We start from the raw sequence: 57671 nt of genomic DNA, 5'->3' as shown, positions 1-57671 counted from the left end.
CTGCAATCAACTCAATACCGGGTGGGGGTTTTGGGAGGACAGCTGATTCCTGACGAGTTTTGATCAGGGCACGTAAAGGGTAAGCACTGGGATAAAACACCAACTCCGCTTCCAGACAGGTTCCTGGTAAAAGGCTTTGCTCAAACGGTTGATGACCGTGGGCAAAATCCAGCAAGAGGGCAAAGGTGTGAGTGGCAATGCCGTAGAGCCAGGTTCGCCGTACCCGCAACCGCTCTTCCTCCTGGGTGCGTTGCCCAATTACCAGCCACAGATCTGTATGAGCCTGCCCGGTCAAGACCTCCTCCTGATTCAGTGACCAGCCAATTTGAGTCCGCAGGTCAGCTTGTACAGCAGTTGGCAAGGTTTCAATCCGCTCAAAGCCTTCAATCAGCAGATATAGCCGCCCCAACCGCTCCAGCACGCGATCGCTCCAATCTGCACCCGTATGGATGATTCCAGCCAGCTCTCGTAACTGTCGTGCCAGACCGGGCGCCTGAGCATCAACCATTCGGGCAGCGATCGTATCCCACATTTGATAAGACTCCTGCGGCAACGTTGCCAACCCCTGCCGGACTCGATCGTCTAACCATAAGCGCAATTCTTGAATGCCTGCACTCACCTTACGCTGCCGTTCTGCTACCCGCTTGGCTTGTGCGATCGGATCGGCTGTCTGGTCCTGTCGTTTCGTCTGCTTCTCTGCTTGCTTCTCCGCCCGCTGCGACCTGCTGGCTAACCATTCTGCAACCCAAGCAGGGGGATCTGTCTCAACCATCTCCCCCGGTTGCTCTGCTAGCAACAAAAACAGTCCCAACCCATGTTTGCAGGGAAATTTGCGGCTAGGGCAGCTACAACGAAACGCCGGTTCGCTCAGATCAATCTGCGTCTGATAAGGATTCTTGCCACTTCCCTGACACTCACCCCAAATCACGGACTGTTGCTGACCCAGAGCAATCCACTTCTGACGGGTTGCCAACCCACGCCCATTTTTTGCAGAGGCTGCATCAGGTGCCAGCGCTAATACCTGATCTGCTGTCCATTGGGCAGGCATAGAAACTCCCCGTCAAACTCATGCAACGTCTCAACGCCTTCGTAACGTTTTCGGTTGAGGGGTGTCATCCGTATTCTTACGAAAGATTTAGTTCAAATGTACCATGATTGACTGTGAGAGCAAATTGAAGAAATCTTTGGAGCAAAGCGAACGTCATCAAAATTGAAGCAAAAGATGAAACAGGGTTGCTCAAGACACTACTGCGACGGGTAAAACACTAAAGGTAGTGACAAATTTGATACGACTAAAAAAAGGCCTTTTAACCGTGCAATACGACGAATTTTGGTCACTTTTGACCACATAGGCACAAACAATGGCTCTGGTTGGCCTTTGACGCTGAGACCCGATAATCTCACAGATTTCAGCGTCAAAGGCTGCTCTGCCTAGAGTGCGCCACGCCTCTAGGATTCCTTGCCCAATGTCTATCGACAGTATGCTGTCATCTACACCAACGCTTGGGAGACGTATCGGCAAGTGATGCCCAGAAAACGGCACCGGGTTGTCGGCAATCGGTGCAGGATGTGAGCTACCTGGCCAGAGTGAGCACCGCCATCATCTACAAACACTATGCCGCCCGCGCCAGGCGGCCCATAATCCCCGAGTTTTGATTAGGAGAAATTCCCCCAATTTCGGGCTTGGACTAAAAGCGGCCTAAATGGCACAACTGGCACAAGGGCAAAACCCGCATTCTCTCGTTAAACAGAGGGTGAGCGGAGGACACCATCCCAAAGACGGCAAAAGCTTCATCAGAGAAGGGGCTCAGACCACAGGCAGGGCCTTTGATTAGTTGCTTCACTCAGCAGCTAACCTCGCTGGACTATGAGATGGACAGCGGCGCAATTAAGGGTGTTCAGGCCCAGCAGGCGGCGTGACCTCGATGCCTAGCCGTGTTTTGACCGTGGTTGGGATATTTGTTGCCTTGGCCACTTCGGTTTTATCTGGCCAAATTGTTTTCTCGTCAAAACTGACGCCTTCGAGGTCGGCATTGCTGAGGTCAGCACCGCTGAGGTTAGCACCGCTGAGGTCGGCATTGCTAAGGTCGGCCTCGCTGAGGTCGACATCAGTGAGGTTAGCTCCTCTGACGTCGGCATCGATGAGGTTAGCTCTGCTGAGGTCAGCATCGCTGAAATTGGCACCGACGAGGTTGGCACCGTTGAGCTTGGCACCGCTGAGCTTGGCCTCGCTGAGATTGGCACCGCTGAGGCTGGCACCGTTGAGCTTGGTCCAGCTAAGGCTGGCACTGCTGAGATTGGCGAAGCTGAAATTGGCATTAATGAGATTGGCACCGACGAGGTTGGCACTGGTGAGATTGGTATTGAAGAGCTTGGCACCGCTGAGGTTGGCCCAGCTGAGATTGACCCAGCTGAGGAAAGCTCCGTTGAGATCGGCATAGCTGAGGAGAGCTCCTCTAAGGTCTATTGGCTGTTCGTTTTCTATAGGTGTACGCCGTCCAATGACGGTTAGAGTGCTTTGAATGTCCTGGGACAAGGTTAGTTCTTCTTCCCTAGGTGTACTTTTAGCCCTAACGAAAGCTGTTAGGACTTCCATCACCACAGCGTGATCTGCTTTAGAGTCTCTTGCGATTCGTTCAAGGGAGTAGATACCACCAAGCCTGACTTCTAGCTTGTCATCAGCCAGCATCTCAACAGCCTTGCTAAAACGGTCTGTGACGTTTTTATCCTCAGCAAGCTGTAAGTTTCTCCAAGCCAGATAGGCTGTGCCGATAAAGCCTAGCCCTCCTATGGTCTGAATGACTTTTAGGGCATTGTCTCGATTGGCATTTAGTAGTTCGGCTTTTACCTTCTCATCAGTAATAGATCGGGAAAGACCCCACTGAGGAACTCTCCAGATGAAACCCACCAGGAGCAAAAGAACTGCTGTTGAACCCAACCACCACAACCTTTTCCTGTCTGTCTGAGGCTTAAGCATGCTGGCTTGTGGCTAATGATATTGGCTAAGTGTACTGCCGCAGTTCAGCAGGGTGGCCAGACCCAACGGGCAGCGTAGCGGCTTTAGCTAAAGGCGTTAGCTCAGCCAGATCGCTGACTGCACTCAGCCTTGGCACTGCCCGCCTACCGACAAGGGCATCATAGGCGGGCAGCGAGTTCCTGAGAGCAAGTTCCCACCGTAGATGCCATCAATAGCCCCCCTTAGCCAACGCTGCGGATAAGAGGGGGCCTATTTTTTAAGGATCCATTGGGGGAAATTAACATTCCCTGCATGGGCCAACGGCTAGAATGTATGCCAGGAGGCGGGCTTGAACCGCCGACACGAGGATTTTCAGTCCTCTGCTCTACCAACTGAGCTATCCCGGCTAGGGGCGCAAATTTCAGCGCTCAATTAAGATAGCAAGCTGATGTCACCCCTGACAAGGCTATCGGGAAAAATTACTGCCCTTCTCTACTGAACCTCTCGCAGGCGGGCCACTTTGAGGTAAAAATTACCGGCACCTTGCCCGGCGTAGGCGCTTACTCGGACTGTGTAGGTGCCTGACTCGCCAATGCGGGCAAACAGTAGAGAATTAGTGGTACCGTCCGGGCCGTCATCGTTTTCGCCCACGGTGACGCCGTCTTTGTTCATCAAAATAACCAGGGTGTCAAACTCTTCAGAGGTGACATCGACCGCTACTTGGTCCCCCGCCTCCAGATTGACTGTATAGTCGCGGGCAAACCCACCGGTACCGGTCGGGATGTCGCTATTGCTCAGGGCATCGTTGACTTCTCGAGATGCCGGTAGCGAAATAGGAGAATAAACTGTCGTCTGCGCCTTGGCTGGCAGCGAAGTTAGCGCCAGGGTAGTTAATGCCAGAGGAAGCAGCAGGTTGCGCCGTAGCCGAAGGTGAAATTGCATAGATTGTGAAAGATTAATTGGAGACAAATTTGCCCAAGGGCACGAGATCGTGCCCATTATGGCCTAAATTTCTGGGTTGCTTCGAGAACTAAAAGAGTCTACATATAGTCGGCTCTAGGATTTGAAGTCGCTCCGCCGGCAAACACTCTATAGGCATTGCGGATTTAGGATTCGGCGGGCTGGGGTTTTGGTTGCGTCGTTTCTCAATTTCGTTGCTACACTCACAGACGACCAATGCCCTAGGTATGCCGCCCTTGTCCATGCTAGAGCGCCCTCGCCATCGTTCAGTGCTATCAAACTCTCATCCCAAGCGCAAGCGGCGGCGATCCCGCAGACCTCGGTTGATGATGATGGCCCTGATCAGCAGCACCCTGTTGCTGGTTGCTTTTCGTGGTGCCAGCGAATACTGGCGTCAGCCTCTCGAATTTAGCCAGCGTCCGGTAGGGCAGATTGTCAACCGGGCCGAGGTTGCCACTGGCATTCGCCAGATTCAAACTGCCAATGGCCGGCCGACTCTCAACCCTTTGCCTCTGGCCGAAGAGGTTTGGACCTGCGAAGTGGTGGTTATTGGCGGTACCCTGGGTGGGGTTGCCGCTGCCTCCCACGCGATGAAAACTGGCGTCACCACCTGCCTGATTGAGCTCACCCCGTGGCTAGGTGGGCAGATCAGTTCCCAAGGAGTCTCGGCGATCGACGAGTCGCGGGCAATGCGGTGGCGACGCAACTTTTCCCCTAGCTGGGAGGCATTTAAGAATCTGATTAAGCGCCAGCCTGTCTACCTCCCCGATTGGACGGGTATGCCCGCCCAGCTGCCGGTCGAGAGAACCAATAGCTGCTGGGTTGGTGAACTGTGCTTTACCCCCCGCGCCGGGGCCACAGCGGCAGAAATGTGGATGCGAGACGCCGCACAGCATGCCCCCGAGAGTCGCTGGGCCACCTCTACCGCCTTTAAAGGAGCTGCCTTTGATGCTTCTGGCCGATATGTGACAGCGGTATATGGGGTGCGGCGCGTTCCTCTCGATCCAAACTATGTGCCGACGGGGCGGCTCTCCCAGGAGCTAGAGCGGTGGTATGCCTGGTCAGATGATGAAGCCTACAACAAAATTCCCATTCGCTTACAGCCGCCGCCGAATCGCTCCATGATCGTGATCGATGCGACGGATACCGGCGAGCTGGTGGGCTGGGCCAACCTACCCCACCGCCTAGGCTCTGACGGCCAGGGGTTTACCGGCGAAGTCAACGCGCCGCCGCAGGATAATCCCGACTGTACCCAGGCTTACACCTATCCCTTTGTATTAGCTACCCTTGACGACAAAAATGAGAGCCTCAAGGAGCTGCAAAAGCTAGAGCCAGCTCTGTCAAAGGCCGAGCATCGCAAAGAGTTTAGTTTGGAAGGGTTTCCATTCTTCGACTTTGGCAGTGTGTTTAACTATCGCCGCATTGTCAGCCAGCGGGCAGGGGACTCAAACGTCAACCGCACCCAGCCCGGCGAAATTACCTTAATCAACTGGAACAAGGGCAACGACTGGCACTTTATGGACCCGCCTTTGGTGTTTACCGAAGAGGATATTCGCTTGTCAGGGCAGCGCCAAGATTGGCTCGGCGGGTTATCGACTGAATCACTTAACTATGGTGAAGTTCATGCGCTCCAGTTTGCTGAGTGGCTGCTGGAAAATGAGAGCACCAACAAGCTATCGCTGACGTTTCTGCGGGGGGAGGATTCACCCCTAGGTACTCAGTCCGGCCTCAGCATAGTGCCCTACATTCGCGAGGGTCGCCGCATTTTGGGCCGCCCTGCCTACGGTCAAGACAGCTTTATGGCGGTGGAGGCTGACCTGCGGGAAGACATGACCGGGGGGCGTGATTTTAGAGCCACTGCTGTGGCCCTGGCCCACTACGATATTGATATCCACGGCTGCCGCTACCGATCCTGGCGCCCCTCGTACGAGGCAGCAGGGGCCAGCATTAAAGAATTTGTGGTGCGGCCGTTGCAGGTTCCCCTAGAGGCGTTGGTACCCCAGGGAGTCGACAATGTGCTGATTGGCGGTAAGAGTGTGGCCGCCAGCCACATCGTCAACGGCGTGACGCGGGTGCACTACGGCGAATGGAGCATCGGCGGGGCGGCGGGAGCGACGGCGGGCTGGATGCTACGCTACGCCAAGCCCACTGATCTGACCCCGGCCCAGGTGGTAGTGACTGGGCAAATGCCTGCTCTACAACAGTTTTTGATCGAGCAGGGTCTGAAATTTACTTGGTAATTCAAATAGGTAGAGCGAAAGAACGAAAATAGAAGACCGAGAAGAAAACGCCCAATAAGCTCGAATATTAGCTTTCTGAGCTGTTCTGCGAAATGGGAACTTCTGTAGGGGCAACTACCGGCAACGCGATCGCTCGCTAGGGCTAAATTTTACCCGTAGCTCAGTAAACACAGCCTTGACCTATCCTAGAGGGTGCTGAGCGATGGGTGAGGGGGTATTGATGGCAGAGTGGATGAACCAGATGCTACGGCGAATTTGGCAGTGGCGATCGCTCGCCCTCCTCTTAGTGCTAGTGCTAACCAGTTGTGCCATACCCCAGATTAAGGCTGAAGACCGGCTGTTTTTGCCTCTCACCGTTGAACTGCTAGATGTATATACCCTGCCGCCCCAGGAGTTCGAAGGCACCACGGTGGGTGGGCTGTCGGCCCTAGCCTACGATCGCCCCCGCGATCGGCTCTATGTGCTCTCCGACGACCGTGGTCAGTCTGGCCCCGCCCGCTTTTATACCTTCGCCATTACCCTAAAGCGCAGCGGCCCGCCCAAGTTTGACACCGTCACCCTCGAAGCCTTTACCCCGCTGCTCAATGCCGAGGGCAACCCCTATCCCCAGGGCAGCCTTGACCCCGAGGGCATCGCTTTATCGCCCCGCGACACGTTGTTCATTGCCAGCGAGGGAGATGTTCAGCAGAATGTGCCGCCCTTTATCGGCGAGTTTGACCGCGAGACGGGCCAAGCGATCGCCACCCTACCGCTGCCTAAGCGATACCTGCCCGACGACCCCGATCGCCCCACCCAGGGGGTGCAAAACAACCTCAGCCTAGAGGCCCTCACCGTCACCGGGTCGCCCAGTGGAGCCGGCATGACTGAGCCCTTTCGCCTCTTTGCTGCCACTGAGTCAGCTCTGGTACAAGACTATAACGATGACCCCAGCCAGCCCCTCAACAGCCGCTTTTTGCACTACCTGATTGGCGACGACCAGAATACGCTGATTGCCGAGCACCGCTATCCCCTCGATTTAGAACCCTCTGGCGCGGTGGTGAATGGCCTCACCGACCTGCTGGCGATCGACCCAGCCGGGCACTTTCTGGCGATAGAGCGGGCCGCGGGCCTGCGCGGGTTGCAGGTGAAGCTCTATCAACTGGCCACCGGCGGTGCGACTGATACGTCGACAATTCCTAGCCTGAGCGGGGATGTGTCGGGCAGTTCACCTATTCGCAAGCAGCTAGTGCTCGATTTTGCTGAGACGCCCCTGGCGGTGGATAACCTGGAAGGTATGACCCTAGGCCCGCGCCTGCCCGACGGTAGCCAGAGCCTGCTGATGGTCAGCGACAACAACTTTGAGGGCGATCGCGCTACCCAGCTGATTCTGCTGCGTTTGCGGATGTAGTGTTTCTATCACACAAAAAAGGGGCCAATGAATTGAGCCCCCTGCCTAGAGAATATTGCGCTACCGATCCAGCGACGGCTATAGAGAAGCTGCTGTAGCCGCCGCTGGATTGAGCGATCGCATCTACTATTGCTACGTTTACATCGAAAGAAAATTAGCTAACAGCACTGCCGATCGCCCCTTTCAGAGCTGCAACACCCTGCTCGACACTGGCCCACAGGCCCATATCAGGCTCTTGACCCGCTATTTCACGAGTGCCAACAAAGTAAAGAACGCCCTTAAGAACTTCTTGGTGGGCCCGATTTTCAAAGTTAACCTTGTTGAGCGGCTCCATGGCATCTTGCAGCGAATCGCTCAGGGTTTGACCGACTTTGTGCAGCACCAAACCATTCATCGTCTGCTGGTGCTTCAGCAATTCAAGCTGAAAAAACTTGTCGTATAAAGATAGTTCTGAACTATCCGTCATCTTAGTGACGGCCTCAGCATGTTTTTGGGTGATGTCACGTGGCTCTGCTGTAGAACCTAGCTTAGTCACAGCCTCTTCGATATTGCTGAGGTTTGCGCGATCGCTCTTCAGCATTCCCTCAAGACGCTCGCGAATGGTGTGGTCATCGGTGGCCGTCATTAGCTTTTGCTCAATATCAATCAAGACATTTTGAAAAAGCTTCAGGTCGGCAAGCTTAGTTGCTAAGGTTGTTGTATCAGTCATTAGATGTATTTCCTAACTAGAAGTTTAATAAGTGTGTCATTGCTCACAATCTTTATAATTCCGCGAGAATTCAGAGGCACCCTCCCTCTTTAGAAGGGTTCAAGCTGAAAGCTATCTCTACCGTTTGTAGTGGCTGAGCAAAAACTATGCGCTAGGCCAACTCCCCTCGTTCCTGGGTTTGTCTGTCTTCCTGTAGTTGGCAAATAGTCAGCCCACAGTCCGCTGGAGCAAAAATAATGTCTCTAACTGCTTCGCGCTCAATGCTTTTCTAAGACTTTTGAACAGCGCAAGCTGTGCTCTCACAACAGAAACTGATCGATCTATTTAAAGGTTTTGTAGTGAGGGTGTAAGGGATCAGGTAGTTTTGCCCTATGCCCTAATAAACCCCACACCATCCACCTAATAGCAGACCAGGGCGACCCCACCCAGTTGTTACCATAGTGATAGCGTGCAAATAGGAAGACGGGGCAATGTGTGGACGGTTCAGTCTCAACAAAACCGGCGATGACCTAGCTGATGACTTTTTGCTGCGGTCCTCTCCCCCCGTCGTGCCGCGTTACAACGTTGCCCCTACTCAGCCCATCGCAACGGTGGTGGCTACCTCCGAAAATCCAAAGCCTCACTTCGACTTTTTGCTGTGGGGACTGGTGCCTAGTTGGGCCAAAGACCCTGCCATTGGCAGCCGAATGATCAACGCTCGCGCCGAAACCGTGGTCGAAAAGCCGTCCTTTCGTGCCGCCTTCAAGCGTCGGCGCTGCCTGATTTTGGCCGACGGATTTTATGAGTGGGAGACAATTTCTGGCCGCAAAACCAAGCAGCCTCACTACATCTTTTTAAAGGAGCACACGCCCTTTGCCTTTGCCGGGCTGTGGGAGCACTGGAGCGACCCAGCCAGCGGCGGCGAACTACAAACTTGCACCATTCTCACCACCACACCCAACGAGTTGATGGAGCCAATCCACAATCGCATGCCGGTGATTTTGGCCCCCGAAGACTACGCTGCCTGGCTCGACCCTGACTATTACCAGCCCCAAGCGCTCCAGGAGATGCTGCGCCCCTACGACGATGGAGCAATGGATCGCTACCCGGTTTCGACGGTGGTCAACAAGCCCCAAAATGATTCTCCAGACTGCATTGAGCCTCTCGATATTGCATCGGATGAACTCGTGAAGGCTTAGGATTGTCGGGGCTAGACCCTAAGGGCTATCGCACCAGGCGAGGATACAGACGACCGCAAAAGGCGATCAGCACCGCGGCCACACTCACCAAAATTGAGACGCTCAGCCCCAGGCTGTAGCTGCCCGCCGGTTCCACCAGCATCAGGTTGCGCAGGGCATCGACCATATAGGTCAAGGGGTTGAGTTGCGACACCACCTGTAGCCAGGCAGGCATAATCGAGATTGGATAGATCGCGTTGCTGGCAAAGAACAGCGGCATCATCATCAGTTGCCCCACGCCCATCACTCGCTCGTGGGTCTGCGCCCAGCAGGCCACGATTAGCGAGAAGGTTGAGAATAGCGCTGCGCCCAGCATCACCACCAGGGCCACACCCAGCATCGCCAGCGGGCTCCAGTTAATGGCCACGCCCATGAGAGCCGCCACAATATAGATGATCAGCAGCTGCGATAGGCACCGCACCCCCGCCCCGATCGCCTTACCCAGCACCAGGGCCGGCTTCGGCGCTGGGCTGACCATCAGCTTGTGCAAAATGCCGAGGTCTTTTTCCCAAATCACCAGCAGCCCGGTGAAGATTGACATAAATAGAACGCTCTGGGCCAAGATGCCCGGCGTCATAAAGTCGATGTAGCTGAGGTTGCCAGTGGGGATGCCCCGCACCTGGGTAAACACCTGGCCAAAAATGGTCAGCCACAGCACCGGCTGCACCGCTCGGGTAAACAGTTGAACGGGGTCATGGCGCAGCTTGCGCACTTCCAGCTCGGCAGCTACCAGAGCCTTGGCGATAAAATCTTCCACCGGGGCGGTCACTCGGCCTCGGTTAGCCCAGTCGTTGAGCGGTGCGTCGTGTAGTTGACGTGTCACGATAGCTTCCTTCGTTGTCAGTGGTTAGGAGATTGCGGGTGTAATGGATGAAGACATCATCCATGGTGGCTTCGGGGTGGGGCACGGTGGCTTTGAGCGCTGCTGGGGTGCCCATGGCCACCTGTTGGCCGTTGTAGAGCATGGCGATGCGATCGCACAGCACATCTGCCTCTTCCATAAAGTGGGTAGTGAGAAACACCGTAGTCTGGTAGTCGCGCCGCAGCTGCAAAATCAGGTCCCACATGGTTTTACGGGCCACTGGGTCAAGCCCCACCGTGGGCTCATCGAGGAATAAAACCGGCGGACGGTGCAGGGTGGCCTGGGCCATCTCCAGTCGCCGAATCATGCCGCCGGAGTAGGTATTGACCAGGCGATTCGCCACCGTATCAAGTCCTACATAGTTCAGAGCGGCATGGATGCGATCGAGCCGCTGCCGCCTGGGCACACCGTAGAGCTTGGCCAAAATCAGCAGGTTCTCGTAGCCGGTCAGGGTGCCATCTACCGACAGCGCCTGGGGCACATAGCCAATCCGTCGCTGCACCCCGGCAGACTGGCGACCAACCTCGCATCCGGCGATCGTGGCCCGTCCACTGCTAGCAGGCAGCAGGGTGGTGAGCATTTTAATCAGCGTGCTTTTGCCCGCCCCGTTTGGTCCTAGCAGGCCAAAGACTTCCCCCGGCTCAACGGTGAGGCTAAACCCATCGACGGCTGTTTTGGTGCCAAAGCGTTTGGTCAGTTCCTGAATTTCAATCATTGCCATAGGTCATTGAATGGGAGAGTTTTGAGTGCTTGGTTTTGAGTTTCGAGTTGAGGAGGTGGGCTTTGATTCAAAGCTCAACACTCAACACTTAAAATTTGTTCTCTTATTCCTGCCCTTTGGGTTCATCAAATAGGTCGCCCAAGATGGTCAGCCCCGCCTGTACCTGCTGAAGCTGGGCCACAGACAAACCCTCTAGACGACGGGCTACTGTCTGCAACGTTGCGTCGTAAACTCGCTCCATCTCCGCTGCGCCTGCGGCAGTCAGGGTGAGAATGATCCGCCGCCGCTCAACCGGATCGCTGATTCGGCTGACCAGCCCCCGCTGCACTAGGCGCTCCACCATGGCCGACATGGTAGGCCGGGTGACATCTAAATAGTCAGCCACCTCTGAGAGGGAAGCCTGCGATCGCCGCCGCAAAAAATACAGCACCCGTAGTTGTGACAGCGACAGTTGTGGTTTGCCGTGGCAACGAATGCCCGCCCGCAAAAACCGCGTTACCGCCGGTATTGTCGTCATCATGTCTGCCGCGCACTGGATTGAGGTAGGGGCTTGGGTAACCAAAAGCAAACAAGCTCTTTATCAGTAGTTAGGTTAGCTAATAGTTAGGTTAGCTTACTATCTCTCAACTGTGGGGCAGTTGTAGTCGAATCAAGCGCATCGATTAAAGCAGCCCCAAAACCTCAGACGAAAACCCTAGGAATGGCCTTAAGCTGACGCTGGACTTGGCTTCTGTAAAAAAATCTTTCCGGTTCCCCAATCTTTCGTTCGGTGGTTTACAGGTCCTCCAAACCTGGTAGATTGTCTTGGTATCGGCAAAGAGATTGAAGCATTGATATGAAAGTCCTTGTAATTGGCGGCGACGGCTATTGCGGGTGGGCAACGGCCCTATACCTCTCCAATCGTGGCTACGAAGTCGGGATTCTTGATAGCTTGGTGCGTCGCCACTGGGATGCTCAGCTTCAGATCGAGACGCTGACCCCCATTGCCCCCATCCAAAGCCGTCTACAGCGCTGGAAAGACCTCACCGGCAAGCACATCGACCTCTACGTCGGTGATATCAACGACTACTCCTTCCTAGAGGAGACGATGCTTGAGTTTGAGCCCGGCGCGGTGGTTCACTTCGGCGAACAGCGATCGGCTCCCTTCTCGATGATTGACCGGGAGCACGCGGTGCTAACCCAGGCCAACAACGTGCTGGGCAACCTCAACCTGCTCTACGTACTGCGCGACCATTTCCCTGAGTGCCACCTGGTCAAGCTAGGCACCATGGGCGAGTACGGCACCCCCAACATTGACATCGAAGAGGGTTACATCACCATTGAGCACAATGGTCGCAAAGATACCCTCCCCTACCCCAAACAGCCGGGTTCGTTCTACCACCTCAGCAAGGTGCACGACTCCCACAACATTCACTTCGCCTGTAAGGTGTGGGGCCTGCGCGCCACCGACCTCAACCAGGGCGTGGTATACGGCGTGCTCACCGAAGAGACCGGCATGGACGAGCTGCTGATCAACCGCCTCGACTACGACGGCATTTTTGGCACCGCCCTCAACCGCTTCTGTATTCAAGCCGCTGTGGGTCACCCCCTGACCGTCTACGGCAAGGGCGGCCAAACCCGCGCCTTCCTCGATATTCGCGATACCGTGCGGTGCGTTGAGATTGCGATCGCCAACCCCAGCGATCCCGGACTATTCCGTGTCTTCAACCAGTTCACCGAAATGTTTAGCGTCGGCGACCTGGCCATGATGGTGAAAAAAGCTGGCACCACCCTGGGTCTCGATGTCGATATTCAATATATGGACAACCCTCGGGTTGAGGCCGAAGACCATTACTTCAACGCTAAGAACACCAACCTGCTAGAGCTGGGCCTCCAGCCTCACCTGCTGTCTGACTCGCTGCTCGACAGCCTGCTCAACTTCGCTGTCAAGTACAAAGACCGCGTCGATAAGAACCAGATTTTGCCCAAGGTTCAGTGGCGGCGCGACTAATAAGTAAATAGGCCAAAATCACGCTGTGATTTTGGCCTATTTACAAATTTATTCTTCTATTTTCAATCATCTTCACTTAGCCCCCTCAATTGTTATGCGGATTGCTCTCTTCACCGAGACCTTTTTGCCGAAAGTAGACGGCATTGTGACCCGTCTTAAGCACACCGTTGATCACTTGCAGCGCCAGGGCAACCAGGTTTTAGTGTTCTCCCCAGAGGGAGGCTTAACTGAGTATCGAGGGGCAAAAATTCATGGCGTATCTGGGTTTCCGCTGCCGCTTTACCCAGAGCTAAAGCTGGCTTTGCCGCGCCCGTCCATTGGTGAAGCGCTAGAGAGCTTTCAGCCTGACTTAGTCCATGTTGTGAACCCGGCAGTCCTTGGATTGGCGGGCATTTACTACAGCAAAACCTTAGATCTGCCGCTGGTGGCGTCCTACCACACTCACCTCCCCAAATACTTAGAGCACTATGGCCTAGGCATGCTTGAAGGGCTGATGTGGGAGCTAATCAAAGCCATGCACAACAAGGCTCAGATCAACCTAGTCACCTCCACCGCCATGAAGTCTGAGTTGTCAGAGCATGGTGTAGAAAATATCGAGGTGTGGCAGCGTGGGGTTGATACCGAGCTGTTTCGCCCTGAGCTAGCCAGTGCCGAAATGCGCGATCGCCTTTCCCAAGGGCATCCCGAAGCTCCACTGCTGCTCTACATCGGTCGCCTCTCCGCCGAAAAAGAAATCGATCGCATCAAGCCCGTACTTCAAGCTATCCCCGGGGCCCGTTTGGCCTTGGTAGGCGATGGCCCCTACCGCGCCGAGCTAGAGGCCCACTTTGCCGAGACTCCCACCAATTTTGTGGGCTACCTGGGCGGAGAAGATCTGGCCTCTGCCTACGCATCGGCCGATGCCTTTGTGTTCCCCTCCCGCACTGAGACACTGGGCTTAGTCTTGCTGGAGGCGATGGCGGCCGGCTGCCCGGTAGTAGCGGCCAACTCCGGCGGCATTCCCGACATTGTGACCGATGGTGTCAATGGCTTTCTCTTCGACCCGCTCGATGAGGCAGGAGCCATAAACGCCACTCGCCGTCTAATCGAGGCCAAAGATGAGCGGGAGCTGATGCGTCGTAATGCCGTTGCCGAGGCAGAACAGTGGGGCTGGGCGGCTGCAACCCGTCAGCTTCAGCAGTTCTACCGTCAGGTGCTGGCGCAGCGATCGCTGCCCATGGCCGCCTAGGTCTCCTAAACTATAGGTTCAAGCCATATACTGCTGTTTGCGAGGTTAGCTATGGTTGTAGCTTCCCAATCATCTTGGGGGGTGACCTGGGAGAAACTACCCGACGACTTCATCCTTGACGATGAACCAGTGGATAACATCAACCAGCCTGCCATTGCCGCCGCCCTGACCGAAAGCCTGGAGTTAGCCGGGCTCTTACCGGCTCAGTCATTAGTGACAACCAACTACGGCCTGTGCGCAACCGTCAACAGCAAAACTGTGGTCAAAGCTCCCGACTGGGGTTATGTGCCCGAGATTCGTGTGCCAAGAGACGAGGTGACGCGCAGCTACACCCCTCAACTACAAGGCGACTTCCCCACCATCGTGATGGAATTTCTCTCTGATACCGAGGGCGGAGAATATTCCAACAAACCCACCTACCCCCCTGGCAAGTGGTTCTTCTATGAGCAAGTGCTACAGGTATCCCACTACATCATCTTCGAACCCGAAGGGGGGGCGCTAGAGGTCTATCGTTTGGGCGAGTCAGGTCACTACCAGCTCAGTCCAGCCAACGATCAACAACGTTTCTGGATTGATGAGATTGGCTTATCCCTAGGTCTTTGGCAGGGCACTCGCGAAAATCGCACTGGCTACTGGCTCCGCTGGTGGAGCGATCGCGGCGAGATGCTCCCCTGGGGCAAAGAGCGAGCCGAGCAAGAGCACCAGCGCGCCGAACGTCTGGCGGCTCAGCTCCGGGCAGCGGGCATAGAACCAGAAGATTAGCTGCATCAGCCCTACTGCGGGCCGAAACACCTGGGCGCGAACCGTTGAAGGTACTGATTTACCTTGATTTCTTGCAGAACATCAGGCCAGAATAAAGCTACAGCAACGGCAAATAACCTGCTCCCATGACTGCCACCACCCCACAATTTGGGTCCCCTGCTCCGTCCGATCAGCCCAGTTTAAGTGCTCAACAATCGGAGCTAACGGTGGATGTAGCTATTGTCGGTGGCGGCATTGTGGGACTGACGCTGGCGGCGGCCCTGGGCGACAGCGGTATGCAAATTGCTGTGATTGAAGCTCAAACAGCGGTAGCGGCGGCTTCGCGGCAGCGGGCCTACGCCTTCTCGCTAACCTCAGCAGATATTTTTAAGGGGCTAGGGCTATGGCCTCAGGTTGGGCCGCACATCTGTCATTTTGACCAGGTGCAGCTCTCCGATGGTGACTACGGCAAGGTCGTGCGGTTTTTGCCCAGCGATTTGGGTACCGATGCGGTCTACTACGGTGCCGAGCACGGTGTGCTGATGGCGGCGCTCCAGGGCGCGATCGCAACTTTCCCCAACATTCACTACCTCTGCTCAGCCACTCTAGGGGCAACCCACAACCACAGAGAATGCACCGTAGCAGAGGTGAGCACGCCGGAGGGCCATGTCACGGTGCGATCGCCCCTTTTTGTTGCCGCCGACGGCAAGGGCTCTTCCCTACGCCAACGGGCTGGCATTGGCAGCCTTGGCTGGCGCTACCGCCAGTCCTGTGTGACTACTGTTTTAGAACCTGAGCACTCCCACCAAAACACCGCCTACGAACGCTTTTGGCCCAGCGGCCCCTTTGCCATTCTGCCCCTGCCCGGCCAGCGCTGCCAGGTAGTGTGGACCGCCCCCCACGCCGAGGCCGAGGCTATTTTGCACCTGCCCGAAGCCGAGTTTATGGCTGAACTACAGCAGCGCTACGGTAGCCAGATGGGGCAACTCAAGCGACTGACCGCGCCAGCAATGTTCCCAGTGCAGCTGATGCAGTGCGATCGCTACGTCTTGCCCCGCTTGGCCCTAGTCGGAGACGCCGCCCACAGTTGCCACCCCGTGGGCGGGCAGGGGCTAAATATGGGGATTCGCGACGCGGCGGCCCTGGCCGAAGTTCTGACGTCTGCCCATCAGCAGGGCCAAGACCTGGGTAGCCTGCCCGTGCTGCGCCGCTATGAACGTTGGCGACGGTTAGAAAACTGGGTCATTCTCAGTTTCACCGATGGACTGACCCGCATTTTTTCAAACCGACTGCTGCCTGTAGTAGTGCTACGACGCAGTGGGCTTTGGATGCTCAGCTACGTCTCTCCCCTCAAACGTCTGGCTCTACGGCTGATGACCGGTCGCTTAGGACGAGTACCTCGCCTGGCCCAGCTGGGTCGGCAAGGGTATGATTCTGCCCTATGAACCACCATGTAATCCATTCCGCCAGCAAACTTCCCCTTAAATCGAGGAAACCTTGAAGGCTCAAGGTTATCTAAGTTGGGGAGATTAGGTGGACAAGCAACTTCGGCTATTCACTACAGACCAGCCGTTTGCGTAACAGCCTAATACTTTTTTCATCGGTATTCAACACATCCCGCTAGCATTGCAGCCCTTTAGTTTTAAGAGTTGCAATGCTAATAGATTTCCTCATCTAACGAGGTAGGGAACGGAGCGCGAGATAGCGCAATGCCCATCTACCTAGTACTGATACTGGGCTTCTGAACGGGTGTAATCCCGCAGGGGAACGGCGCGGTTGAGGGCCATATTTTTAGCAAACTTAAACAGACTGTCGTAGTTGCGCTGTCTACAAACCAGTCGCCCATCCCCAGAGTATTGATTGCCATCGTCTCGAAGCTCAATGGCGAAATCTGACACGTATACAGAAAAAACTCGGGTGGCAGCGTTCATGATGGTTAACGATCTTTCGCAAGAATTATGGGTGGAATAACGATTTCTCACACATTAATTAATTCAAACCAAAGGCAAAGCCCAGACCTGGCTGGCGTAAACTCTACCGATGGTCAGAATTCAGCTGATTAAACCCACTTGAACTAACAAAAGGCTTTGATATTAGCGGGGTCTACGTAGTAGCAAGCGGAGCTGTCTAAACAGATACGCGCCCAGCCAGCCGCACTGACGTCAACTAGTTCATAGGTCGTATCTTGCACAAAAAAGCCTCGATGATCGCGAGTTCCAGGAAGTACAGAAAAGCAGTAACCTTTGTCGCTCAGGGTGTTCATGGTGGTTTCTTATAGGAGAATTGAAATTTGAGCAGGAACTTATTTCCTGTTTTTTAATCCTATATGAAGCAACTGTGAGGCAAGTCTTTTTCTTGCGAATTAATTTTAATCTTTACCCTAGGTTTCGAGATTGTTACCTCAGCTACGTTTAGGGCAAATTCTTCATCAATAAACGTAACGATCGCAGCTTTGAGCGCTAGGCTACAGCGCGACAACGCGTTCGGCCACTCGCAGCTTGGCCGAGCGGGCGCGAGGATTTTGGCCCACTTCAGTTTCGGTGGCGATCACGGGTTTTTTAGTGATTACCTTGAGATCGGGAGAGTCTTTTAGGGTGTGCTTAACCAGGCGATCTTCCAAACTGTGGAAACTGATGATCACCAGCCGTCCACCAAGAGTTAGCCAGGTAGGGGCAACTTTCAGCAGCGTTTCTAACACTTTCAACTCCTGATTGACCGCAATTCGCAACGCCTGAAAGGTGCGTGTAGCCGGATGAATTCGACCGTAGCGATAGCTGCGCGGCACGCAGTAGGAAATCGCTTCAGCCAAATCGGTGGTGGTCTGCCAGGGGCGCTGGTCAACGATTTTGCGGGCAATCCGGCGGGAAAGCCGCTCTTCGCCGTAGGTATAGATCAAGTTCGCCAGCTCGGTTTCATCACAGTGGTTGACGATGTCGGCGGCGGTGAGGTCTTGGCGCGGGTCCATGCGCATGTCGAGGGGGGCGGTTTGGCGAAAGCTAAAGCCGCGATCGCCCACATCGAGCTGCACCGAGCTCACTCCCAAATCAGCCAAAACACCGTTGAATAAGTCTCCGGAGGGGGTATAGTCGGCAAAATTGCCGTGCCACAGCGAAACTCGGTCGCCAAACTCGGCCAGATTGGCTTGGGTAGCCGCGATCGCCGCCGCATCCTGATCCACAGCCACCACCCTCACGGTGGAGTCAGCTTCGAGTATCAGCCGACTGTGGCCACCGCCACCGGCAGTCGCATCTAAATACCGCCCACCAGGCTGAATGTTAAGCCCTTCCAGCACCGCCTCAGGCAGCACCGGCACGTGATAAAACTCTGGCTCTGCCATCAGTAATCTCAATCCCTGCTTCGTATGCCAACTGAGGCGATACCCATTAAGATACTCAAAGATACAGCAGAACTAGATTTTGACGATTGGGTAGCCCCTATGTCGATTATTGAAACCAAGACCGAACCCATGGTGCTCAACATGGGGCCCCACCATCCCTCCATGCACGGGGTGCTGCGGTTGATTGTCACCCTCGACGGCGAAGACGTGATCGACTGCGAGCCGGTGATTGGCTACCTGCACCGAGGCATGGAGAAAATCGCTGAAAGCCGCACCAACCTAATGTTTGTGCCCTACGTAAGCCGGTGGGACTACGCGGCGGGCATGTTTAACGAAGCCATTACCGTCAACGCCCCTGAAAAGCTGGCCAACATTGAGGTGCCCAAGCGGGCCAGCTACATTCGCGTCATCATGCTGGAGCTTAACCGCATTGCCAACCACCTACTGTGGCTTGGCCCCTTTCTGGCTGACGTCGGCGCTCAGACCCCTTTCTTCTACATCTTCCGCGAGCGCGAGATGATCTATGACCTGTGGGAAGCCGCGACCGGCTACCGCATGGTCAACAACAACTACTTCCGCATTGGTGGCGTGGCCGCTGACCTACCCTACGGCTGGCTCGACAAGTGCCTCGACTTTTGCGACTACTTTTTGCCCAAGGTCGATGAGTACGAAAAGCTAATCACCAACAACCCCATCTTTCGCCGCCGGATTGAGGGCATTGGCACCATCACCCGCGACGAAGCAATTGCCTGGGGGCTCTCAGGCCCCATGCTGCGCGGCTCTGGCGTCAAGTGGGATCTTCGCAAGGTCGACCACTACGAATGCTATGACGACTTTGATTGGGACGTGCACTACGAAACCGCTGGCGACTGCATGGCCCGCTACCAGGTCCGCATTCGCGAAATGCGGGAGTCCGTTAAAATCCTGCGGCAGGCCTGTGCTCAAATTCCGGGCGGCCCCTTTGAGAACCTTGAGGCCAAGCGCATGGCCGAAGGCCCGAAATCTGAGTGGAACAATTTTGACTATCAATTTATTGGCAAAAAGATTGCTCCCACCTTCAAGATTCCGGCTGGGGAACACTATGTGCGCCTAGAGAGCGGCAAGGGCGAACTGGGCGTCTTTATCATGGGCAACGACAACATTTTCCCCTGGCGCTTTAAGGTTCGTGCTGCTGACTTCAACAACCTGCAAATTTTGCCCCACCTGTTGAAAGGGGTGAAGGTGGCTGACATTATGGCCATTCTAGGCAGTATCGACATCATCATGGGGTCGGTAGATCGCTAGGGGCCACACCCCGGCTCAGGTTTCTGGGCCGATGAGCTACCATTGCAATGGCCTAGACTTGCACTGTCTCAAGGGCGGCGGCGGGCGCTTGTCCTGTTCCCTGCGCTGGGTGCATCTAGCCCCCTGTTCCTGAATCATGCCGCTGCCTGTGACCTCACTGCCCTCCAGCCCCTCTCCTACCCTCGCCCGGCAGCGCCGGATTCAGAAGGCAAAGCAGCGGCGAGCGCTATTTATCGCCCTGCTGCTGCTGGGTGCAGGGTTTGTGGGCGTGCGATCGCTGCCCCATCCCTCACTGCGGCAAATTCAAGAGACCGTGTGGGTCAGCCACCCTGAACCGCTGGCTATGGCCGGGGGCGATCCCTACGTTCGCGCCCTGATGCGCACGATTTCTGCCGCCGAGTCAAACACCAATCAGCCCTACAACGTGCTCTACGGCGGCAACACCGTGCAGCAGCTCAGCCGCCATCCCAACATCTGCGTGGAGATTGTGGCGGGGCCCAATCAGGGGCACTGCACCACCGCTGCCGGGCGCTACCAGTTTTTGACCGGCACCTGGCAAGAAAAAGCCCAGCAGTACCATCCCAAAGCCTCTAGCTGGTTTAGCGCCTGGGGCGACTACAGCTTTGACCCCGAATCGCAAGATCTGGTGGTCTACCACTGGCTCAGAGACACCTCCGCCTGGAATTTGGATATTCCTAGCGCCCTGCGGGACGGTCGCCTAGATGAGGTGCTGCGCCGTCTTTCTGGCACCTGGACCAGCCTTGGCTACGGCATCGAGTCAAACAGCATGACCGCCCGACTGCCTCGTGTCTATGAAAACCTGCTCCAGGAAGAGCTGGCGCGCTCTGCTTCCAGCAAAGCTTTAACGCCCTCTGGGCAGCTGCCCTAGTAATTATCAATAAAAACCCCTGCCCCCTCGATATAGCTATATCGAGGGGGCAGGGTGACTCAACTTCAACTTTGCTAAAGAGAACTACAGCACGAGGAACCATCACTTCGGAAAGAACCAGCTAATTTTGCGAATGTTTCGTTTAAGCCTCCAACCCAAGCCAATGTCGATTGCCAGCACAGTCTTCACCAAGAGTAGGACTTCTTAGGAAATCCGCCGTTCGGTCATGACTCCTCGATAACTACGAGTGTTACCCCGTAGACGGAGCAATCGACCTGACGAGCACTACGAGGATTGGCAAATGATCAACAACGAATTTCGCATTTTGCTAGAGGCCTACGCTCAGGCCTCAGAGGACGGAGACACGGGGACTGCTGAAACGCTGCTGAAAGAACTAGATGGCATAGTTGTGTTGTCTCAACACGATCGCGTGAGGGCAGAAAAAACTAAGGGATGGACGGTGGGGTAGTGCCTATGCAGAAACCAAACAAAAACCCCCACGGGCTAGCGGTGCCGGTGGGGGTTAGTTCTCAGGAGGTATCTATGATTCAGGACTTCTGCCTATTACTTGTCTAAGATGCCCTCGTCAGTGGGGGCGGTAGCAGGGGTAAGCTGTTTGGCGAAAATAGAGGCAGGCAGAGCATCTGCCCTACAGATTTTCACGATTCACTAGAACTGCTATGGAGCGACACGATCGCTCTGATAAGGTCCTCTGGGTCCACAGGTTTCGCCAGATGACGCTGAAATCCGGCGGCGATCGCCCGTTGTCGGTCGGCCTCATCCACATAGGCCGTCAGCGCGATGGCTGGAATTTGCCCGTCGGCATCTGCACTCAGCGATCGCACTTGCTGAATCAACCAATAGCCGTCTTGCTCGGGCATGCCAATATCGCAAATTAGCACGTTGTACCGATTGGAATTATCACTTAGAGCCGCTAGGGCTTCGCTGGCAGAGGCCACAGTTGCCACGTTAGCCCCATAGTTTCCTAGCACAAATTTGAATAGCTCAAGGGTATCAATTTCGTCATCTACTGCCAAAATTTGCAGGCCGTCTACCGACGCAACTGGAGCGCTTGAACCTTCTAATGCAGGCGACTCTAAATCAGTGAATGGCGGTGCTTGGGAGCGCCCGTCTAGCGGCAACCTGACAATGAACGTGGCGCCTTGGCCTTCACCGGGGCTGGTGGCTTGCAGGGTACCGCCGTGCAGTTCTACTAGCTGCTGGGCGATCGCGAGCCCTAGGCCCAAACCGGGCTTTGCTTTGGTGGTGCTAGAGTCACCCTGACGGAAGCGCTCAAAAACATGCGGCAATAAATCGGCTGTAATGCCCTGCCCGGTGTCAGTAACCCGAATTTGAGCCTGCCCCTGCACCCGCTCTAGGGTGATTTCAATGCGTCCGTTGGGCGGGGTAAATTTAATCGCGTTTGACAGCAAATTCCAAAAGACTTGCTGCAATTGATTGGCATCCCCAACTACCGTTCCAGCATTGAGCTGAGCCACAATTTCAATCTGTTTGGCGTCGGCTGAAAGTTGAACGGTCTCGATCGCAGCCTGCACCACTGAGCGCAGTTCGAGCGGAGCCGGGCGAAGAATGAGCCTGCCGTTAACAATCCGAGAGGTATCTAAAATATCCTCAATCAGTTGGGATTGCATCCTGGCATTGCGCTCAATCGTCTCTAAAGCACGGATAATAGTCGTCTCTTCGAGGGCACGCGCACGAAGCTGCTGCGCCCAGCCGAGTATGGCGTTGAGAGGATTGCGGAGTTCGTGGGAGAGGTTGGAGAGGAACTCATCTTTGGCGAGGTTGGCTGTTTCGGCCTGCTGACGGGCGGTCTGTTCTTGGGCGAGGAGTTGGGATCGCTCGCTTTCAAACCGCTGGCGCTCGGTAATGTCTTCGATCGCGAGCAAAACCATCGCCGTCTCATCGTCACGTTGTAGCTTGCAGGCATTGAGCAGCAGCGTTTTTTGCCCAGTTGGCTCAGACCAATAGTCCATCTCAAAATTTTGCAGCCGACTGTCATGGCTGAGCACGTCTGCTAAGCGCGATCGCAGTTGGGGACTATTCCACTGTCCGTTGCTGAGGTCAAACAGGGACGAGCGCACAAACGTTGATGCTGACGTCTGAAACATGTCGCGGAACGCGCGATTGACCATGTCCACTCGCAGAGCGGCATCTAGCACAACTAAGGGGGTGGGTACCGTCTCGATGATCGCTTCTGCATAGTCACGAGCCGCCTCTAAGACGGCAGCATGGCGTTTGAGCGCGTCGATGTCGAGAAAAACTATGGTTACGCCGTCAATCAGGTTTTCTGTCGTGCGATAGGGACGAATCCGCAGGGAATACCAATGGCCGGTGCGGGTTTGAATCTCCTGTTCTTTGGTGTTGAGCGTCTCTAGCACCTCTAACGCCATAGACTCCAAGCTGGAAACGTCAAAATCGGTGCGCAGGTCGCTAAACGGTCTGCCGACATCGCTAGGAATGAAGTTGAACAAACGCTGCGCTGTGGTCGTAAGCCGGCGAATTTTTAGCTCATTGTCGAGAATTAAAATTGGCACACTGATGCTGTCAACCAGGTTGTTGAGATCACTATTGTCTCGAATTTGTTGCAGGTGGCGGCTGCGAAGTTCGTCGTTGGTGGTAGAGAGTTCTTCATTGGCAGCTTGAATCTCTTCTTTGGCCGTTTGAAGCTCTTCGTTAGTGCTTTGCAACTCCTCGTTGCTCGACAGGATTTCTTCATTGGCTACTCGCAGATTTTGGTTGAGGTGGCTGTGTTCCTCAATCACCGTCTGCAAATGCGCCTGCGCCGAAAGTTCTCGCTGGATTGCAGCAGACAGAGCTTGACGAAGCTGCAAGTTCTCGCGCTCTAGGTCTTCCGGTTCCTGACGCTCAGCCGCCGCTGAGGTGGGGAGAACCGGTAGCAAAACCGCTTCAAAGATCACCAAAAAATAAACTGTGGATGCAGTGGTCGGCTGAAATGGAATTACTTCTAGGTTGAGGTACGCTGAGTCCTCACCAGATTCCAGCTGAATCTGTTCTTGTCGCACCACAATGTTTTGAGTTTGAGCTTGATAGATAGCGGTGCGCAGGGGCAGTATTAGCCCTTCTCGGGCCATCATCAACACGTTGAGGTCAGTGGTGCCAGTGGGTAGCTTCAGATAGGGGTCGGTGTCGCCGCGCAGGTGGAGAATCTGCATTTGGTCGTTGATAATTACAGACACCGGGGCGTAGCGAGCGGCGATGAGCTGGTCAACTTCTCGCACTACATCAAAATTATTGCTGGTGGTTTCAATCACTCGCGGCGGGCGATCGCTACCGACAGCGGGGTGAACCCTGGTGGTGAATGAAAACAGAGGACGAGTCAAGGTCAGCTTGCGCGCATAAATTTTGGCGGCCTCGTGAACCGACGCAAATAGGTCTGAGGCGGTTTTGACGCTTTCAGACGCGCCCAGCACGAGAAAGCCGTTGAGGTTGAGACTGTAGTGAAAAATAGCGATGATGCGCTCTTGCAACGCACTCGATAAATAAATCAGCACGTTGCGACAGCTAATCAGGTCAAGATTAGAGAACGGCGGATCGCTGCCTAAATCGTGCCGCGCAAAGACACAGAGTTCTCGGACAGCGCTGCTAATTTGGTAGCCTCCGGCGGCCACCGGGAAGAAAAAGCGGCTGAGCCGCTCGGGCGAGACGCCCCCCATTTGGCTTTCTAAGTAAACGCCTGCCCTAGCTTTGGCGATCGCGGCTTCGCTGATGTCGGTGGCAAAAATCTGAATCGGCGGAACAGTGGCGCGATCGCTAAAAAACTCTAGTAGGCAAATGGCGATCGAGTAGACTTCTTCCCCCGTCGAGCACCCCGCCACCCAGATTCGAATGGGCGTGTCTGCGGCTTTGTTTTGGCTAATGGTTGGAAAAACCTGTGCTTTTAGCTGCTCAAAAGTGTCCGGGTCCCGGAAGAAACTCGTGACGTGGATCAGAATCTCATCATGTAGAGCTTGCACCTCAGCCGGGTGCTCTTGCAGGTGCTGAGCATAGTCTTCCAAGGTGTCGAGTTTATACAGCAGCATCCGGCGCTGCATGCGGCGATCGATCGTCTTAGATTTGTAAAACGTGAAGTCAACGCCCTTCATCGTTCGCAGCAGCGCAAAAATGGTGGTCAAGGCATCGTCCGCCTGAGGCAGCTCCTTCACGCCCTGAAGCGGCTCTGAGACGGTCAACAGCGGGCTGCGGCTGATGTTGACCAACTCTGCGGCGATCGCCTCGGGCGGCAGCACAAAATCAACGTCTCCGGTAGCAACCGCCGTATTCGGCATACTGTCATACCTGGCGCTGTCTTCGCACTGGGCAAAGGTCACACCGCCCGCCACCCTAATCGCTTTTAACCCCTGCGAACCGTCGCCATCCATGCCCGACAGCACGACTGCGATCGCTTTATTGCCCCAATCCGCAGCCAACGACTCAAAAAACGCATCCCCCGGCATATATTTGCCCTGAGTTTTTTGGCGCGCCGCCAGACAAAAGGCCCCATCTATCAACGTCATTTGAGTGTTAGGCGGAATCACGTAAATCTGGTTGGGCGCGATCGCCATCTGGTCTTGCACCTGCTGCACCGCCATTGGGGTGACTCTGCCCAAGATCTCAGCCAGCTGGCTCTCATGGTCAGGCGCTAGGTGCTGAATCAGCACAAATGCCATGCCCGTGTCGGCTGGCAAGTTAGAGATCAGGTTTATGAACGCTTCCAGGCCGCCCGCAGAAGCAGCCATCCCCACAATCGGAAATGGCGCATCGGTTCTAACTGAAGGATTTAAATCCATGAAAGCAAAAATGATGCATTAAGTAATTTGTTAAAAGAAGTGACGAACAATACAAGCACGCTGAGTTTCAGAACTAAAAATGTTCTGAAACGTTATATCTACCATTGTGCTCTTCTGGCACAACCATATAGGTCAAAAAGTTTCAACACATCTCCCTTTTGACAACTCTTAGTCCGACAAGCGGTCAGTGGGCCTCTGACTGCCCACCGCACACTTCACCTATCCAAAACCATGACCGACAACACCGCAGACCTGGCCCGTTCACCGTTGAGAAAGGCGTGCGACCTCCAGGATTGCGGAACTACCGCACCCATAGTAACCGGCGCACTTGGGCGACCCGCTTGGATAAGGCTAAAAATGATTCAAAACTTAGGCGGGTGGTCGTCGATGGCGGCGCCACAGCGGTATCTGGTTGTGTTGGAGGAGGAGGTGGAGGCGATCGCAACCCGATGATCACCCAAGTAGCGCCCTTCCCCTGTTTGTGAGGACTCTGCAAAGGGCTTGGACAATGGCAGCGTCCCAGCACGCTTAAAGGGCAGTCTAGTAACAGGGAACTGTCCCGTTTTGACAATATTTTTTGCCCCCTCTGGATGGGGAAATAACCTGATGAACCTTTGGGATCGCGCTAAACAGCTTGCAGACGCAGCATCGGCAACCAACCAGCACATCAACGGCCAAATTGATAAAGCCGTCGCCGCAGCCCAGCAGGCCACCGAAGATCTCGCGACTACCAGTGCGCAGACCTTGCAACAGGCCCAGCAGATTGCTCAAAAAACGGTTGAACAAGGGGCTGAGGGGATAGACAGTGCGCTGGGGTATGTCAAAATTGCTGGCGAAGGTGCTCAGCAAACTGCTCAAGAGCTGACCGTAACCAGTCTGGCCACGCTTCGTGATCTACAGGAGACGGGGCAAAAGCAGTCGCAGCAAAGCCTAGAAGCGATGGGTAAGGCCCTGGAAGAGTGGCAGGGGGCGATCGCAGCTTTAGGCACCTCTGGCATGGTCACGGCCAATGCCCTCAAAGCTCTGCCCCGCACCGCTCAAGAGCTGGCCCAGGAAATGCCGGCTTTGGCGCGTCGATTGCAAAGGGCGGGCACCCGGTTGAGTGATGCGCCGCGATCGGATGCCGACGTGATGGGGCTGTTCGATAAAATCCCTGGTACGTCTAAACTTGGGGCCAGCGAGTGGGATATTCGGGTCTTTTTGTCGGACAAACATGGCAGCCACATTCAGGCTCACGCTAAGGGGGGCAGCAATGGGGCCGAGAATGTTGTGTGGGAGCTGGGCGCAGACAATATTCGCCGCGGCTCGGCCACAATGACTGGGGGTGAGCAGACCTACATTCGCTTCTATAACGCCGTGGATTCGGTGCTCAAAAACTCAGCAACGATCGCGCAACTGGGTCTGGCGGCCACGGGCACGGCGGTGCTAACTCAAGCGCTGGTGACGGCACTGGCCTACACCCTAGACCTCTACCGAGGTGACATTACCGCAGATGAGTTTCGCGACAAAATTGTGGCAGCGGCGGTCAGTGCGGGCGTTGCTACGCCGATCTTCTTTCTCATTTTGGTGGCGGTGATGGCGCTGTTCCCTGAGATTGTGGTGGTTTTGTCGGCTCCTGCGGTGGTTGTCGGCTTCAATGCGTTGTTTGGGGTAGGCATTGCGCTGCCGATTGTGCAGTCGATTGTTCGCCATGTGGAGGCGGGCGGCTGTGGGGATGAGGCCAAGGCTCAGTACGCGGAGGCGATCGCCCAGGGGAATGCCCTGCTAGACGCCTCGTCGCAAGAGGTGCAGCGGTGGTGGCAGCAGTTGTTTGCCGCTGACCCGATGTTGGCAAATGAGGCTGTTGCAGAGAGCTAGAGCAGCGATAAGGCTATCTGTTGCCTACAGTGCGTTGTTAGGGTCTACAGCTGTCTGGCGATCGCCCTTATGCTCGTTTCCCTACGCAAAATCGGGCCCAAACGCGCCTGAGACGAGAAGCTCTGGCGGTTCTAGATCAAAGTCCCGATGCCTTATCCTAAGCTCTGAGTTATGAATTCTACTATTTGTACATAGCTTATGGGCGTCAGGAACTCCAGCTTAAGAAGATGCCCTCACAAGTCTGTAAACCTCGATGAATTGTGATAGTCCTGAGTAGTCTCTAGTTACGCTGTCTATCGTGAGGCAACCCAGTGATGAAACGACTACCATCCCTGCTGCTGGCTCTGCTATTGACGCCCGTGGTCGTGGCTTGCACTCCAGTAGGCAACCGGCCCCAAACCCCATCGTCACCAGTGAGCGACCCTACCTCTAATCCCACGCTCCCGGTAATTGATCAATTTACCCTTGACGAACTGTTTGCTCAAGATGGAGGTGGCTGCGGCATGACGCTATGGCACCGGGATGATGGCCTGCGCGCAACGGGGTATCTCTTCTTTAACGGCTTAGCTCAACCCTCAACCGATGCCGTTGCCCTCATGAAACTCGATGGCGAGTTTATCCGCTTTCGTCGCATCGCCGCATCGGGTGATGAGTTTTACGGACAACAGACCTCGCAAACTTTTGCCAGCCCAGATAACGCCATTGAGCTGCAAGTCGATGTCACCCAGGGTGACCCGGGAGAAATTGAGTCGGTCTCTGTAGAAGGCACCCTGCAACTTCAGCAGAACGGAGAAATGACGGAAATTCCAGTTTTAGGTGACGCTGGTTGTTAGTTTTTGGATTTGAACTAAGGCAGGGTAAGAAGGCCAGATTTGCGATCGCCTTCAGAGTTTGGGCGCGTTGGCGGGCATCACAATAAATACTCCCGACTCTAGAGTAATATCCTTGCCCTCCAAAGCGTGTATTGACAGACTTGGTCTTGCGGGAGCACTTTACTCAACCCGCCTGCTGCAAGGAGCGCCTAGGCGATTTCTAAACCATCTCTCAGACCTGTGTACCAGTTGAATATCAGGCTGACGAGTTCAGAAAATCGATCCGAAATACTGGCATTTAGTAATAGATTCGAGAACGCCCGCAGGGCTATTTGGGAAATGCCATGAGACGGTTTTGCTATTTAGGTCTCGCTGTATTGACAGCCCTGGTGATCGGGATCGCTCAAGGCGCGATCGGGTTGTTGCCAGCGCAGGCCATTGCCAATGCACCCGCCGAAATTCGGGGAGTCTGGCTGACCAATGTCGACAGCCAAGTGCTCTTTTCAGAGCAAGCGGTCAAAGACTCGCTGCAACAGCTGGCCAACAACCGCTTCAACACTGTCTACCCAGCGGTGTGGAGCTGGGGCTACACACTCTACCCCAGTCAGGTGGCAGAACGTGCAACGGGCTATAAACAGGGTCTCTATCCCGACTTAGAGAACCAGGGGCGCAATGAGGCCTTAGAAGCGGCCCAGGGCGATCGCGACATGCTGCTCGAAGTGGCTCAAACCGCTAAAGACCTCGGCCTCAGCGTGATCCCTTGGTTTGAGTTTGGCTTCATGGCCCCGACCGACTCACCCTTGGCGCAGCGCCATCCTGACTGGCTGACCCAAAAGCAGGGGGTTCTGCCCGCAGCCAGCCGAGAGCAGGAGGGTAGACACCCCCGAGTGTGGCTCAATCCGTTTCACCCAGAGGTGCAACAGTTCATTCTCGACCTGGTTGCCGAGCTGATGGATAACTATGAGGTAGACGGGCTACAGCTCGATGATCACTTCAGCTTGCCGGTGGCCTTTGGCTACGACCCTTACACCATCAACCTGTATCGCCAGGAGCATCGAGGCCAAGCGCCACCAGCCAACCCCTACGACGCCGAGTGGACCCGCTGGCGGGCCGACAAAATCACCGCATTTGTCGAGCAGGTGTTTTGGACGGTCAAAGCAAGACGACCCAACGCGGTGCTATCGGTTTCACCTAACCCGGCCACCTTTGCCTATACCCACCATCTCCAAGACTGGCCCCGCTGGCGGGAAAAGGGGTACATCGAAGAGCTAGTCGTTCAGATTTACCGCGATAACCTGGCCAGCTTTCGCAACGCCCTGCGCGATCGCGCCCTTCAGCAGGCTCGTCGCCATATTCCCACCGGCGTTGGCATTCTCAGCGGGTTGAAGGATCGACCTGTGCCCATGGCGCTGATCCAACAGCAGGTGCAGACGGCCCGGGGTATGGGCTTCGCTGGGGTCTCATTCTTCTTCTACGACACGGTGTGGACAGTGGCGGAGGGAGAAACCAGTAGCGATCGCACCCAGGCCATGCAGCGCCTGTTTGTCACTCCCCGACAGCGCCCCAGCATTGCCAACAGCCCCAGGCCAGCCGTGACTAGAAGTTGAGCGATGCCCGTGAATTTAACGGTGGACAACCGAATCGAACCAGTGCTTTGGGTGCTCCCATTAAATAACCCCCAGTGCACAAGGCACCGGGGGCGGTTTCACTATATAGAGTTCGTTATAAGCCGACTGTGTTAGAAGGAGTGGCTGCTGCCTCTCTTACAATGCCTTAGACTCAAGACCGTAGACAGAGTTCCTGGTTCTATTCATCAAAACTTGGTTTGCACCCAAAGTCCCTCAACCTTTCGGTAAACTGTGACTCCTGTCACTTACAGAACCCAAAAGTTCCCTAGTGCCCAGCTTGGAATGGGTACTGAACTAGGTAAGGGCTAAAATTGGCTTATCAACTCGCGTAGACAGCAGCTGTGCATCGGCAATGGTCAACGTTTCTATCAACCTCTCCTCTACGCGGCAATGCCGGAGCTGTCGTTTTAACGCGCGCAGTCCCTACCTGGTCTGTGGGGTGCATCCAGCCGGGCCAGAGCAGCAGCGATGCCCTGACTTTGAGCCACCTACGCCCGTTGCTCAGCGCCCTAGCGGCAACTCACCTCAGGCCCCCGCAATAGAACCCGACTGGATGAGGTTCTGGGGACCGTCAGACGAGGAATGGTTAACCTTCTGGGGGCCTGAGGAGTTAGATGACATTGAGTAGCTGGTTGATTAACCGGCGAATTGACCAGCAACTTAATCAGCAAGTTCTACCAGCTTGTGCCCCCTACTAAGAACAGCTTGCCCCTACCGTCTAAAGGCGAGACATCGGCTATCATCACAACGCTCGACAACTCTTCGCAAATTGGAAAGGTGCTCAGTCAACTGACTGCTTAACCAATTCATTAGACAAGCAAATAGTTGCATCACTCCAATGCGATCGCGTGCATGCAGAAGGGACTAGGGATAGAGGTGGGGTAGTGCCTGCGCAGAGACCAAACAAAAACCCCCACGGGCTAATGGTGCTGGTGGGGGTTAGTTCTCAGGGTGCATCTACCGATTCAGGCCTTCTGCCTGTTACTTGCCTAGGATGCCCTCGTCAGTGGGGGCGGTAGCAGAGATAAGCTGTTTGGCGTAAACGGAGTTTCACAGGCGCATCGCAACACCTGTTGCCCCTCATAGCTATATCCGTTACTCTGGCTCTTGAGTAGAGGTCATGGCGTGAGTTGGCTGGTTTTTTCCTATTCTTTGCCCTCGAAAGCCTCATCGAGCCCGAGGGTAACCCTGTGGCGGCGGCTGAAGCGCCTGGGTGCGATCGCCTTCAACAGTGTTCAGGTGCTGCCCGAGCGCGATGAGTGCCTCGAAGCGTTTCAGTGGCTAGCCCAGGAGGTGCAAAAAGCCAGTGGAGAAGCGCTGATCATGCGGGTTGAGCAGTTTGAGGGCCTGTCCGACTCTGAGATTGTCGAGCGGTTTCGCGCCGCTCGGCGTGACGACTACGCCGAGCTAGAGGCCCAGGCGACAGCGCTGGCCAACTCCCTTGACCTTGAGGCGCGAGGCGATCTACAGGAGCGCCTCGAAAAGCTCTATAGACACTATGCCGACATCCGCCGCATCGACTTTTTTGACTGTCCTGAGGGGGCGCAAGTGATGGCCTACCTCAACCAGATGGTTGAAGCCTTGACGCCTGCACCGGGGGCGATCGCCATTGCCCCTGCCGCCCTAGACCAGTATCAGCAGCGATCGTGGGTGACTCGGCCCCGGCCCCACGTCGATCGCCTGGCCTGCATCTGGCTGATTCGCCGCTTCATTGATCCCAACGCCGTAATTCGCTATGCCAAAACGGCGGCAGCCGACGAAGTCACCTTTGACATGAGCCAGGGCGACTTTCAGCACCAGGGCAATCTGTGCACCTTTGAGGTTATGGTCAGAGCCTTTGGTTTAGACGACAATCCAGCTCTACAGGTGCTGGGCCAGATCGTGCATGAAATTGACCTGCGCGATGGTCAATACCGCCAGCCCCAAACTGCGGGGGTCGATGCCCTGCTGCGGGGCTGGCTACTGGCCAATTTCTCTGATGCTGCCCTAGAGATGCACGGCATCGCTCTGTTTGAAGGGCTGTACGCCACCCTGGCTCAGGAGCGGGCCACTCCACTGGATTCCTCTGCCCCTCAAGCTGCTGAGCAGTGAGCTAGGTCAGACACCCCAAACTTTATGCAACAGGTGTTGCTCTTAAAAGAAACAAGCCTTACAGTTTTGATTGACCATTTTCTGAATAGTTTCAGAGAGCACTGTTCTGTCATCATAAAAATCAACCCATGGCCGATGCCCTAGATCCGCAAGCAGAACCCCAACCCGAAGCGTCACCGCCTTATTCTCTAGGGCAGATAGTGCTGTACTTCCTCAAGTTGGGCACCTGGGGTTTTGGCGGCCCCATTGCCCTGGTGGGCTATATGAAACGCGACCTGGTAGAGGAGCGCGGCTGGATTTCTGAGTCAGACTACAAAGAAGGTTTATCGCTGGCGCAGTTGGCCCCTGGCCCATTGGCCGAGCAGCTAGCGATCTACATGGGCTATGTCCACTACGGCACTCTGGGGGCAACGCTGACGGGGCTAATCTTTCCCCTACCGGCCTTTTTGATGGTGCTGGCGCTGGGGTGGGCCTACACAGTGTATGGTGGCTTGCCCTGGATGCAGGCTATTTTTTACACGGTCGGTGCCGCGGTAATCGGCATCATTGCCAACAGCAGCTATAAGCTCACGGTCAAAACTATCGGCCAAGACTGGCTGTTTTGGGCGATTTACATTGTCTCGGCGGCGGTCACGGTGATCACCGAGTCTGAGAAAATTGCTCTGATTTTGGCGGCGGGAGTGCTGGTGTGGTTGGTGAAGGCTCCCCCCAAGCAGTGGCGTCCTAAACGGCTATCTAGTTTTGCTGTAGTGCCTTTCCTGCCGACTCTGATGGCTATTCCAGCCACCGAGCCAGGCATCCTCTGGCAAATCTTCACCTTCTTTATTAAGGCAGGGGCGTTTGTGTTTGGCAGTGGCCTGGCGATCGTGCCCTTTCTCTACGGCGGACTGGTGAATGAGTTGCAGTGGCTAAATTCTGAACAATTTGTCGATGCCGTGGCGGTGGCAATGATTACACCAGGGCCCATTGTGATTACAGTTGGGTTTATTGGGTTTTTGGTGGCGGGGCTGGCCGGGGCAGTGGTGGCGACGCTGGCAACGTTTCTGCCCTGCTATCTGTTTACGATTATTCCAGCACCGTACTTCAAAAAGCACGGCAAGCAGCCGGGGGTAGCAGCCTTTGTCGAAGGGGTGACGGTGGCGGCGATCGGGGCGATCACCGGAGCGGTAGTGGTGCTCGGGAAGCGATCGCTGGTAGATATTCCTACAGTCATCGTGGCTGTTGTCACCCTGGCTTTGCTGCTGACCTTCAAAAAGAAGCTGCCTGAGCCGCTAATTGTGCTAGTCTCTGCCCTGCTAGGCCTGGTCATTTACCCCCTTACCCATCCAGCTTTGTAAGGTTTAAACCCATCAGCAGCTGGCCCATTGCTGTGCGATCGCCGAACAGGCCATACTTAAGCCACTCGTAGCCGCTCAATATCCTTTTTTGGCGGGGTACCAAACATGCGGGAATATTCGCGACTGAACTGAGAAGGGCTCTCATAGCCCACCTGATACGCCGCGTAGGTCGCATCCGCGTCTTCAGCCAGCATCAAACGCCGGGCTTCCAACAACCTCAACTGCTTTTGATATTGCAATGGACTCATCGAAGTCACGGCCTTGAAGTGCCGATGAAATGATGCCGAAGACATACTCGCTTGCTCGGCCAACTCATCAACGCGCAATGACTTGGTGAACTCAGCTTTGATCTGTTTAATTACCGCTGCAATGCGCTGCATATGGCTACCGGAGGTCGCAATCTGCCAAACCGCCTCACTCTGGTCGCCCATTAGAAGACGGTAGTAAATTTCGCGAATCATCATTGGTGCCAGGAATGGAATATCCTCAGGCGTATCCAGAAGCCGGGTAAGCCGAGTGGCACAGTCAAGCAATGGGGCATTGGCATCGCTGACGAACAAGCCTCTCACTGAGCTTTCTTGTTTATCCGAACTGCGCTGGATCTGATCGATAATATCCCAAAGCTGAGTCGCGTCTAGGCTGAGCTTAAAGCAGAGATACGGCTTGTCCGGTGCCGCTTCGACAATAGTTCCACTGAGCGGCAGATCGACTGTGACCACAATGTATTGGGCCGCACCGTAGTGGTAGGTTTCCTTACCCAGTAAGGTTTCTTTTTTACCCTGAAGAATAATGCAAAGCGTCGGCTCATACACCGAGCAGAGTGTTGTAGGAGCCGCAGATTCACGCATCAATTCTAGCTGAGCGATCGCCGTTGAATGGATGCCGTTCCCCTTGCCATCCGTGTGGCGGGCCACTAGTTTCGTTAGTTCTTGACAGGCATTAATTGTGGTCGCATGCGTTAGGGATTCATCTACCCTACTGAGTTCTCCGCTTAGGGGCATATTATTAAATCTCTCTCATCGCTTCGCTGCACCTATTATATAGGGTTATTTTAAGCACTATTCCCTTGCTTGAGAAAATCAGGCAATGATCTGCGAGATTTATGTACTCAGAGCCTTTTCACCAAAGCTTACTATGAATCCATGCCCGAAAGGCAATGCAAGGATAAGGCAATAAAGGAGAGCGACCGATGGCTCAGAAAGCAGGGCTTATTCCAGGTGCTTATCGTGGAATTGAAGCCGGAATCATAACCGCCGTTTTAGCAGCAGCGAATTGGTTAACGGCGACTGCCTACGAACAGAATACTTTGCACCGCTTTGAGTCGAATCTCAATATACCGAAGCTTAGCGTAGATATTGCCGTTAAGGCTCGGATGTAGGGAAACTGCGGATTTGTTTCGGCACTTCTAGTCTTTTACGGAACAATTGAGCTTGATTAATGGCGTAATTAACTACGCCATTACAAAGGGTGGTGAGGGCGGGGTGTTGGTATGAATCAATCACTGTTCATAACACAGATTGTTGATTAACAGGAGTGTTCTTACTGTCTCTAAACAATGAAAGGAAGTAACTGATGTTACAAGATCAAGGCATTGCTCAATACGAGCAGAATGAACAGACTTATGTTCAAATGACATCCCCAAAGGAGGATCGGCATGATTACGAAGAGGCGATCGCAATACTTGCCTCAAAGCTTCGAGGTGAACTAATCCTTCCTGGCAACCCTGCTTATGAAGCAGAACGAAAAGTTTGGAATGGTCTCGCTGATGGCTATCCGGCTGCGATCGTGCGCTGTGCTGATGCAGAAGATGTCAAAACTGCCGTCAATGTTGCCCGTGAGTACGCAATGACGCTCTCTGTGCGGAGCGGCGGACATAGTGCAGCCGGGCATGGCACCAATACTGGTGGATTGGTGATCGATCTTTCCCACATGAAGGCGATGACGGTTGACCCAGAACGTCACACAGCCCGTCTGGAACCCGGTCTGACCTGGGGTGAAGTCGCCGAAAAGCTCCAGCCCTTTGGATTAGCATTGACGGCAGGCGACGTTGCCTCTGTGGGTGTGGGTGGCTTGCTGCTCAGCGGTGGCATCGGTTGGATGGTTCGCGCTTACGGTTTAACGATCGATCGCCTACAAGCCGTGGAACTGGTTACGGCAGATGGACAACTGCTGCGTGCCAGCGCTGACGAGAATCCCGAACTGTTTTGGGGATTGCGCGGTGGCGGTGGAAACTTTGGTATTGCGACGGCTTTCGAGGTAAACCTGCATCCCGGTGGAACTGTTCTGGGCGGTGCCGTCTTTTATGAGGCAACCGAGGCAGAGCGCATCTTGCGAGAGTATACCCGTCTAGCAGCGGCAGCACCAGACGAACTTTCCACTGAAGTTCTGGTCATGCTGGCACCGCCTGCCCCCTTCATCCCACCCAATAAGCAGGGCACCCCAGTTGTCGCGATTATGGTCTGCTACACCGGGGATATCAGCGAGGGTGAGCGGGTTGTAGCTCCGCTGCGTCAGCTTGCTACCCCGATCGCCGACCTGATTGCCCCCATGCCCTATTCGGCTATTTTTGCCTTCACAGCGGTGGGTGAGATCCCTGGCTTTCAGCATCATTCGCGATCGCAATTCTTCGAGACGTTTTCAGATGAGATGATCCACGCATTAGTTGAATCCACTCAATCTGTCCTGTCTCCTGAAACGCTGATCACTCTACGGGTTTTGGGTGGTGCGATGAGTCGGGTTGCGCCCGATGCAACAGCCTTTGCTCATCGCGATAAACAAGGCATGGTGTTGGTCACTCACTTCGCACCATTATTTGCTGATGCTGCCAGTCTCGATGCCCGCACCCAGCGAGTCTTTCAGGCACTCTTACCCTATGCCAACGGCGCTTATGTGGGCTTCCTGGCGAATGAGGGTGAGCAGCGGATTCGTGAGGTCTATCCGACTGCCACATACGAGCGACTCGTCGCGCTCAAGAATCAGTATGACCCCACCAATCTGTTTCATCGCAACCAGAATATCAAACCCACGGTTGCCCCAGCGACACTTGCTGCTCCAGTGAGTTTATAGCATTTGCTTTGTGTCCCCTGTAGGTTGGGCTTCCGCATACTACGGGTATCGAGGCCCAATCAATCACAGGGTAGGTTACAGGTTTTACGGGAAACTGATGAGGCGCTTTACCCTGTTCACCTGATTGACTGACAAAACTCCTGGAACCTTGACCATCCGTAGATAGACCAAATTAAAAACCAGATTCTAAACCCTGTGCCGCCCGCGCAGCAGGTGGTACAGGGTCTCTGGGTTCTATATCTATTGCTGTCCATAGTCACCCAGTTCTGCTCACTTTGCAAAGTGCAGAAAAACTTTTGATCAAAGTCAAATTAGGAGCCTAGGTGATTTGTTCATATGTTGCAGCAGCTACGCAGTAAAGATGTTGCAACACTAGCAAATGCTTACGCACAAACTTAATTTCCATGCCTCGTTGTAAGGAGTCATTCAATGACAACTTTTGTCTTAATTCACGGCTTATGGCACGATGGTTCTGCCTGGAAGCCCGTGATCAAACATCTAGAAGCGAAAGGACATCAAGCTTTTGCCCCTACGATCGCGGGACATGGTAAGGGCGTGAATAAGAACGTCAACCATGCTCAATGCACACAGTCGATTGTCAATTACATTGTTGATAAAGACTTAACGGATATTGTCCTATTAGGACATAGTTTCAGCGGCACAATTATCGCGAAAGTTGCCGAAGCAATTAGCAATCGCATTCGACGGCTGATCTTCTTCAATGCCTTTGTTCTGAATGATGGTGAGAGCCTCAGAGATAACATTCCACCAAGTTCTCAAGCATTATGCGATCAGCTAGCGAGAGAATCGGGCGATAACACGATTATGATCCCGTTTGAGACTTGGCGAGAAGCATTTCTCAACGATGCTGACCTCGAATTGGCTGAATCAACTTACGCGCAACTATCGCCTGAACCCTATCAACCGTGGATTGACAATTTGGACTTGCAGAAGTTTTACTCGCTGTCCATTCCTAAAAGTTATCTCTACTGTACGGAGGATAATGCTCTCCCGCAAGGTGAGTGGAGCTGGCATCCCAGAATGTCTAGTCGATTGGGACTATTTCGATTCGTACAAATGTCTGGTAGCCACGAGGTGATGTTTTCTAATCCGGGTGGCTTAGCAGAAAAGATTATCGCAGCAGGACGTGACTAACATTATGAACATCAGTCAAAGCAAAGTTGCAATTGTTGGACAAAGCGAGAACCTTGAGTGGTTCGACACAGTGCCCGGCGAGCAGATGGCGATCCGCGTCCACAGTAAAGATGTCAACGGAGCGTTCACCATTATCGAAGTGAATGTTCCACCGTTCGTGGGGCCACCACTCCACTATCACCAAGATCGGGAAGAGATCTTTGAAATCCTTGAAGGCAGATTTCGCTTTCACGTCGAGGGTGAGGAGTTTGAGGTTGGACCCGGAACCTCGGTTGTGGTGCCCCGTAACACCGTGCATGGCTGGGTGAATCTTGGACCCGGAAGGGCTCGGTTGCTCTTCACCTTCGTACCCGGTGGTATCGATGAATTCTTCCCTCAAATCGGTCAAACGCCACCCGAAGGCTGGGCAGAGCTTGCCTGCCAGCACGACACTTGGATCGTTGGCACACCCCTGTCTGCTCAGTAGTGTGCCATCAACCTTGAGTGGAGTCGAAGCAATGAACACGATGCGAAGACGGCAAGTGCACGGCAGCGAAAATCATAGTCTCGTGCTTTAAAAATTCACTTGCCATCCGGTGTCTTCGTAAACACTTAGCGGCGTGGCAGGTCGTGAGGTAACTTTCTCATCGTCTTGCTGCGCCTGCTACAGAGGATGCTTCTAAGCACCGTTCTCCTGCTTGAGAAAATTAGGCAATGATCTGCAAGGTCTGTGTATTTAGAACCTTTGGCCCAAACCCTACTATGAACCCATGCCCGAAAGGCAATGCAAGGATAAGGCAATAAAGGAGATAGACCGATGACTCAGAAAACATGGTTCATTACCGGTGCTTCCCGTGGAATTGGGGCCGAAATCGCAAAAGCCGTTTTGGCCGCAGGCGACCAACTGGTTGCAACGTCTCGCAAGAAGGCTGACTTAGAGCAATTCGAGTCGAACCCCAATGTGTTGACCCTTAGCCTAGATGTTACCGATGAGGCTCAGGTGCAAGGGGCGGTTGCAGCAGCGCTCGAGCGCTTTGGGCAGATTGATGTGTTGGTCAACAACGCCGGATTCGGCATTCTGGGCGGCATTGAAGAAACCAGCGCCCAAGAGGTTGAGCGGGTCTATCGCACCAATGTCTTCGGGCTGCTGAATGTGATCCGTGCCGTATTACCCAGCATGCGTCAGCGCCGCTCGGGACATATTATTAACCTTTCGTCGATTGGAGGCTATCGCTCCACTCCGGGGTGGGGCGTCTACTCCTCAACCAAATTCGCGGTTGAGGGCATTACCGAAGCGCTGCATGATGAGTTAGCGCCTTTAGGCATCCATGCCACTGTGGTCGAGCCGGGCTACTTCCGGACCGGTTTTCTCGATGGCAGCTCGCTTCAGCGCACGGCAGAGATTCCCGATTACGCGGAGACCGTGGGTAAAGTTCGTCAGATCGCCTCCCAACTGAGCTATCAACAGCCGGGCGACCCCATCAAGCTGGCCCAAGCGATGCTTCAGCTTGCCAATGCTGATACGCCACCGCTGCGACTACCGCTTGGGACTGACACCCTGCAAGCTATTGCTAAGAAAAACGCTTACGTTGAGCAGGAAACGGCGCAATGGCGCGCGCTAGCTGAATCTACTGATTACCGGTAGGAGGCGCAGGCGGGCGTAAGGAAGAACTCCGAATGAATGCTTTCAAGTTCTCGGTAGCGGCATCTCATCCTATCGAGAACTTGAGGCCCAGCTTTTAGGAACCACTCTAATCACTTCATCAGGAACTGTCATGAACACCACAAGCTCGCAAGATATCAAACCCACCATCGTTCTTGTTCATGGTGCATTCGCTGAGTCATCTAGCTGGAATGGCGTATTGATCCAGCTCAACGAGAAAGGTTACCCAACGGTTGCCATAGCTAATCCTCTACGCAGCGTGAAGAGCGATGCAGACTATGTTGCCAGCATTCTCAAAAGCATTGAAGGTCCTACAGTGTTGGTCGGCCACTCCTATGGCGGTGCTGTCATCACCAACGTGGTCGGCAATGAGAACGTAAAGGCACTCGTCTATGTTGCGGCTTTTGCCCCAGATGCCGGTGAGACGGCCATCGAACTCTCAGGACGTTTTCCGGGCAGCACCCTTGGGCCAGCACTGGCACCACCGGTTGCCACACCGGATGGCGGTAACGATCTCTATATTCAGCAAGACAAGTTCCACGCCCAGTTTGCGGCGGACGTGCCGATCGCAGCGGCACAGCTAATGGCTAGCACTCAGCGACCGATTACGGAGGCTGCTCTTAACGAAGCCTCGGGTACACCGGCCTGGCAGTCCATCCCGTCCTGGTTCATCTATGGCGATCGCGACTTAAATATCCCGGCAGCCGCCCTCGCGTTCATGGCAGAGCGCGCTAACTCCAAAGAAACAGTGGTCGTCAGCGGCGCATCCCATGTCGTGATGGTTTCTCATCCAGATGCCGTCGCCAAACTTATAGAGCACGCAGCAACCGCTGAGTAGAGTAAGTAACAGGTCAATGGTTAAGGCTGTTTCACCTTAACCATTGACCTATTTATGCAATGTCACCGGGGATGCAACCGATTAAGCGACAATGGCCCACGCCACAGCCGGTCAGGACGCTGTGAGCAATACCGTCGGCGGCAAGACGCCGTGGCGAAAGACGGCGATCGAACAACAGGTTGCCCGCGCCATAGACACCTATATGAATCGGGCCGTCGCGATCGCCAATCGCTAACGTGGCGTACCCATGCACAACGATGTAGATAACAGTTGACAGCGATCACCCATGGCGTAGGCAAAACGCCTGTTCAGTTATCCTGACGCCTTCAACCAAGCTTCGGATCATTGCGGGTAGCATGAAGGCGAAGCCATGTTGTGCCGAACCATTCCTGAGGGGAAGTAGCATTGCTCCTCACCCCTCCATACATCCTCTGATTCCTTTGCTGATGACTACTCCTTTGATTTTGACGCTGAAGTTAGACCAAGCCACTTTCGAGCGAGCAAACACGTTACGCCAGCAGCACTTTCCCCCAGAGCGTAATGTCGTTCCGGCCCACGTTATTCTGTTTCATCATTTACCGGGGGAGCAAGAGTCGGCTATTTGCCACAGCCTGAAGACCCTGTGCGCTCAGTCAGAGCCCTTTTCTTTTTCCTTGCCCTCGCCTCAGTTTTTTGGCAACGGCGTTGCCATCAAGGTCAATTCTCCTGAGCTGATGCAAGTACACAAAACCCTAGCGACTACCTGGGACGCATGGCTCATCCCTCAAGATCGCCAGGGCTACCGCCCGCACATCACCATTCAAAATAAAGTGGACTCTAAAACAGCCCGCCAGCTGTACGAAGAACTGGAAGCGCAATGGCAATCTATAACAGGATGGGGAGAAGGCTTGTTGCTGTGGCGCTACCAAAAAGGACCGTGGGAGTTGGCTAGGGAATTTTGCTTTGCCCAATAGCTCATAGCCTCAGGTTCTAGAAGGCGTAGCGGTGGTCTGCCCTCACCTGAAAAAATTTAGTGGACGCCATAGAACTATGTGCGCATGGTTAGCTACGCCGGGAGCAGCAGTGGTATGCATTGCGCGCTAAGACCAACTCTAATGTCAATGTGGTGGATGTATAGTCTGGAAGCTAAACCAATGAGTCAGCTCTATTGGTCTAGATTTGCAGTCTTGCTAACTCTGCAACAGCAGCAACGAGTTCATAAACATCAGTTGGCTTGGGAAGATACTTCTGAAAACTTTCCGATTGAAAATTCTGTGGTAAAAGTTTTAGACAGTCCTGTTGTTTAAGCAGCGTTGTCACCGCGATGGCAGACAGAAATTTGTCTGGATTGGTCTGCAAACCTCTTAGTTCGTGAACCAGGGCATAGCCATCTTGACCTGGAAGGCTGATATCACAGATTAAAATATTTGGGTACCAAGTAGTTGCTTTATCAATTGCTTCGGTGGTCGAAGTAGTTCCGAAGACCTCTGCTTCTTCTTTTTCCAGCACAAAGCTAAAGATGTCTAGAGTATCAACATCTCCATCAACTAACAAAACCCGCAAGCCCTTTAGTGAGGGTAGATTACTATCGAAATTAATGTAGTTACTTTGACAGTCTTCTACTAGCAAACTGGCTGAGTCTAAATCCGTTTGCAGTGCTTGAGGGCTGTCTAAATACAGCAAATAATCTTGAGTTAGCCAGTCAGCACAGTTCATTACGTCGTCGTATCCGCATTGACGATGTTCTGACTGCATAGTCACCCACGATGAGACTCTAACTTAGACGAGCCAGCCAGCTTTTCTAAGCCAAAGCCATCCTAAGCCAACCTAAACGGTCAAGTCGGTCGAATTTTAAACATAGGGCGGAATTTTCTACCTACAGGGGACCCAGCAGCTGAGTAAACTCGCTTCGAATGGCCCCATAGCATTCACAGGAACAGTTTTCTAAAGCTTTACCATCCAAAATCGTGACCTGACCGCGGGTGTAGCGAATTATACCAGGTTGACTTAGGTTGCCGGCGGCTACCGTGACACTCGAACGGGGAACACCCAACATTTCCCCAATAAACTCTTGAGTCAACAAGAATGTATCACTTTGCACACAGTCGCGCACCAGCAAGAGCCAGCGAGCCAGTCGCTGCTCAGTTGAGTGAAATCGGTTACAAGCAATAGACTGAGCCGCTTGGCTAAAAAGAGCTTGACAATAGCGCAGCAGAGTGGTTTGTAGCGGTCCACCGCGATCGAACTCAGCCTTTAAAGTTGCGGCACTCGTGCGCATAGCCTGGCCTGGAATCTGCACGTAGGCTCGATGGGACTTGGTCTTACCGCCCAAAATGGCCAAAATACCTGCCATTCCTTGCCGCCCTACTAAGCTAACCTCAATGGTAGAGCCATCTTCCATTGAAGTAACTAAGGAAATCAATGAGTCGTGCGGAAAGTAAACGGAGGAAATAGGTTCATCAAAGTCGTAAATTGACTGATAGTTTGTCAGTGAGACCAGTTCTAAATGGGGGGCGAGCCGTTCATATACTTCTGCTGGCAAAACCGCAAGCAAATGATTTTCAGGGGGGGTAAAACTCCCAACGTTAGACATAATCTCTCTCCTGGAACGAGCCATGTTGAGAATAACAACTACTGGCACTAGGAAAAAGGTTTAAATCTTATTCACAATGGCAAAAGAAATTAATCTAGGCCGGCAAACCTTCTAGCGTTGCCTATTTGCACGATAACAACAATATGGATGACTGTGGGGCTCTGTCACGTCCCTGTGGCGTTAAGTTTATTACACCTGTAATCTAAGTAAAAGATTAGACTTTCTACCGATGCCTGAGGGCTCTGCCAGTTTTCGTCTTCAGCCTGATTGAAGCCTAACAACCTTATAAAAATACTCTCATTAGCTTGCTACGACAAGAGATGGAGACGACAAACGTTACCTTTCAGATGGTTGTGGAACCGCATTGAGCACGGCATTCTCCCCTGAAATTAAGAGTTGATGACTGTAGTGTTCTGTTGTTGAGCTTTCTAACCCTGAGCTGCAATTGACCTTAGCAGACGCGATCGCAGCCCTAGATTCAGGGTCCGACTCTACACCTTGCGTACTGGGTAGCGCAGGTGTGTAACGCCGACGCCTGGGATCACCGTCAGGTTACCTAAGACAGCTAATGTAGTGGGTCAGTACGAAGGCTGGTCCCCAGGCGTAATTTCCGCGCTTCGGTTCGATGGGGCGATCGCACTCACGCCAACTGCGGCAAATTCCCTCACCCCTGCACAACTGGCCATCGCTGCACTGTCCCGCCACCGAGCCATAATCACCCAACTCGCCTAGGAGGTCATTTGCTTGGGCTGGTGAATGATGCGATCGCCTTCAACCTACTGACAACAACAGAGGAATTTGTAATTTCTCTAACTTCGCCGTTGAAGCGAGAAAGGCTATAGTCGTCCAGATTTTAGCTGATGACACTATGCGATCTTTACTACTTGGGGGCTTCGCCTGTGTGGCCCTAATGGGTTCCCCTACTCTGGTTCAAGCCCAAAACCTTGAAGCTCTTTTCAGCCAGGGCAGCGCTGCTCAGGCGGCTGGCAACTCTGCTGAGGCTGAAGCAATTTGGCACCAAGTGCTGCGCCTTGATCCGGACAATGCCAGTGCTTACAACAACCTGGGGAATGCGTTGGCTAACCAGGGGCAATTAGCGAAGGCAGAAGCCGCCTTCCGCGAAGCCACTCGCCTCAATCCCGACTATGCCACTGCCTACTACAACCTGGGAATTACGTTGGCTGACCAGGGGCAGTTAGCGGAGGCAGAAGCCGCTTACCGCGAGGTCATCCGCCTCAATCCAGACAATGCCATTGCCTACACCAAATTGGGAAATGCGTTGGCTGACCAGGGGCAACTAGCGGAGGCAGAAGCCGCCCTCCGCGAGGCCATTCGCCTCGATTCGAATAGTGCCATTGCCTACTACAGCTTAGGGACTGTGTTGGCTGACCAAGGGCAGTTAGCGGAGGCGGAAGCCGCCTACCGCGAGGCCATTCGTCTCGAGCCGGAGTTTGCCATTGCCTACTACAACTTGGGGCTTGCGTTAGCTGACCAAGGGCAATTAGCGGAGGCGGAAACCGCCCTCCAAGAGGCGATTCGCCTTAATCCAGACTATGCCCGTGCCTACAACAACTTAGGGACTGTATTGTATGACCAGGGACGATTAGCGGAGGCGGAAGTCGCCCACCGCAAGGCTATCGGCCTCGAGCCGGACAATGCCCTCGCTCACTACAACCTTGGGATTGCGTTGGCTAGCCAGGAGCGGTTAGTGGAGGCGGAAGCCGCTCTCCGCGAGGCCATTCGCCTCAATCCGGACGATGCCATTACTCACAACAACTTAGGGAATGCGTTGGCTGATCAGGGACGCTTTACGGAGGCGGAAGCCGCCTTCCACGAGGCCATTCGCCTCGATCCAAACTATGCCCTTGCCTACTACAACTTGGGGTTTACATTGGCTGACCAAGGGCGTCTTACGGAGGCAGAAGCTGCCTACCAAGAGGCTATTCGCCTCGATCCGGACTACGCCATTCGCCAGTAAAACTTTGGGTGCCGGTATCAAACCCAACGGCCATTAGCAGAAGCCATCGCTCTTGACGAGCAAGCTCTGCAGCTTGCGGAAGATACCCTAGCCCAAAACAACCTGACAGAGGCCCAGCAGCTCTTGTCTCTAAACGTTCTCGGGTCTCCCGTTCCCCGCGGGGGCTGGAATTCCCTTCTAGCTTTGGACTGCTTCGCATGGGCGAAGCCCTACAGCCTTCTGCCTTGCGGTACTAGGGTGGTTAGAGTCGAGGTGGTGAAAGTTCCTGAGTTCAGGTGTACTATTAAACTAGTGCATTCACACCTTCGATAGTCTATCGAGGCAACCATGGCCAATTTGCTGCTGATCGAAAGCCCTGGCAAGGTGAAGAAGCTGGGGCAAATCCTGGGTCCGGGCTGGGTGATCAAGGCCAGCATGGGCCATGTGCGCGAACTCGCCAATGACGGTGAAGATGCCCTCGGCTTTGACCTGGGGCCGGGCGGCATCGACTGCCGCTACCAGCCTCGCGATGCCCGAGCTCAAAAGGTGCTGGCCGACCTGCGTCAGGCGGTCAAAGCCGCTGACTGCGTCTACATTGCCACTGACCCCGATCGCGAAGGCGAAACCATTGGCTGGCACTTGCAGCAGGCGCTCAACCTAAAAAATCCTCGGCGGGTGGTCTATAGCGAAATCACCTCCCAGGCGGTGAGAGCGGCGATCGCCCAGCCCCGCACCCTTGACCAGAGCCTGGTCGCCGCCGGACGCGCCCGCGACTGCCTCGATAAGCTGGTGGGCTACAAGGGCAGTCGCCACGTGGTCTGGCCCCTCAATAACGGCGCAAAATCTATGGGTCGAGTGCAGAGCGCCGCCCTGCACTTGCTCTGCGTCAGGGAGAGAGCCATTCAGGCCTTTGTGCCCCAAGACTACTGGAGTGTGTGGGTGACCTACGGCGAAGGGTTTAAAGCCTTTTATCGCAGCAGTCCTAAGCCACAGCGGCCACCGGCCAAAGATGCGGAGGATAAGGGCGCTGAGCAGGAGTCTGAGCGGGTGACCTCTCAGGAGCGGGCCGATCAGCTGGTGGCGATCGCCCAATCCCATCCCCATCGGGTGCTGCACATCGAAGGCAAGCAGACCACCCAATCGCCCCCGCCACCCTTCGTCACCTCGACGTTGCAGCAGGCGGCTGGCTCCAAATTGCACTTCAGCCCAGAGCACACCATGAAAGTGGCCCAAGCGCTCTACGAAAAGGGCCACATTACCTATATGCGCACCGATTCGATCACCCTCTCGGCCCCCTTTTGTGACGCGGTGCGCCAGTACATGGAGCAGCACGACCCCACTAACTTGCCTCGCAAAGCCACCCAGCATCGCGCCATCAAGGGATCTCAAGAAGCCCACGAAGCGATTCGCCCCACCGATGTCAATCACCTACCCCAGCACCTCCAGCGAGAACTCTCTGCCGAGCAGGCCCGACTCTACGAGCTGATTTGGAATCGGGCGGTGGCCTCGCAATGTGCCCCAGCGCGCCTGCGCAAAACGCGCATTGTCACTCAGTCAGGCAACGCCTACTGGGAAGCTCGCGGCCAGGTGCTGGAATTTGCCGGCTACACCCGCTACTGGAACAACCTCAGCGCCGATTCAGTGTTGCCTGCCCTGACCCAGGGGCAACCCCTTCAGCTCGAGCAGGCCCAAGCGGATGCCAAGCAGACTCAGCCGCCGCCCCGCTACAGCGAGCCCAAGCTAGTGAAGCTGATGGAGCAAAAAGGGATCGGTCGCCCCAGCACCTATGCCCCCACTATCAAAACCCTGCGGCAGCGAGAATATGTGGATCTGCTCCAGGGTAAGCTCCAGCCCACTGCCTTAGGGTTGGAGCTTGATGGGGCCTTGGAGAAACTCTTGCCCGATTTGATTCAGCCAGAGTTTACCGCTCAGATGGAGACGGCCCTAGACGCGATCGCCACCGGGCACCAGGAGTGGCAGGCCTATCTGCTCAACTGGAATCGGGATTATTTTGCCCCGGCGATCGCCCAAGCGAAATCCCAACTTCTCTCCCTACCGACCTTTGCCGAGCATTCCCCAGCACCAGGAGCGATGTCTTCTGAGCGATCGGCAGCCACCAAGGCCAAGCCCACCAATGGGCAACCGACCAAAACCAAATGCCCCACCTGCGGCGAGGCGATGACCAAACTTCCCTCCCGGTCTAAGAAGATGAAAGCTAAGCACTTTCTCAAATGCTCAGGCCTAGGCTGTGGCACAGTCATGTTTTGGAATGCTCAAGCCAAACGCTACGAGCTACCTCAAGCCCAGCGCCAGGCGCTCAGTTCAGAGATGTTTACCGATCATCCCTGCCCAAAATGCGGTGCTTTACTTGAGCGCTATGCCTACACCAAGGATGGACAAAACAAAGTCATGCTGCGCTGCTCGCTCCTTGAGAATCGCCGTGGCAAGTGTAAGGAAGTCGCCTTCTTTCAAAGCCAAGGGGAGTTTTGGTCGCCTAAATTCGGCACTTTGAAGGCATCGGCTCCTAGCCCTTAAGCGTTTTCGGTGTTGCTAACTTGAAACAGGAATACGACATTGTTACGCTGCGTCCTGTTCACCTAACTGTTCAGTGAGCTTAGATCTTATTGGAGCGAGTTGATTTGGAGAGCAATCTCAATGCCTATCATCAGTTGCGGCGATCGCCTCTAGATTCTCAATGCGCTGCTTAAGCTGCTCCAGGGTTTCAGATTGAAATAGAGTGTCATGTTGGTCATAACGTAATCTTCTCAATATAACGATCGTGCTAATTACCACACCGAACACAACCGTTGATGGTAAAAAGAGCAGCTTTTGATCTTGTCCTTGACCGGTGAGCAAGATGGAAATCAGGAGCATTGCTGTTGCGTATGCCCAAATTCTAGAAATGATCGTAACGCGAACGTCTCTTTGAGTTGAAATTGTCACAGGTTCCTCCTAAGGTTTAGTTACAACACCGCGTAAAACCTAGGCTTTACCAAGTTGCATCAGAAAATCCGTAGGCTTTTTTTGATTCTAGAGTCATGTCAGCCTACTTGTTTTGCTAGTTCCAAACTCGATATCTGTTGCATAAATAGTATTGCCTTGTTGACCAATTCAGGACCCGCCTTTTCAGGTGAACCGACATCAAATGGAGGGGCGGGATCGTACTCCAGTAATAATTGAACAATCTTGGCGGTTTCCTCACCGTAGAGAATACTCGCGATCGTCAAACCGAAATCAATTCCGGCTGTCACGCCTCCACCCGTAATGCGATTGCGATCGACAACGACGCGCTCAGTTCCAACCTCAACGCCTAGTGACATCAAATGTTCGCGCATTCCCCAATGCGTTGCTGCTCGATAACCTTGTAGCAAACCCGCTTTCGCCAGAAATTCTGACCCACCACACACAGAGGTTATAAACTTTGCATTACTGCTCTGTTCTCGGAAAAACTCCAGCACTTCTGGATCGTCTACGACTGCCCGCTGTTCTAAGCCACCCCCGACACAAATCACGTCCAAAGGCGGGCAATCCTCAAAGGTGGTGTCCGGCAAAATCACCAATCCATCATCAGTGGTGATTGGGTCTAAAGTTCTCCAGATCCGATGAAGTTTGACACCCGGAAGGGCACTAAAAACTTGATGCGGTCCCACAATATCAAGCGATGTCATACCAGGATAGAAGACCAAGCCGATGATATGTTGCTTTGAATCAGTCATGAATTCATCTCGCTGTGGCGGTTGCAATCAAATCTGTCCTTATACTAGAAGTGGCAGCCGACCTCGCATAGTCCTCGATCGAGTACTCTTTTCACCGCCATGACCATTTCCCTAAAACTTTTATTTGAAGGAATTCAGCAAGCAGAGGATGAAGACGGCCTGCGATCGCAGCTTGCGCCACAAATTGGAGAGTACTTTGTTGCCAAGCGAGCGGGGGTATTTTTCTTTGACCAGCTGTTAACCGACCAAAAGTTTCAAACCGTTCTAAACCTTGCCCTATCGCTTGAACATAATCCTGTGGCGCGTTACATTGCGGAACGCCATACCCCCGTTCACGAAGGATTGGTGACAACACCCAAAGCCTGGAAATTAATCTGTCCGCGTCCAGATCACTGGCATGTGATGGCAGGCCCGATCGTCGATCGCGGTCAATTGGTGGGTGCGGTGGGGTGTACCCGCGAAAAATCAATGCTTGCTTTTGATACTCAAAACTTAGCCGATCTGAGTGCCGTCTGTTTGCATCTGTCTGCTTGGACTGCAAGTGTGCGGCTGACACGAAGCGCGGCTTTACAACCTCAGCCTCAATCATTTAGCACCAGTCGATTGACACCGCGCGAGCTACAAATTGCTGATTTAGTAGCTTTGGGGCGAACCAATGCAGAGATTGGGAGTGAACTTTGGATTACCGAGAATTCCGTCAAGCAGGCTTTGAAGCGAATGTTCCGTAAGCTAAACGTTTCGTCACGGGCAGAAATGGTTGCACAGATCTCCACGACACAACTCTATTCCTCCAAGTAACAAGCTATCTCCAACTAGCTTGATGCCAAACTCTCGCCAGTAGTCTTTCGCTTACGCCTTCTGCACTCAACTAGCTACATAACTTGTCATTAGAAAAAGTTTTCGTCTAGTGTCCCTATAGTGCAAAGAAGCGGCACTACTTGTGGTGAGACACAGTGTCTAGACTCGGCTTGGATTGAGCAGGTTTACAATCTCGCGAACAAAGCGCTCTGGCTCTAACGGTTTCGTTAAATGGGCTTGAAAGCCTGCTTGGAGCGCTTTTTCTTGGTCGATTTCGGCGGCATAGGCAGTCAGCGCGATCGCTGGCACTCTACATCCCTGATCGGGTGGGCGAGAGCGAATCTGCTGTATTAGCCTGTAACCATCCATTTCTACCATGCCAATATCGCTGACTATGATATCGGGAAGCCACTGCTCCAAAGTTTGCAACGCTTCTACACCTGAAGCAACGGCTACGACGGTTGCCCCATGCTGCTCTAGCAGAAAAGACTGAAACTCACGAGTATCGGTATCGTCATCGACGAGCAAAATTTGCACGTTATCTAAACGTGCTTCTGCACCAGATTGAGGCTGGTTTTGCTCAGAAAAAATCGGCGTTGCCTGTCGCAGGACAGGTAGCTGCACGCTAAAGGCCGCACCTTGATGCTCGCCTCTACTTTCCGCTTTGACCTTACCGCCGTGCAATTCCACAATTTGCCGCACGATCGCGAGTCCCAATCCCAGACCGCCAAATTTGCGAGTTGTTGAGCCGTCTTCTTGCCGGAAATGCTCAAACACGTGGGGCAGAAATTGCGGACTGATTCCCTTTCCTGTATCGATGACTCGAATTTGGGCGATCGCATGGCCAGAACTACTTCCGGTAGCAATTTGCCTCAGTTGGACCGTCACCTGTCCGCCATTGTCGGTGAACTTGATCGCATTGGTGAGCAGGTTCCAAACCATTTGCTGCAGTCGGGCAGCATCGCCCGAGACCGGAGCTACGTCTGGATCAAGATCAAGCGTAATTTGAATGTTTTTCGCGTCTGCCGCCAATTTCACGGTTTCACTAGCGGCAGCAATCACAAATGCCAAACTAACCGACGTCGCTGTTAGCGTGAGTTTGCCTTGCATGATGCGGGAAATGTCGAGCAAATCCTCAATCAGTTGGACCTGTAGTTTAGCGTTACGCTCGATCGTGTCTAAGGCATTAATTTGACGAGCAGCATCAAGTTTGCCGCTGCGGAGTAGTTTTGTCCAGCCCAAAATCGGGTTCAGGGGCGATCGCAATTCATGGGATAGCACCGCCAAAAATTCGTCTTTGATTTGGTTGGCTCGTTCCGCCGTTTCCCGTGCGGCTTGTTCGCGCTGTAGCAGTTCTTCTCGTTCTGCTTCGGCTTGTCTTTGGGCGGTTTTGTCCTGCATGATTTTGACAAATCCCTGCGCGTTGCCCGCTTCGTCTTGCAACGGCATTACCAAGCCACTGCCCCAAAAGCGACTGCTATCTTTTCGCAGGTGCCAACGTTCATTTTCGGCCCGTCCTTGAGTTGAAGCAATTTGCAGCTCTCGCTCGGCTTTTCCTTGTTTTCTGTCTTCTGGTGTAAAGATAATCCGACTGTTGTGACCAATAATTTCGGCTTCTGAGTATTGCAGCAAGCGTTCGGCACCGGCATTCCATTTCGTCACGATGCCATTGAGATCAAGCGTGAAGATGGCGTAATCTTTGGCACTTTCAATCATCAGGCGCAGGTGCGATTCGCTCTGACGCAATAACTCTTCTGCTTGTTTGCGAGCGCTAATGTCGGTAAACACAATCGCCACCTGATGCAGCGCTGCATCGCCGACCCGCGACAGCAAAACATCGAACCAGCGATCGAGCGTATCTGATCGCTCTTCAGTGCGGATGGACTCACCAGTACGGATGACTTGGGCGTAAAGGTCATTCCAATATTGTTCCGGTCCCGGTACGAGTTCACTTACTCTTTTGTCCGCTAGATTAGCAACACCGAACTGCCGCTCAAAAGCTGGGTTCGCTTGTAAGATACGGTGATCAAACGGCTTGGTCTCAGTGTCAAAGAGCACTTCAATGATGCAAAAGCCTTCGTCAATCGACTCAAACACCGTGCGATATTTCGCTTCAGATTCACGTAGCGCGGCTTCAGCGCGGGCGCGTTCGACAGCGGCCCAGGTTTGCGCTGCTGTCTCTTCCACCCATTGCACTTCGCGCTCTGCCCATGCCCGAGGGGTGGCCTGATGAACCGCTAGCAGCGCCACGAATTGATCCTTTTTGATTAGGGGGACATCGAGATGGGCTGCAATATCGATCGCCCGATACATGGCCTTTTCACTGTCTGTATAGTTGAGGGAGTTTGCCACGTCGGCAACGATCGCTGTTCGCCCCGCTCGATGGTCATCGGTCAAATTACGCCCAAAGTCTTCCAGACGATATTGCCCGATCAGCTCAGCAACACCGTTCGTGTAGTTTTTATGAACGCTCACGTCCTTGCCGCCCGGCAAGACTTCAGCGTAGATAACGCGGCTGGCTCCTAAGTATTCGCCCAAGATTCGAGCAGCGGTGGCTTGAATCTCAACGGCATCGGTCAGCAGGCACAGCGCATCGGCGAGTGTGACCCGAAATGCATCGGCTTGTGCAGCTTGGCGTGAGGTGGCTGTTTGAGAACCACTTTGCAATGGAACCGATGCTTGCTGCACCGGTTCGGGGCCTTGAGCTTGATTGAGTTCAGCTAGTCGACTCTGCACTGCCGTTTTCAGGCTGTTTGACCAGGTTTCGACCGCCCCTAAAGGCGTTTGTGACCAGTCGTGCGATCGCAGGAGTGTTTCTATCTCACCACCTTCAAAAGGCTCGTCGGGCATCTCCTGGTGTTGCTCTGCCCTCATGCTTTTGACTTCCTTAAGGGCAGGTATTTTCCTTGGATTGCCTGACTGCATTCCCGCAAAGCTCCGTCAGGTGACTCCGTCAACTGGGTTAGCAAGGTCTCAACTTGTCTGAGTGCTAAAGGAGAAGGAGTGGCATGTCCGTTTTCCCAACGATTGATGGTAGGGAAGGAGACTCCAAGTTGAGCCGCAAACTTCTCCTGGGTCAGTTTTAAGGTTTGCCGCAGATCTCGAATCAGTTGACCAATAGCAGGCTGTTCAATCCCTAAGTAATCTTGATGAAAAGCCAAGGCACTCACAGTTTATAAAGTCCTTTACTGCTGTCAGCCTAATTGGTTCTAGGAGAAATCTATCTATCCCTAGACGGAAGCTGTTAAACACCTCTAGAAATCCAGCGGCCAAAAATTGCTGAATAGGTTTTTGAAACCTACATGGTCCCAAAACAGCTGAATATTGTTGATTTGGAACAGCCCCTTGGCGAAACTTGCCGTGATGGCAATTTCCGCCAGGGACTGTTCGTTGCCCTCCGCCTGTTCACCGCAAAGCCTAACCCCCCAGGTAGCCGCGCCGGTGCTGGTGAAGGATAACCGGCTCTCGTTAATGGAGCTGTTAGCCGAGGCACTGATCGCCAAGCTGCTGCCGCCCCTCATGACGACGCTGGTTGTCCAGACTGCGATCGCTGCACAGGTTGCGATCGCACGGGTCAAAGCCAAGCACCTGCCTTCGCCACTAAGAAAGGGCAGATATAACAAATCCCTGCTAGGGCTTCAGAAACGCTGATAGAGGACGCAAACCGAACCTGCAAAGGAAACGATTGTACCCGCAATCTGGCAGTGCAGCCAACCGCCAATTGTAGCTCTGGCCGTTGTGCACACATTCGCTGATATCGGTGTCAGTGTGGAGATATGAGCCGATCTACACCGCCGCAGAGAAGCTGCTAAGTAACGATTTTATGCTCGACGGTTTCAACGCCGAGGTTGCAATGCCTATCTACTGACGAACTCTAGACCGCCCTGGGCCTAGCCTGCGCTGGCCCCACCAACACCACACCTACCCAGAACCATGACCGACAACACCGCAGACCTAGCCCGCGCACTGAAACAAATCGAAGTCGCCACGATGGCGATCGCCGCGACGAACCCACCTAACTGGAAACGCCCGCTTGATGCCTATCGTGATGGTTGGGTAGCTGCGATCGGGGCGATCGAGGTCGCCCACGACGACCACGGCCCCACCGTCATTTGGTGGATGGGTCATCATTACACCCGCCGCAGTGGCAGTAACCCCAAATTTGGTGCGGCGATTTGGTTCAGCCGCAGTATGGGCAAAGGCGAAGATGGCGAGGCTAGCTACGTAAGGCTAATTACCTTTGCCGACAGCCCTACACCCACAGCAGAGCCGCTGCCGGACTACGTGGTGAAAGCCCTCGATCGCAGTCATTCAAAGAGGTAGCCATCAGCGTCCTTTGCTATGCCTTAGGCAAGCCGTTTGACCGTCGCCTCACTTGCCCCAAACTGGTGGGCAATCTCCCGCTTCGATTGAGCGGTTGTTTTACAACCTCGTTGGATCTGCTTTCGAGTGAACTCGGGCAACGCTCTGAGCATTGAATCCTCTTCAGATAACGGTTCCGGCTCAGCCATCCCTAGGCTCAGCCAGGTCCAACCCTGCCCGCCAGCACTACTAGCTACCCATACCACAGCAGGTTGTACAGGACACGTTATTTGTCATCGACGACAGATAACGTGTCACTGTACAACATAAAAAAAATGTACAGTGACACGTTATTTGTCATCGGGTCAAATTAGTGTCGCCAGCCTGAATCTCTTTATTTTCAGTTGTTTCCAGTATTTTGCCAGGTGTTTTTGCTCTCTTCAGAGGTTGTAAATAAGGAACACATTGACTGTCGTCTTCCGTAAAAGTGCCACACTGCTTGTCGGCTTTCTTCAAAGCTAAAACTGGGTAAGTGACAGAATGAGTGTCGCTTTCTGCTCAAATGGCGTACAATACGTATGAACTACTCATCCCACTGATCGTAACGATTGAAGTGGGTGAGGGTTAGTTGGCTTTTTGGATTAGAGGGCTAGCTGAATGGTGTTAGATGTATCCCAAAAGAATTGGGATCAACCAATAGAAGAGGTGCTTTCTGCTCAGAGAGACCCTGATCAATCGGGAGGAATCACGATTGTTGAGCAGCTAGACGAAGAGGCCCAGCGCAAGCTGGAGGTGATTCAGTCGTTGCTAGAGCCATGCGATCGCGCTACCTATGGCGAAAAGCTGCGGGAAGCGGCTGACAAGCTGGGGTGTTCTGTTCGCACTGTGCAGCGATTGGTTAAGCGGTGGGAGGTAGAAGGGGTTTCAGCCCTTGTGACCTTCGGTAGAGCTGACCAGGGCAAGCATCGAATCTCTGAGTTCTGGCAAGACTTTATTATCAAGACCTACGAGGCAGGCAACAAAAGCAGTAAGCGCATGAAGCCGAAGCAAGTTGCCGTCAGAGTGCAGGCTAAAGCGCGTGAGGTGGGGGAGAACAACCCGCCCGGCTACAAAACCGTGCTACGGGTGCTAAAACCCATTATTGAGCGGAAGGAAAAGGCTAAAAGCATTCGTAGCCCAGGGTGGAGGGGATCAACACTGTCGGTTAAAACTCGTGATGGTCAAGATCTCTCGATCGAGTACAGCAACCATGTGTGGCAGTGCGACTATACCCGTGCCGATGTGATGCTGGTTGACCAGTACGGTAAGATTCTGGGACGGCCTTGGTTGACGACCGTTGTTGATACCTACTCACGCTGCATTATGGGCATCAACCTGGGGTTTGATGCGCCTAGTTCTCAGATAGTAGCCCTGGCCCTGCGCCATGCTATTTTGCCTAAAAAGTATGGGCCGGAGTACAAACTCAACTGTGAGTGGGGCACGTTTGGCAAGCCCGACCATTTTTATACCGACGGCGGTAAAGATTTTCGCTCTAACCACCTCCAACGCATTGGGGCAGATTTGGGATTTGCTTGCCACTTGCGCGATCGCCCCTCAGAGGGCGGCGTTGTAGAGCGGCCTTTTCGCACGTTGAATGACCAGTTGTTTTCAACCTTACCTGGATACACCGGGTCCAATGTTCAGCAGCGCCCCAAAGACACCGAGAAAGAGGCCAGCCTCACTCTGAGAAATTTAGAGTACCTGATCGTGCGATTTATTTGTGACCAATACAATCAAACCCTCGATGCCCGCATGGGTGACCAAACCCGCTTTCAGCGCTGGGAGGCAGGGCTTCCGAAGGTGCCAGAGGTGATTGATGAGAAGCACCTAGACGTGTGTCTCATGAAAGAAGGGCGTCGCACGGTGCAGCGGGGCGGACACCTGCAATTTGAGAATTTGACCTATCGAGGAGAAAACTTGGCCGGGTATGCCGGTGAGGTAGCTTCCATTCGGTTTGACCCCAATGACATCACCATGGTGCGGGTTTATCGCAAAGAGGGAGCAGGGGAGGTTTTTCTGACCCGCGCCTATGCTCAGGGACTGGAGACTGAGCAGCTTTCTTACGAAGAGGCTAAGGCAAGCAGTAAAAGCTTGCGAGATAAGGGCAAGACGATCAGTAATGAGTCAATTTTGCAGGAAACGGTGGAGCGAGATGCGCTGGTTGCCAAGAAAAGCCGGAAGCAGCGCCAGCGGGAGGAGCAGGTACTTGCGAAGCCCACAATAGCTCCTGAGCCAGAACTGATTGAAACGGATTTAGACCAGGAGGAGTCTACGGATGAGGTTGCCCTGGACTTAGATGCCTTTGAGCCGATTGATTTTGATGATATTCGTGGAGCTTGGTGAGCATGGTACAAGCAAAGGCATGGGCTGACGCCCTCGGAGAATCTAAGCCAGATGCGGCCTCGCTCCAAGAAGAAATAGCGCGTTTAAGGAAAAAAGCCATCTTGCCCCTAGAGCATGTAAGCAAGCTACACGATTGGTTAGATGGTAAACGCAAGGCAAGGCAGTCATGCCGGATTGTCGGGGAGTCTAGAACGGGTAAGTCGAGCGCTTGTGAAGCCTATTTTTACCGGCATAAGCCTAGGCAAGAAACAGGCAAGAAGCCGATTGTCCCTGTGGTATACATTCAGCCGCCGCAGAAGTGCGGATCAAGGGAGCTATTTAAGGAGATCATCGAATTCCTCAAATATCGGGTTGCCAAGGGAACTGTCTCAGATTTCCGGGGACGGGCTTTTGAGGTGCTGAAGGGCTGTGAGGTGGAGATGATCATCATGGATGAAGCAGATCGCCTCAAGCCAGAGACCTTTGCCGATGTGAGGGATTTTTACGACAAGCTGGCCATTTCAGTGGTGCTGGTAGGGACGGATCGACTGGATGCGGTCATCAAGCGCGACGAGCAGGTATACAACCGTTTTCGGGCTTGCTATCGCTTTGGCAAGCTCTCTGGGGAGGATTTTGTTAATGCGGTCAAGCTATGGGAGCAAAAAGTCCTGGCGTTGCCGGTGGCGTCCAACTTGACCGGTAAACCAATGCAGAAAATCTTGCTGGAGGCAACAGAAGGGTACATTGGCCGGATGGATGAGGTACTGCGGGAGTCGGCAATTCGTGCCCTGGGCCAGGGGCTAAAAAAGATTGAAAAGTCGGTGCTGCAAGAGGTGGCCAGGGAGTACAAGTGATGGTGGATGCAGGTATTCAACCCTGGTTATTTGAGGTAGAGCCCTTGGAGGGGGAGAGCCTGAGCCATTACTTGGGGCGGTTTCGGCGGCAAAACCATCTGATGCCGGGTGGGTTAGGGACGATGGCTAGTATTGGAGCAGTGGTGGCCCGCTGGGAAAAGTTTCATTTGAACCCTTACCCAACCCAGGCGCAGTTTGAGGCGTTAGGGAAGGTGCTAGGGCTCTCTACAGAGCGGTTGTGGGGGATGCTGCCGTCTCAAGGAGAGGGAATGCAGTGTGCGCCGATTCGGCTATGTGGGGCCTGCTATGGGGAGGATCCCTGCCACCGGATTGAGTGGCAGTATAAGTCTGTGTGGAAGTGCGATCGCCACAATCTCAAGCTCCTCACTAAATGTCCGAACTGCGAAGCCAAGTTTAAAGTTCCAGCCCTTTGGGAATGTAACTACTGTAGTCGATGTCAACTTTCATTTTCTCAAATGAAAGAGTTCCAGAGGATAGGGTAAGCCAATCTATGAACGAAACTAATTATGTAGACTGAGAACAAGTTATGACCAAATAAGTCTCATCCGTTATTCCTATACAGACCTGACATTACCAACTGGAAAAAATCCATACTTTTGTCAAATAGGACTTTGCATAAGGATCATACGACAGTGATTACTTGGGTAAAGCAGGTAGGCGAATGGTTCCCTGATGCCTACGACCCTGAAATGATTCCAGAGGTCGGCGAACTCGAAGAGTTAGAAACCTTCGTGGGCTCCCAAAAAACAAGATTTGGCTGTGGACGGCCGTTGACCATTTCAGAAAAGGAATTTTGGTTAGGTCTTAGATGACCATAGTGCTAAGACGTTTCAGCCCCTCTGGACGCGGGTCGCCAGTTGGCATTGCTACTTTTATGTCACCGACGGGTAGAAGGTGTATCCCAGCTTTATTCCAGAGTCTGCAAGTCCTACATGACTCGGGTAGAAGGAGAAAACACCCGATTACGGCACTATCTAGCCCGACTGCATCGCAAAACGCTTTGCTATTCCAAGTCTGTAGACATGCTGGCTTACTCCGTCCGATTGTTACTTCACTACCTCAAGTCCGACGATGTCCCGATTCCTTTAAGGTTCATGCCTTAATTCAGCAACGCCCGAAAAACCCATTGCGGCTGCATCGTCGCGTAGTTTGCGAATGAATATGACATACATCAATGCTGCATAGTGTAAGACTTACAATTATCAAACTGCTTCGGCCCAGGGGTAGAACTCTAGAGGTAATGATGAATTTGTTAGGGTGATTAAGAAGCTACGCAACGATGCCTATGCTGCCCTGCCCTGACTGCACCTCCGAACGGACCGTCAAGAATGGCCA

General features: G+C 53.8%; 47 protein-coding genes, 1 tRNA gene and 2 pseudogenes (1 of these 50 running past the window's edge). 31 read left to right on the top strand and 19 right to left on the bottom strand.

The window, feature by feature from the left end; genetic code table 11:
- Positions 1-1048, bottom strand: the 5' portion of a protein-coding gene (locus H6F75_RS16350) for an SWIM zinc finger family protein (RefSeq protein ID WP_190753530.1). Its footprint begins 314 nt before the window's first position; only the first 1048 of its 1362 coding nucleotides appear in the window; the start codon lies at positions 1046-1048; its stop codon lies off the left edge, out of view.
- Positions 1049-1456: 408 nt separating this feature from the next.
- On the opposite strand from H6F75_RS16350, the pseudogene H6F75_RS28845 reads away from it, so the two are divergent.
- Positions 1457-1573 (top strand): annotated as a pseudogene (locus H6F75_RS28845) (ISNCY family transposase); the annotation flags it as partial.
- Positions 1574-1888: 315 nt separating this feature from the next.
- Here H6F75_RS28845 and H6F75_RS16345 read toward each other — a convergent pair.
- From H6F75_RS16345 to H6F75_RS16335, 3 genes are all read right to left on the bottom strand, one after another.
- A complete protein-coding gene (locus H6F75_RS16345) occupies positions 1889-2977 on the bottom strand; it encodes a pentapeptide repeat-containing protein (protein WP_190753529.1) in 1089 nt (362 codons plus the stop codon).
- 313 nt (positions 2978-3290) lie between these two features.
- Positions 3291-3363 (bottom strand) — tRNA-Phe (locus tag H6F75_RS16340).
- Between the two features lie 85 nt (positions 3364-3448).
- Complete coding sequence (locus H6F75_RS16335) at positions 3449-3898, bottom strand: PPC domain-containing protein (RefSeq protein WP_190753528.1); 450 nt, start codon at positions 3896-3898, stop codon at positions 3449-3451.
- A 287-nt stretch (positions 3899-4185) separates the two neighbouring features.
- Here H6F75_RS16335 and H6F75_RS16330 point away from each other — a divergent pair, with 287 nt between their 5' ends.
- Positions 4186-6156, top strand: coding sequence for an FAD-dependent oxidoreductase (locus tag H6F75_RS16330; protein ID WP_347710663.1), 1971 nt, complete (start codon positions 4186-4188; stop codon positions 6154-6156).
- Between the two features lie 220 nt (positions 6157-6376).
- Complete coding sequence (locus H6F75_RS16325) at positions 6377-7543, top strand: esterase-like activity of phytase family protein (protein ID WP_242020067.1); 1167 nt, start codon at positions 6377-6379, stop codon at positions 7541-7543.
- 154 nt (positions 7544-7697) lie between these two features.
- Here H6F75_RS16325 and H6F75_RS16320 read toward each other — a convergent pair whose 3' ends face one another.
- On the bottom strand, positions 7698-8252 hold the full coding sequence (locus H6F75_RS16320; RefSeq protein WP_190753527.1) for a hemerythrin HHE cation-binding protein: 555 nt from the start codon (positions 8250-8252) through the stop codon (positions 7698-7700).
- 470 nt (positions 8253-8722) lie between these two features.
- Here H6F75_RS16320 and H6F75_RS16315 point away from each other — a divergent pair, with 470 nt between their 5' ends.
- Entirely contained in the window at positions 8723-9430 is a 708-nt protein-coding gene (locus H6F75_RS16315; protein WP_190753526.1) for an SOS response-associated peptidase, read from the top strand.
- 25 nt (positions 9431-9455) lie between these two features.
- Here the strand turns inward: H6F75_RS16315 and H6F75_RS16310 are convergent, their stop codons facing one another.
- The 3 genes from H6F75_RS16310 to H6F75_RS16300 form a co-directional block, all read right to left on the bottom strand.
- Entirely contained in the window at positions 9456-10292 is an 837-nt protein-coding gene (locus H6F75_RS16310) for an ABC transporter permease (RefSeq protein ID WP_347710662.1), read from the bottom strand.
- A complete protein-coding gene (locus H6F75_RS16305) occupies positions 10249-11052 on the bottom strand; it encodes an ATP-binding cassette domain-containing protein (protein ID WP_190753525.1) in 804 nt (267 codons plus the stop codon). Before H6F75_RS16305 ends, H6F75_RS16310 begins: the two co-directional genes overlap by 44 nt.
- Before the next feature lie 103 nt (positions 11053-11155).
- Positions 11156-11572 (bottom strand): MarR family transcriptional regulator, encoded by a 417-nt coding sequence (locus H6F75_RS16300; RefSeq protein ID WP_190753524.1) that lies wholly within the window; start codon positions 11570-11572, stop codon positions 11156-11158.
- A gap of 315 nt (positions 11573-11887) precedes the next feature.
- Between H6F75_RS16300 and H6F75_RS16295 the strand changes: the two genes are divergently transcribed.
- From H6F75_RS16295 to H6F75_RS16280, 4 genes are all read left to right on the top strand, one after another.
- The gene (locus H6F75_RS16295; RefSeq protein ID WP_190753523.1) at positions 11888-13042 is read left to right on the top strand and encodes an NAD-dependent epimerase/dehydratase family protein; all 1155 of its coding nucleotides are present in this window, start codon (positions 11888-11890) and stop codon (positions 13040-13042) included.
- 94 nt (positions 13043-13136) lie between these two features.
- Positions 13137-14270 carry a glycosyltransferase family 1 protein gene (locus H6F75_RS16290; protein WP_190753522.1) on the top strand — a complete coding sequence of 378 codons (1134 nt, stop codon included), beginning with the start codon at positions 13137-13139 and terminating at the stop codon, positions 14268-14270.
- A 51-nt stretch (positions 14271-14321) separates the two neighbouring features.
- Positions 14322-15032: a Uma2 family endonuclease gene (locus H6F75_RS16285; RefSeq protein WP_190753521.1), complete on the top strand. Its 711-nt coding sequence runs from the start codon at positions 14322-14324 to the stop codon at positions 15030-15032.
- Between the two features lie 125 nt (positions 15033-15157).
- A complete protein-coding gene (locus tag H6F75_RS16280) occupies positions 15158-16456 on the top strand; it encodes an FAD-dependent hydroxylase (protein WP_190753520.1) in 1299 nt (432 codons plus the stop codon).
- Between the two features lie 276 nt (positions 16457-16732).
- Here the strand turns inward: H6F75_RS16280 and H6F75_RS16275 are convergent, their stop codons facing one another.
- Both H6F75_RS16275 and rsmH read right to left on the bottom strand, forming a co-directional pair.
- Positions 16733-16942: a hypothetical protein gene (locus H6F75_RS16275; RefSeq protein ID WP_190707150.1), complete on the bottom strand. Its 210-nt coding sequence runs from the start codon at positions 16940-16942 to the stop codon at positions 16733-16735.
- A 533-nt stretch (positions 16943-17475) separates the two neighbouring features.
- Positions 17476-18348, bottom strand: a complete 873-nt coding sequence (gene rsmH, locus H6F75_RS16270; protein ID WP_190753519.1) for a 16S rRNA (cytosine(1402)-N(4))-methyltransferase RsmH — start codon at positions 18346-18348, stop codon at positions 17476-17478.
- Between the two features lie 99 nt (positions 18349-18447).
- Between rsmH and H6F75_RS16265 the strand changes: the two genes are divergently transcribed.
- From H6F75_RS16265 to H6F75_RS16255, 3 genes are all read left to right on the top strand, one after another.
- Positions 18448-19632, top strand: a complete 1185-nt coding sequence (locus H6F75_RS16265) for an NAD(P)H-quinone oxidoreductase subunit H (RefSeq protein WP_190753518.1) — start codon at positions 18448-18450, stop codon at positions 19630-19632.
- A 136-nt stretch (positions 19633-19768) separates the two neighbouring features.
- The gene (locus H6F75_RS16260; RefSeq protein WP_190753517.1) at positions 19769-20521 is read left to right on the top strand and encodes a glycoside hydrolase family protein; all 753 of its coding nucleotides are present in this window, start codon (positions 19769-19771) and stop codon (positions 20519-20521) included.
- A gap of 301 nt (positions 20522-20822) precedes the next feature.
- Positions 20823-20990: a hypothetical protein gene (locus H6F75_RS16255; RefSeq protein WP_190753516.1), complete on the top strand. Its 168-nt coding sequence runs from the start codon at positions 20823-20825 to the stop codon at positions 20988-20990.
- 190 nt (positions 20991-21180) lie between these two features.
- Here the strand turns inward: H6F75_RS16255 and H6F75_RS16250 are convergent, their stop codons facing one another.
- Positions 21181-25278 (bottom strand): CheR family methyltransferase, encoded by a 4098-nt coding sequence (locus tag H6F75_RS16250; RefSeq protein WP_242020065.1) that lies wholly within the window; start codon positions 25276-25278, stop codon positions 21181-21183.
- Positions 25279-25935: 657 nt separating this feature from the next.
- Here H6F75_RS16250 and H6F75_RS16245 point away from each other — a divergent pair.
- From H6F75_RS16245 to H6F75_RS16225, 5 genes are all read left to right on the top strand, one after another.
- Positions 25936-27186 carry an HNH endonuclease gene (locus H6F75_RS16245; RefSeq protein WP_242020063.1) on the top strand — a complete coding sequence of 417 codons (1251 nt, stop codon included), beginning with the start codon at positions 25936-25938 and terminating at the stop codon, positions 27184-27186.
- Between the two features lie 314 nt (positions 27187-27500).
- Positions 27501-28019: a hypothetical protein gene (locus H6F75_RS16240; RefSeq protein WP_190753514.1), complete on the top strand. Its 519-nt coding sequence runs from the start codon at positions 27501-27503 to the stop codon at positions 28017-28019.
- Between the two features lie 323 nt (positions 28020-28342).
- A complete protein-coding gene (locus H6F75_RS16235; protein ID WP_190753513.1) occupies positions 28343-29605 on the top strand; it encodes a glycoside hydrolase family 10 protein in 1263 nt (420 codons plus the stop codon).
- 1173 nt (positions 29606-30778) lie between these two features.
- Positions 30779-31717 carry a chromate resistance protein ChrB domain-containing protein gene (locus tag H6F75_RS16230; protein WP_199303979.1) on the top strand — a complete coding sequence of 313 codons (939 nt, stop codon included), beginning with the start codon at positions 30779-30781 and terminating at the stop codon, positions 31715-31717.
- A 128-nt stretch (positions 31718-31845) separates the two neighbouring features.
- Complete coding sequence (locus tag H6F75_RS16225; protein WP_190753512.1) at positions 31846-33054, top strand: chromate transporter; 1209 nt, start codon at positions 31846-31848, stop codon at positions 33052-33054.
- A 56-nt stretch (positions 33055-33110) separates the two neighbouring features.
- Here H6F75_RS16225 and H6F75_RS16220 read toward each other — a convergent pair whose 3' ends face one another.
- Positions 33111-34055 (bottom strand): AraC family transcriptional regulator, encoded by a 945-nt coding sequence (locus H6F75_RS16220; protein ID WP_190753511.1) that lies wholly within the window; start codon positions 34053-34055, stop codon positions 33111-33113.
- A 188-nt stretch (positions 34056-34243) separates the two neighbouring features.
- Here H6F75_RS16220 and H6F75_RS16215 point away from each other — a divergent pair, with 188 nt between their 5' ends.
- The 7 genes from H6F75_RS16215 to H6F75_RS16185 all read left to right on the top strand — a co-directional run bounded on the left by H6F75_RS16215 (position 34244) and on the right by H6F75_RS16185 (position 40708).
- Entirely contained in the window at positions 34244-34432 is a 189-nt protein-coding gene (locus H6F75_RS16215) for a hypothetical protein (RefSeq protein ID WP_190753510.1), read from the top strand.
- Between the two features lie 251 nt (positions 34433-34683).
- On the top strand, positions 34684-36120 hold the full coding sequence (locus tag H6F75_RS16210) for an FAD-binding oxidoreductase (RefSeq protein WP_190753509.1): 1437 nt from the start codon (positions 34684-34686) through the stop codon (positions 36118-36120).
- A 429-nt stretch (positions 36121-36549) separates the two neighbouring features.
- On the top strand, positions 36550-37275 hold the full coding sequence (locus H6F75_RS16205) for an alpha/beta hydrolase family protein (protein ID WP_190753508.1): 726 nt from the start codon (positions 36550-36552) through the stop codon (positions 37273-37275).
- Positions 37276-37279: 4 nt separating this feature from the next.
- On the top strand, positions 37280-37741 hold the full coding sequence (locus H6F75_RS16200; RefSeq protein ID WP_190753507.1) for a cupin domain-containing protein: 462 nt from the start codon (positions 37280-37282) through the stop codon (positions 37739-37741).
- A 330-nt stretch (positions 37742-38071) separates the two neighbouring features.
- Complete coding sequence (locus H6F75_RS16195; RefSeq protein WP_190753506.1) at positions 38072-38899, top strand: oxidoreductase; 828 nt, start codon at positions 38072-38074, stop codon at positions 38897-38899.
- A gap of 130 nt (positions 38900-39029) precedes the next feature.
- Positions 39030-39755 (top strand): alpha/beta hydrolase, encoded by a 726-nt coding sequence (locus H6F75_RS16190; protein WP_190753505.1) that lies wholly within the window; start codon positions 39030-39032, stop codon positions 39753-39755.
- Positions 39756-40201: 446 nt separating this feature from the next.
- Positions 40202-40708: a 2'-5' RNA ligase family protein gene (locus H6F75_RS16185; protein WP_190753504.1), complete on the top strand. Its 507-nt coding sequence runs from the start codon at positions 40202-40204 to the stop codon at positions 40706-40708.
- A 199-nt stretch (positions 40709-40907) separates the two neighbouring features.
- Here the strand turns inward: H6F75_RS16185 and H6F75_RS16180 are convergent, their stop codons facing one another.
- Positions 40908-41489 carry a response regulator gene (locus tag H6F75_RS16180; RefSeq protein WP_190753503.1) on the bottom strand — a complete coding sequence of 194 codons (582 nt, stop codon included), beginning with the start codon at positions 41487-41489 and terminating at the stop codon, positions 40908-40910.
- Between the two features lie 121 nt (positions 41490-41610).
- The gene (locus H6F75_RS16175) at positions 41611-42375 is read right to left on the bottom strand and encodes a Crp/Fnr family transcriptional regulator (RefSeq protein WP_347710661.1); all 765 of its coding nucleotides are present in this window, start codon (positions 42373-42375) and stop codon (positions 41611-41613) included.
- Positions 42376-43195: 820 nt separating this feature from the next.
- Between H6F75_RS16175 and H6F75_RS16170 the strand changes: the two genes are divergently transcribed.
- Together H6F75_RS16170 and topA are read left to right on the top strand one after the other, a co-directional pair.
- The gene (locus H6F75_RS16170; protein ID WP_190753502.1) at positions 43196-44305 is read left to right on the top strand and encodes a tetratricopeptide repeat protein; all 1110 of its coding nucleotides are present in this window, start codon (positions 43196-43198) and stop codon (positions 44303-44305) included.
- A 327-nt stretch (positions 44306-44632) separates the two neighbouring features.
- Complete coding sequence (gene topA / locus H6F75_RS16165) at positions 44633-46819, top strand: type I DNA topoisomerase (protein WP_190753501.1); 2187 nt, start codon at positions 44633-44635, stop codon at positions 46817-46819.
- Between the two features lie 117 nt (positions 46820-46936).
- On the opposite strand, the gene H6F75_RS16160 is transcribed toward topA, so the two are convergent.
- Together H6F75_RS16160 and H6F75_RS16155 are read right to left on the bottom strand one after the other, a co-directional pair.
- Entirely contained in the window at positions 46937-47227 is a 291-nt protein-coding gene (locus H6F75_RS16160; protein WP_190753500.1) for a hypothetical protein, read from the bottom strand.
- A 98-nt stretch (positions 47228-47325) separates the two neighbouring features.
- Positions 47326-48000: a DJ-1/PfpI family protein gene (locus tag H6F75_RS16155; RefSeq protein WP_190753499.1), complete on the bottom strand. Its 675-nt coding sequence runs from the start codon at positions 47998-48000 to the stop codon at positions 47326-47328.
- 99 nt (positions 48001-48099) lie between these two features.
- On the opposite strand from H6F75_RS16155, the gene H6F75_RS16150 reads away from it, so the two are divergent.
- Positions 48100-48798: a helix-turn-helix transcriptional regulator gene (locus H6F75_RS16150; protein WP_190753498.1), complete on the top strand. Its 699-nt coding sequence runs from the start codon at positions 48100-48102 to the stop codon at positions 48796-48798.
- A 159-nt stretch (positions 48799-48957) separates the two neighbouring features.
- On the opposite strand, the gene H6F75_RS16145 is transcribed toward H6F75_RS16150, so the two are convergent.
- The 3 genes from H6F75_RS16145 to H6F75_RS16135 form a co-directional block, all read right to left on the bottom strand.
- Positions 48958-51672 carry a PAS domain S-box protein gene (locus H6F75_RS16145; RefSeq protein ID WP_190753497.1) on the bottom strand — a complete coding sequence of 905 codons (2715 nt, stop codon included), beginning with the start codon at positions 51670-51672 and terminating at the stop codon, positions 48958-48960.
- A complete protein-coding gene (locus tag H6F75_RS16140) occupies positions 51669-51959 on the bottom strand; it encodes a helix-turn-helix transcriptional regulator (RefSeq protein WP_190753496.1) in 291 nt (96 codons plus the stop codon). The genes H6F75_RS16145 and H6F75_RS16140 overlap by 4 nt, the downstream gene beginning before the upstream one ends.
- Before the next feature lie 93 nt (positions 51960-52052).
- Positions 52053-52301: a hypothetical protein gene (locus H6F75_RS16135; RefSeq protein WP_190753495.1), complete on the bottom strand. Its 249-nt coding sequence runs from the start codon at positions 52299-52301 to the stop codon at positions 52053-52055.
- Between the two features lie 430 nt (positions 52302-52731).
- On the opposite strand from H6F75_RS16135, the gene H6F75_RS16130 reads away from it, so the two are divergent.
- The 5 genes and pseudogenes from H6F75_RS16130 to H6F75_RS16110 form a co-directional block, all read left to right on the top strand.
- The gene (locus H6F75_RS16130; RefSeq protein WP_190753494.1) at positions 52732-53121 is read left to right on the top strand and encodes a single-stranded DNA-binding protein; all 390 of its coding nucleotides are present in this window, start codon (positions 52732-52734) and stop codon (positions 53119-53121) included.
- 636 nt (positions 53122-53757) lie between these two features.
- Positions 53758-55482: a Mu transposase C-terminal domain-containing protein gene (locus H6F75_RS16125; RefSeq protein ID WP_199303978.1), complete on the top strand. Its 1725-nt coding sequence runs from the start codon at positions 53758-53760 to the stop codon at positions 55480-55482.
- 2 nt (positions 55483-55484) lie between these two features.
- A complete protein-coding gene (locus H6F75_RS16120; protein ID WP_190753493.1) occupies positions 55485-56315 on the top strand; it encodes a TniB family NTP-binding protein in 831 nt (276 codons plus the stop codon).
- Positions 56315-56818, top strand: coding sequence for a TniQ family protein (locus H6F75_RS16115; RefSeq protein WP_190753492.1), 504 nt, complete (start codon positions 56315-56317; stop codon positions 56816-56818). Before H6F75_RS16120 ends, H6F75_RS16115 begins: the two co-directional genes overlap by 1 nt.
- Positions 56819-56959: 141 nt before the next feature.
- Positions 56960-57439 (top strand): annotated as a pseudogene (locus H6F75_RS16110) (IS1 family transposase); the annotation flags it as partial.
- Positions 57440-57671 lie beyond the last annotated feature (232 nt).

The sequence above is a fragment of the Nodosilinea sp. FACHB-131 genome (assembly GCF_014695395.1).
Taxonomy (GTDB): domain Bacteria; phylum Cyanobacteriota; class Cyanobacteriia; order Phormidesmidales; family Phormidesmidaceae; genus Nodosilinea.
This window is presented reverse-complemented; position numbering and strand designations above follow the sequence as displayed.

Bases quoted from the DNA above. Each gene is read 5' to 3' on its own strand.
- H6F75_RS16145 (WP_190753497.1), bottom strand. From the start codon at position 51,672: ATGAGGGCAGAGCAACACCAGGAGATGCCCGACGAGCCTTTTGAAGGT.
- H6F75_RS16260 (WP_190753517.1), top strand. From the start codon at position 19,769: ATGCCGCTGCCTGTGACCTCACTGCCCTCCAGCCCCTCTCCTACCCTC.
- H6F75_RS16275 (WP_190707150.1), bottom strand. From the start codon at position 16,942: ATGAACGCTGCCACCCGAGTTTTTTCTGTATACGTGTCAGATTTCGCC.
- H6F75_RS16240 (WP_190753514.1), top strand. From the start codon at position 27,501: ATGAAACGACTACCATCCCTGCTGCTGGCTCTGCTATTGACGCCCGTG.
- H6F75_RS16255 (WP_190753516.1), top strand. From the start codon at position 20,823: ATGATCAACAACGAATTTCGCATTTTGCTAGAGGCCTACGCTCAGGCC.
- H6F75_RS16195 (WP_190753506.1), top strand. From the start codon at position 38,072: ATGACTCAGAAAACATGGTTCATTACCGGTGCTTCCCGTGGAATTGGG.
- H6F75_RS16125 (WP_199303978.1), top strand. From the start codon at position 53,758: ATGGTGTTAGATGTATCCCAAAAGAATTGGGATCAACCAATAGAAGAG.
- H6F75_RS16130 (WP_190753494.1), top strand. From the start codon at position 52,732: ATGACCGACAACACCGCAGACCTAGCCCGCGCACTGAAACAAATCGAA.
- H6F75_RS16305 (WP_190753525.1), bottom strand. From the start codon at position 11,052: ATGGCAATGATTGAAATTCAGGAACTGACCAAACGCTTTGGCACCAAA.
- H6F75_RS16245 (WP_242020063.1), top strand. From the start codon at position 25,936: ATGAACCTTTGGGATCGCGCTAAACAGCTTGCAGACGCAGCATCGGCA.
- H6F75_RS16215 (WP_190753510.1), top strand. From the start codon at position 34,244: ATGGCTCAGAAAGCAGGGCTTATTCCAGGTGCTTATCGTGGAATTGAA.
- H6F75_RS16335 (WP_190753528.1), bottom strand. From the start codon at position 3,898: ATGCAATTTCACCTTCGGCTACGGCGCAACCTGCTGCTTCCTCTGGCA.
- H6F75_RS16290 (WP_190753522.1), top strand. From the start codon at position 13,137: ATGCGGATTGCTCTCTTCACCGAGACCTTTTTGCCGAAAGTAGACGGC.
- H6F75_RS16285 (WP_190753521.1), top strand. From the start codon at position 14,322: ATGGTTGTAGCTTCCCAATCATCTTGGGGGGTGACCTGGGAGAAACTA.
- rsmH (WP_190753519.1), bottom strand. From the start codon at position 18,348: ATGGCAGAGCCAGAGTTTTATCACGTGCCGGTGCTGCCTGAGGCGGTG.
- H6F75_RS16320 (WP_190753527.1), bottom strand. From the start codon at position 8,252: ATGACTGATACAACAACCTTAGCAACTAAGCTTGCCGACCTGAAGCTT.
- H6F75_RS16280 (WP_190753520.1), top strand. From the start codon at position 15,158: ATGACTGCCACCACCCCACAATTTGGGTCCCCTGCTCCGTCCGATCAG.
- H6F75_RS16250 (WP_242020065.1), bottom strand. From the start codon at position 25,278: ATGGCTGCTTCTGCGGGCGGCCTGGAAGCGTTCATAAACCTGATCTCT.
- H6F75_RS16345 (WP_190753529.1), bottom strand. From the start codon at position 2,977: ATGCTTAAGCCTCAGACAGACAGGAAAAGGTTGTGGTGGTTGGGTTCA.
- H6F75_RS16205 (WP_190753508.1), top strand. From the start codon at position 36,550: ATGACAACTTTTGTCTTAATTCACGGCTTATGGCACGATGGTTCTGCC.
- H6F75_RS16115 (WP_190753492.1), top strand. From the start codon at position 56,315: ATGGTGGATGCAGGTATTCAACCCTGGTTATTTGAGGTAGAGCCCTTG.
- H6F75_RS16210 (WP_190753509.1), top strand. From the start codon at position 34,684: ATGACATCCCCAAAGGAGGATCGGCATGATTACGAAGAGGCGATCGCA.
- H6F75_RS16150 (WP_190753498.1), top strand. From the start codon at position 48,100: ATGACCATTTCCCTAAAACTTTTATTTGAAGGAATTCAGCAAGCAGAG.
- H6F75_RS16315 (WP_190753526.1), top strand. From the start codon at position 8,723: ATGTGTGGACGGTTCAGTCTCAACAAAACCGGCGATGACCTAGCTGAT.
- H6F75_RS16295 (WP_190753523.1), top strand. From the start codon at position 11,888: ATGAAAGTCCTTGTAATTGGCGGCGACGGCTATTGCGGGTGGGCAACG.
- H6F75_RS16225 (WP_190753512.1), top strand. From the start codon at position 31,846: ATGGCCGATGCCCTAGATCCGCAAGCAGAACCCCAACCCGAAGCGTCA.
- H6F75_RS16185 (WP_190753504.1), top strand. From the start codon at position 40,202: ATGACTACTCCTTTGATTTTGACGCTGAAGTTAGACCAAGCCACTTTC.
- H6F75_RS16300 (WP_190753524.1), bottom strand. From the start codon at position 11,572: ATGATGACGACAATACCGGCGGTAACGCGGTTTTTGCGGGCGGGCATT.
- topA (WP_190753501.1), top strand. From the start codon at position 44,633: ATGGCCAATTTGCTGCTGATCGAAAGCCCTGGCAAGGTGAAGAAGCTG.
- H6F75_RS16155 (WP_190753499.1), bottom strand. From the start codon at position 48,000: ATGACTGATTCAAAGCAACATATCATCGGCTTGGTCTTCTATCCTGGT.
- H6F75_RS16265 (WP_190753518.1), top strand. From the start codon at position 18,448: ATGTCGATTATTGAAACCAAGACCGAACCCATGGTGCTCAACATGGGG.
- H6F75_RS16235 (WP_190753513.1), top strand. From the start codon at position 28,343: ATGAGACGGTTTTGCTATTTAGGTCTCGCTGTATTGACAGCCCTGGTG.
- H6F75_RS16325 (WP_242020067.1), top strand. From the start codon at position 6,377: ATGGCAGAGTGGATGAACCAGATGCTACGGCGAATTTGGCAGTGGCGA.
- H6F75_RS16170 (WP_190753502.1), top strand. From the start codon at position 43,196: ATGCGATCTTTACTACTTGGGGGCTTCGCCTGTGTGGCCCTAATGGGT.
- H6F75_RS16200 (WP_190753507.1), top strand. From the start codon at position 37,280: ATGAACATCAGTCAAAGCAAAGTTGCAATTGTTGGACAAAGCGAGAAC.
- H6F75_RS16120 (WP_190753493.1), top strand. From the start codon at position 55,485: ATGGTACAAGCAAAGGCATGGGCTGACGCCCTCGGAGAATCTAAGCCA.
- H6F75_RS16190 (WP_190753505.1), top strand. From the start codon at position 39,030: ATGAACACCACAAGCTCGCAAGATATCAAACCCACCATCGTTCTTGTT.
- H6F75_RS16220 (WP_190753511.1), bottom strand. From the start codon at position 34,055: ATGCCCCTAAGCGGAGAACTCAGTAGGGTAGATGAATCCCTAACGCAT.
- H6F75_RS16180 (WP_190753503.1), bottom strand. From the start codon at position 41,489: ATGCAGTCAGAACATCGTCAATGCGGATACGACGACGTAATGAACTGT.